Raw genomic sequence first — 56,758 nt, forward strand, 5'->3', positions numbered from 1 at the left:
TGCAGCACGAAGTCGATGTCGACCTCGTCCACGCCCTGAGGCGTGCGGCGCTGCTCGCGCACGGTGTAGGAGCGCATCGCCGGACGCTCCTCCTCCGGCATCCCGCGCCAGGCGCCGAACCAGGTGTCCTCGTCCGTGGACGGGAGCTCGGTGTGCTCCTGGTGGGGCTGCGGGAGGAAGAGCGAGAGGCTCTGGTCGTAACCGCCGGAGCGGAAGTCCGCGAGGCCGGCGCCGCCGAACGTGACGCGCAGGAAGGAATGGCCGAGGCGCCGGGTGCGCAGTACTTCCATGGTGAAGAAGCGGAAGTGGGCGACGGCGGCCGGGGCCGGTGCGGTGACGGTCATGCGGAGGGTCCCCCCTGGGATGCGGTGCGTGCGACGGACCGTGCGGCCGTGCCCGGCGGGTGGTCGGGGCCGGGCGCGGCCGCGGGATCAGCCGAGCTTCTTGGCCTTCTCGATGGAGACGGCGAGGTCCTCGACGAGCTTGGCGGCCTTGTCGTAGGAGTAGATCGGCTCGGTGACGCGCGGGATGACCTGACCGGCCTTGACGGCGGGCAGCTCGTTCCAGGTCGGCTTGGCCTTGAGGGCGTCGGGCTGGAGGGTCGCGCTGCGGTTGTCGAGCATGATCACGTCGGCCTTGTACTTGCCGGCGTTCTCCCAGCTGAGGCTCTCGAAGAAGCCGCCCTCGTCGAGCTTCTCGGGGGTGACGAACTCGACGCCCAGCTCCTGGAAGAACTTCAGGTCGGCCGAGGTCTTCGCGGTGGAGACGTAGAACATCTGGTCCGCGCCGGAGCCGACGAGCACCTTGACGCCGGGGTTGGCCTTGGTGGCCGCGCGCAGCTTGGCGGAGGCCGCCTCGAAGCGGGCCTTGGCGTCGACGACGTTCTTGGCGTTCATGTCGGCGCCCAGGGACTTCGCCAGCTCGGCCATCCGCTCCAGCGGCTTGGTCAGGCTGACGTCGCCGCCCACGGCGACGGCGGCGGCCGGGGCCAGCTTCAGGATCTTGTCCTTGGAGGCCTCCGGGACGTACCAGTACGTGCCGTCCCAGGTGTTGGTGAGCAGGAGGTCGGGCTGGAGGGCCGCGTACTTCTCCACGTTGAACTGGTCGTAGACGTTGCCGAGGACCTCGACCTTGGAGACGTCCATCGAACCGGCCTGCACGTCGGGCTTCCCGTCCGGCAGGGTCGTCGGGCCGAACACGCCCTTGACCGGGATGCCGTAGTCGTACAGCGCGGCGGCCGTACCGGTGAAGGCGACGATGTTCTTCGGCTTGGCCTTGAGGGCGACCGTCTTGCCGAGGTCGTCCTTGAAGGTCCAAGCGCCCTGGCTGGCACCCGCCTTGTCCGCGTCGCCCTTCTCCGTCGTGGCGTCCGATCCGCCGCACGCGGTGAGCGTGGCGACGAGACCGAGGGCGCCACCCGCGGCGATCAGGCCGCGACGGGTGAGGAGGGAGGATCGGGACTTGGGCATGTGGGTGTCCGCTTTCGTGCGTTGAGTGGCCACTTTTGGCTGTTCGGAACGAAGGTTAGCCTAACCTCACGGACTATTGGTAAGGGGGACCTAAGTTCCTTGTCGGAACGTGATCCGGCGCCCGCCGCGGGTGCGACGGGCGCCGGATCACGCCGATGTGCGGGACGTCCGGGGCAGCCGGGACGTCCGGGACGGCCAGGTCAGCCGGAGAAGCCCAGCTCGCGCGCGATGAGCATGCGCTGGACCTCGCTCGTGCCCTCGCCGATCTCCAGGATCTTGGAGTCGCGCCACATCCGGGCGACGGGGTACTCGTTCATGAACCCGTACCCGCCGTGGATCTGGGTGGCCTCGCGGGCGTTGTCGACGGCGACCGTCGAGGAGTACAGCTTCGCGAGCGCCGCCTCCTTCTTGAACGGCTCCCCGTGCACCAGCCGGGACGCCGCGTCCCGCCAGCCGAGCCGCGCCATGTGGGCGCGCATCTCCATGTCCGCCAGCTTGAACTGGATGGCCTGGTTGTCGCCGATCGGGCGACCGAAGGCGCGGCGCTCCTTGGCGTACTTCACCGACTCGTCCACGCAGCCCTGGGCCAGGCCCGTGGCGAGGGCGGAGATGGCGATCCGGCCCTCGTCCAGGATCCGCAGGAACTGCGCGTAGCCGCGGCCCTCCGCGCCGACCAGGTTCGCCAGCGGCACCCGGACGTCGGCGAAGGACAGCTCGCGGGTGTCGGAGGAGTTCCAGCCGACCTTGGAGTACGGGGCGGCGACCGTGAAGCCGGGGGTTCCCGACGGCACGATGATCGAGGAGATCTCGGGGCGGCCGTCGGCCTTGCGGCCGGTGACCGCGGTGACCGTCACCAGGCCGGTGATGTCGGTGCCGGAGTTTGTGATGAAGCACTTCGACCCGTTGATCACCCACTCGTCGCCGTCGCGGACGGCCGTGGTGCGGGTGCCGCCCGCGTCCGAACCGCCGTCCGGCTCGGTCAGGCCGAAGGCGCCGAGGATCTCGCCGGAGCACATCCGCGGCAGCCACTCCCGCTTCTGCTCCTCGGTGCCGAACAGGTGGATCGGCATGGCGCCCAGCGAGACGCCCGCCTCCAGGGTGATGGCGACGGAGGAGTCGACGCGGGCCAGCTCCTCCAGGGCGATGCCGAGGGCGAGGTAGTCGCCGCCCATGCCGCCGTACTCCTCCGGGAAGGGCAGGCCGAACAGGCCCATCCGGCCCATCTCGCGGACGATCTCGTACGGGAACTCGTGGCGCTCGTAGAGGTCGCCGATCTTCGGGGCGACCACGTCGTGCGCGAACGCCTCGACGGTGCGGCGGAGTTCCTCGTGCTCGGGGGTGAGCCGGTGGTCGAGGGCCATGGTTCTACTGCTCCTTGTGGGAGAGGGCTTTGACGGTGCGGGAGGGGCTGGGCCGGCCCAGCCGTTCGGCCATCCACACGCTCGTGGCGGTGAGGGCGGCCAGGTCGACCCCGGTGTCGATGCCGAGGCCGTCGAGCATCCACACGAGGTCCTCGGTGGCGAGGTTCCCGGTGGCGCTCTTCGCGTACGGGCACCCGCCGAGGCCGCCCGCGGAGGCGTCGACGGTGGTGACGCCGTGCTGGAGGGCCGCGAGGGTGTTGGAGAGGGCCTGTCCGTAGGTGTCGTGGAAGTGGACCCCGATCCGGTCGGTGCCCACCCCCGCCTCGTTCAGCGCGGACAGCAGGGCCTGGACGTGGCCGGGGGTCGCGACGCCGATGGTGTCGCCGAGGCTCAGCTCGTCGCAGCCGAGGTCGAGCAGGGCCTTGGCCACCCGGACGACCTGGTGGACCGGGACCGGCCCCTCCCACGGGTCGCCGAAGCACATCGAGAGGTAGCCGCGCACGTGCGCCCGGCCCGCCTTGGCGCGGGCGACGACCGGCTCGAACATCGCGAGGGACTCGGCGACGCTCCGGTTGAGGTTGCGGGCGGCGAAGGTCTCGGTCGCCGAGCCGAAGACGGCGATCCGGGTCGCGCCGAGGGCGAGGGCCCGGTCCAGTCCGCGCTCGTTGGGCACGAGCACCGGCAGGGCGGCGGGGACGTCGGACAGCAGCGGGAACAGGGTCTCCGCGTCGGCGAGCTGGGGCACCCACTTGGGGTGGACGAAGCTGGTCGCCTCGATGGTGGTGAGGCCCGCCGCGGCGAGGCGGTGGATGAACTCCGCCTTCACCTCGGTGGGGACGGAGGCCTTCTCGTTCTGCAGGCCGTCACGGGCGCCGACCTCGTGGATGCGGACCCGGGCCGGCAGGTCGGGGGCGGGGAAGGCCATCGGGAGCCCGTTCACTCGCCCTCCTCCTGCGCGACGGGGGTGACCACGGCCAGGACCTGGTCCATGGCGACGGTGGTGCCGGGGGTGACGTCGAGTTCGGTGACGGTGCCGGCGTGGGGCGCGGAGATGACGTGCTCCATCTTCATCGCCTCGACGACCAAGAGGCTCTGGCCCGCCTCCACCTCGTCCCCGACGGCCACCTTCACGACGGTGACGGTGCCGGGCATGGGGGCGGCGAGGGTGTCGGCCCCGGAGCGGCCGCGGCCGGTGAGGGAGGCGGTGACCGGGTCGTGGGTCTGGACGTGCCAGGTGTCGGCGTCGCGGCCGAGCCAGGTCCCCTCCGGGGAGGGGGCGTGGGTGAAGCGGTGCGTGATGCCGTCGAGTTCGACGGTGACGGTGTCGTGGGTGCGGGTGACGATCCGGCCCGCGGCCGGTGTGCCGGGGCTCCGCCCCGGACCCCGCGCCTCAATCGCCGGCGGGGCTGGATCGGCCCCGGTGACGAGGAGTTCCGTGCCGCTGGCGGAGGGGCGGGTGCGGACCTCGACGGGGTCCGCACCCGGGAGGCGGAAGTGGTGGACGGTCCAGGCGGGGGTGCCGCCCAGGCGCCAGCCGTTGGGGACGCCGAAGGGATCGACCCACGCATCCAGCCCGTCCCGGGGGCCCCTCCCAGCGGTAGCTGGGGGAGTTTGAGGAGCGGGGTCCGGGGCGGAGCCCCGAGCCAACAGCGCGGCCGCGGCGTACACCTCGGCCGGCACCCCCTCCGGGAGGAGCTTGGCGAGATCGCGCTCGACCAACCCGGTGTCCAGGTCGCCGCTCACCACGTCCGGGTGCGCCAGCAGCCTGCGCAGGAACCCGGTGTTGGTCTGGACGCCCAGGATCACGGTGTCCGCCAGCGCCCCCCGCAGCACGCGCAGCGCGGCGGCCCGGTCGGGCCCGTAGGCGATGACCTTCGACAGCATCGGGTCGTAGGTGCTGCCGACCGGCACCCCCGCGGTCAGCCCGGAGTCGGTGCGCACGGCGCCGCCGTTCGGCTCCGACAGGGCGAGCACGGTCCCGCCCGAGGGCAGGAACCCGCGCGCCGGGTCCTCGGCGCAGACGCGGGCCTCGATGGCGTGCCCGGTGAGGGTGACGTCGTCCTGGGCGAAGTCCAGGGCCTCGCCGGCGGCGACCCGCAGCTGCCACTCCACCAGGTCCAGGCCCGTCACCAGCTCGGTGACCGGGTGCTCGACCTGGAGGCGGGTGTTCATCTCCATGAAGTAGTAGGAGGAGGGGTCCCCGCCCGGCACGATGAACTCCACGGTGCCCGCGCCGACGTACCCGCAGGAGCGGGCCGCCGAGGTGGCGGCCGCGCCCATCGCCTCGCGCAGCTCGGGGGTCAGCAGGACGCTGGGGGCCTCCTCGATGACCTTCTGGTGGCGGCGCTGGAGGGAGCACTCGCGCTCGCCGAGGTGGACGACGTTCCCGTGGGCGTCCGCCAGGACCTGGATCTCGATGTGCCGCGGCCGGTCGACCCAGCGCTCCACGAGCAGGGTGTCGTCGCCGAAGGAGGACCGCGCCTCGCGCCGGGCGGCCGCGATCTCCTCGCCCAGCAGGGCCTCGTCGCGCACCAGCCGCATGCCCTTGCCGCCGCCGCCCGCCGAGGGCTTGAGCAGGACCGGCATGCCGATCTCGCGGGACGCCGCGATCAGTTCGGCGTCGCTGAGCCCGCTGCCGGAGGAGCCCGGGACCACCGGGACGCCCGCGGCCCGTACGGTCTCCTTCGCGCGGATCTTGTCGCCCATCAGGGCGATGGCGGCGGCGGGCGGGCCGATGAAGGCGAGGCCGGCCTCGGCGCAGGCCGCGGCGAAGGCGGCGTTCTCGGCGAGGAAGCCGTAGCCGGGGTGGACGGCCTCGGCCCCGGTGCGGCGGGCGGCGTCGAGCAGCCGCTCCACCGACAGGTAGCTCTCGGCAGCGGCGGCCGGGCCGATGCGGACGGCCGTGTCGGCCTCCCGGACGTGGCGCGCGTCGGCGTCCGCGTCGCTGAAGACGGCGACCGAGCGCACGCCCAGCTGGCGGAGCGTACGGATGACCCGGACCGCGATCTCGCCCCGGTTGGCCACCAGAACAGTGCTGAACATCGAAGGGTTCCTCACGTCACACATCACATCCGGAAGATGCCGAAAGCCGAGTCGGCGAGGGGCGCGTTGGCGCAGGCGGTCAGGGCGAGCCCCAGCACCTGGCGGGTCTCCACCGGGTCGATGACCCCGTCGTCCCACAGCCGGGCGGTGGCGTAGTAGGCGCTGCCCTGCTCCTCGTACTGCGCGCGGATCGGGGCCTTGAAGGCGTCCTCGTCCTCGCCGGACCACTCCTGGCCCGCGCCCTCGATCTGGTCGCGCTTGACCGTGGCCAGCACCGAGGCGGCCTGCTCGCCGCCCATGACCGAGATCTTGGCGTTGGGCCACATCCACAGGAAGCGGGGGCTGTAGGCCCGGCCGCACATCGAGTAGTTGCCCGCGCCGTACGAGCCGCCGACGACCACGGTCAGTTTGGGGACCCGGGTGCAGGCCACCGCGGTGACCATCTTCGCGCCGTGCTTGGCGATGCCGCCGGCCTCGTAGTCCCGGCCGACCATGAAGCCCGAGATGTTCTGGAGGAAGAGCAGCGGGATGCCGCGCTGGTCGCACAGCTCGATGAAGTGGGCGCCCTTCTGGGCGGACTCGGAGAACAGGATGCCGTTGTTGGCGACGATCCCGACCGGGTGCCCGTGGATCCGGGCGAAGCCGGTGACCAGGGTCTGCCCGAACTCGGCCTTGAACTCCTGGAAGCGGGAGCCGTCGACGATCCGCGCGATGATCTCGCGGGCGTCGTACGGCGTACGGGAGTCCACCGGCACCGCGCCGTAGAGGCCGTACGGGTCCACCTTCGGCTCCTCGGGAGCCTCCAGCGACCACGGCGCCGCGGTCCGCTCCGGGAGGGTGGCCACGATGTTGCGCACGATCCGCAGCGCGTGCGCGTCGTCCTCGGCCAGGTGGTCGGTGACCCCGGAGGTCCGCGAGTGCACCTCGCCGCCGCCCAGCTCCTCGGCGGTGACCACCTCGCCGGTGGCCGCCTTCACCAGCGGCGGCCCGCCGAGGAAGATGGTGCCCTGGCCGCGCACGATGACGGCCTCGTCGCTCATCGCCGGTACGTAGGCCCCGCCCGCCGTGCAGGAACCGAGGACGGCGGCGATCTGCGGGATGCCCGCGCCCGACATGCGGGCCTGGTTGTAGAAGATCCGGCCGAAGTGCTCGCGGTCGGGGAAGACCTCGTCCTGCATGGGCAGGAAGGCGCCGCCGGAGTCGACCAGGTAGAGGCAGGGCAGCCGGTTCTCCAGCGCGACCTCCTGGGCGCGCAGGTGCTTCTTGACCGTCATCGGGTAGTACGTGCCGCCCTTGACGGTGGCGTCGTTCGCCACGATCACGCACTCGCGGCCGCTGACCCGACCGATGCCCGCGATCACGCCGGCGGCGGGGGCGGCGCCCCCGTACATGTCCTCGGCGGCCAGCGGGGCCAGCTCCAGGAACGGCGAACCGGGGTCCAGGAGGGCGTCCACCCGCTCGCGCGGGAGGAGCTTGCCGCGCGCGGTGTGGCGGGCGCGGGCCTTCTCGCCGCCGCCGAGCCGGGCGGCGTCGAGCCGGGCCCGCAACCCCTCGGTCAGCTCGCGGTGGGCGGCCTCGTTGGTCCGCCAGGCCTCCGACGCCGGATCGGCGGCGGTCGTCAGCACTGGTGCCTGCTGCATCGCTCGAGCTCCCTTGCTCGGTTAATGAGCGTTAACGCCTTACGCGCCATAGGTTAACGACCGCTAACGGCCCTGTCTAGAATGGATTCCCATGAGCACCAGAGCGGCCGCCCCCACCCGTCGCGAGCAGATCCTCAACGAGGCCGCTCGTCTCTTCGCCGAGCGTGGGTTCCACGGGGTCGGCGTGGACGAGATAGGGGCCGCGGTGGGCATCAGCGGCCCCGGCCTGTACCGACATTTCGCGGGCAAGGAGGCGATGCTCGCCGAGCTGCTCGTCGGGATCAGCGAGCGGCTGCTGACCGGCGGCCGCCACCGGGTGGCGGAGGCGACGGGGGACCCCGCGTCCGTGCTGGCCTCGCTGATCGACGGGCACATCGACTTCGCCCTCGACGACCGCGCGCTGATCACCGTCCACGACCGCGAGCTCGACCGGCTGCGGGACACCGACCGCAAGCTCGTGCGCCAGCTCCAGCGGCAGTACGTCGAGCTGTGGGTGGAGGTCGTGCGCGAGCTGCACCCCCAGGTGCCGCAGGCGGAGGTGCGGATCTGCGTCCACGCCGTCTTCGGCCTGCTGAACTCGACCCCGCACCTGGGGCAGCTGGGCCGCGAGGCCACCGAGTCGCTGCTGCGGCGGGTGGCGCACGGGGCGTTCGGGGCGCTGTCGGGATGAGCGCCTGGGCCGCGCTGCTGCGCTGGACCGGACGGAACGGACGCGTCCGGGCGCCCGGCGGCAGAATGGGGCCCATGCCGATAGAGACGCCCGTACCCAGCCGCGCCGAGCTCATCGATCACCTGGTCCGTACCCGGATCGCCGGGCAGGTCGCCACTCCGCGCGAGAACAACCTCTCCCACTACCGCAAGCTCGCCAACGGCGACCGCCACTACTGGCTGGGCCTGGAGCTGGGCGACCGCTGGACGGACGAGCAGGACGTCCTCGCGGTGATGGCCGAGCGCTGCGGGGTCGTCGACGACCCGGCGCAGCTGCACGGCCAGGACACCATCGACCCCGAGCTGACCCTCGACGCGCTCGACCGGATGGCGGCGCGGCTGCGCAAGGCCGCCCTGGACCAGCAGCGGGTGCTGTTCGCGACCGGGCACCCGGGCGGGCTGCTCGACGTGCACCGCGCCACGGCGGCGGCCCTGCGGGCGGCCGGCTGCGAGATCGTGGTGATCCCGGCCGGGCTGACGGCCGACGAGGGCTCGGTGTGGCAGTTCGCCGACGTGGCCGTACTGGAGCGGGGGGCCACCCTGTGGCACACCCACTCCCCGAACCCGATGGCCGCGATCCTGGACGCCCTGGCGGCCGAGGGGCGGCCGCAGCCCGACCTGGTCGTCGCGGACCACGGCTGGGCCGGCTGCGCCGCCCAGCGCGGCCTGGACGCGGTGGGCTACGCCGACTGCAACGACCCGGCGCTCTTCCTCGGCGAGGCCGAGGGCACCCTCCAGGTCGCGGTCCCCCTGGACGACCACGTCCGCGACCCCCGCCACTACGACCCCCTGGTGGCGTACCTGCTGGACGCGGCGGGTCTCGCCGGCTGACGCGGGTCAGGGGCCGGGCCGGTCCGCCTCGGGGCCGGGGTCGGAGGTCGGGTCCGGCCCCGGGCGGCGCGGGGTGGGGTCCAGGTAGACGCGGCGGATCGCCGGGTAGCGCTCGCGCAGTTGGGCTTCGGCTTCTTCGCAGGCGCGCTCGACCTGCCAGGCGGCCGCCAGGTCGTGGAAGTCGATCTTCGCGGCGATCAGGACCTCGTCCGGGCCCTGCACCAGCGTGGTCAGTTCCAGCACCGCCTCGATGTGCGGCACGGACAGCAGTTCCTCGCGGACCCCGGCCCGCATCTGCGGCGGCAGCGGGCGGCCGATCAGGTACTGCGCGTTCGAGCGGCCCAGCTCCCACGCCACCGCCACCAGCAGCAGCCCGATCAGCAGCGAGGCGATCCCGTCGTACGCCCCGGAGCCGGTCAGCTGCGCGCCCAGCAGCCCGCCCGCGGCCAGGGCCAGGCCGATCAGGGCGGCCACGTTCTCCAGCAGGACCGCCTTCACCGCCGTGTCCGGGGTGTGTTTCACGTACAGGCCCAGGGGGGCCCGCATCCGGGCCGCCTCGCCCTTGACCTGGCGCCAGGCGACCAGCAGCGAGTAGCCCTCCAGGACGAAGGCCACGGCGAGGATGATGTACGAGAGGGTCGGGTTGCCCGGGTCCTCGCCGTGCACCAGGGTGTGGATCCCGTCGTACACGGCGAAGACCGCGCCGCCGACGAAGGTGGCGATCGAGGCCAGCAGCGCCCAGATGTAGCGCTCCGGCCCGTAGCCCAGCGGATGCGCCTCGTCCGCCGGCTTCGCGCTGCGCTTGAGGGAGGCCAGGAGCAGTACCTCGGTCACGGTGTCGGCCACCGAGTGGGCCGCCTCGGACAGCATCGCGCTGGATCCGCTGACGATTCCGCCGACGGCCTTGGCCGCCGCGATCCCGAGGTTGGTGACCACCGCGACGAGGACCGTACCGACGCTCTCGTCGCCGCTGGCGGCGTCGTTCGGGCTGCTGGACATGAGGCGACGGTACGTCCGCCGCCCCGGCTACGCGCGCGGGACGCGCACCACGCCCTCCTGGATGACGGTGACGGCGAGGCGCCCGTCCCGGGTCCAGATCCTGGCCTGTCCCAGGCCCCGCCCGGCGGCGGCCGAGGGGGACTCCTGGTCGTACAGCAGCCACTCGTCCGCGCGGAACGGCCGGTGGAACCACATCGCGTGGTCCAGCGAGGCGCCCACGACGTCGCCGACCGCCCAGCCGCCGCGCCCGTGCGCGAGCAGGACGGAATCGAGCAGGGTCATGTCCGAGACGTAGGTGGCCAGGCAGGTGTGGAGGAGGGGGTCGTCGCTCTCCAGCTTGCCCGCGGTGCGGAACCAGACCTGCGTGCGCGGCTCGACCGGCTCGCCGACGCTGCCCCACGGCGGGGTCGTCGCGTACCGCAGGTCCACCGCGGCCCGCGCGTCGATCAGCCGCTCGACCGTGCCCGGGTCGCGGAAGACGTCCCGGTAGCGGGGCAGGGCCTCGGCGGCCGTCTCCAAGGTCTCCGGATCGGGCGCGTCCGGCATCGCGGCCTGGTGGTCCAGGCCCTCCTCGGGCGTCTGGAAGGACGCCGAGAGGTGGAAGATCGGCTGTCCGTGCTGGACGGCGACGACGCGGCGCGTGGTGAAGGAGCGCCCGTCGCGGATCCGGTCGACGGAGTAGACGATCGGCGCGCCCGGGTCACCGGCGCGCAGGAAGTACGAGTGCAGCGAGTGCGCGGTGCGGTCCTCGGGCACGGTGCGGCCGGCCGCGACCAGCGCCTGGGCCGCGACCTGACCGCCGAAGACGCGCGGTACCAGCGCCGAACGGCTGGTACCGCGGAAGATGTTCTCCTCGATCTGCTCCAGGTCGAGCAGGTCGAGGAGCGTCGTCAGTGCCTCGTTCATGGGGGAAGGGTAGATCCCTTACAGACCCATGGACTTGGCGATGATGGACTTCATGACCTCGCTGGTGCCGCCGTAGATGCGGTTCACGCGGTTGTCGGCGTACAGGCGGGCGATCGGGTACTCGTTCATGTAGCCGTAGCCGCCGTGCAGCTGGAGGCACTTGTCGATGACGCGGTGCGCGACCTCGGTGCAGAAGAGCTTCGCGGACGCGGCCTCGGCGGCGGTCAGCTCACCGGCGTCCAGGGCTTCCAGCGCGCGGTCGGAGACGGCCTCGGCGGCGTCCACCTCGGCCTGGCAGGAGGCCAGTTCGAACTTGGTGTTCTGGAAGTGGGCGACCGGCTTGCCGAAGACGGTGCGGTCCGTGACGTACTGCTGCGCGAACCGGACGGCGGCCTTGGCCTGGGCGTACGCGCCGAAGGCGATGCCCCAGCGCTCGGAGGGCAGGTTGGCGCCGAGGTAGTAGAAGCCCTTGTTCTCCTCGCCCATCAGGTCCTCGACCGGCACCTTCACGTCGACGAACGCCAGCTCGGCGGTGTCGGAGGTGCGCAGGCCCAGCTTGTCGAGCTTGCGGCCGATGGAGTAGCCCTCGGACTTGGTGTCGACGGCGAAGAGGGAGATGCCGAAGCGGCGGTCGTCCTCGCGCGGGGAGGAGGTGCGGGCGCAGACGATCACGCGGTCGGCGTGGACGCCACCGGTGATGAAGGTCTTGGAGCCGTTGAGGACGTAGTGCGTGCCGTCCTCGGAGAGCTTGGCGGTGGTCTTCATGCCCGCGACGTCGGAACCGGTGCCCGGCTCGGTCATCGCGAGGGCCCACATCTCCTCGCCGGAGACGAACTTCGGCAGGTAGCGCTTCTTCTGCTCGTCGGTGCCGAGCATCTTGATGTAGGGGAGCGCGAGCAGCACGTGCACGCCGGAGCCGCCGAAGTTCACGCCCGCGCGGGAGGTCTCCTCGTAGAGGACCGCCTCGAACTTGTGCGTGTCCAGGCCGGCGCCGCCGAACTCCTCGGGCACGTTGATGCCGAAGACGCCCAGCTCGCCGAGCTTGTAGTAGAAGTCGCGCGGCGCCTGGCCCGCCTGGAACCACTCGTCGTAGACCGGAACGACCTCGGCCTCGATGAAGGCGCGGATGGTCTCGCGGAACGCCTCGTGGTCCTCGTTGAAAACGGTACGGCGCACGGCCGACCCTCCTTATTGCGGCTAAACCGCCGCCGCTCTCGCGGAGGTGGTTTCGCGCCGTAGTGGTTGCTCAATCGATGGCTGAGCTCTAAGCGCTTGCTCAGATAAGTTACTGGTGGGTTGTGCTCCGTGTCCAGAGTGAGGCTGCGCACGCCGTTCGTGCCGACATGCTCTAGAAGCCGTTGCAGACGGCCGAGGCGAAGGGGCCCATCGCGCTCGCCGTGATCGGCGGGTCGTCGTCGACCGTGACCGAGCAGGTGGCGGCGCCGCCCTGGGAGCCCAGCGTGACGACGAGCGAGCCGCCCTTGGCGAAGCCCTTCGTGGTGAGCACCTTGGTCCACGGCAGGTTCTGGCCGCCCACCTGGCTGGTGGAGGCGCTGCCGTCGTGCCAGGTCGAATAGGTGATGGTCACGTCCGTGGCCTTGCCGGTCGCCGCGTAGGTGACCCGGGCGGGCCGACCGGCCTCCTTCTGCACCTCGCCGACGAAGACGGCGAAGAGGGCCGCGCAGCCGCCGAGCAACAGCAGGAGGAGGCCGAGCAGCACCCACGGCCAGCGGCGACGCCGGCGCGGCGCGGGCGGGGGCGGGGGTTGCGGGTACGGGTACCCGCGGAGCGGCTCGCTCCGGGGGGCGTCCCGGGGGCCCCATCCCCGCGGATCGGGTTCTGGTGAACTGTTCGATCGGCTCATGTCACCAGCGTCGCCCCGGTCGGCTCACTCCTCCACCCCGGCGTGCCGCAGCGCGAACCACAGCTCCATCCGGGTGTCCGGATCGTCCAGGTCGAGCGCCAACAGGGTCGCGCACCGGGCGATGCGCTGGCGGACGGTGTTGCGGTGCACGCCCAGAGCCGCCGCGCTGCGGTCCCAGCTGCCGTGGTGGGCCAGCCAGGCGCGCAGGGTCCGCGCGTGCGCCGGGTTCAGCGGGGCGAGCAGTGCCTCGGCGTGCGCGCGGGCCTCCGCCGGGTCGAGCAGGGCCGCGATGCCGCCCGGGGCGTGCCGGGCCAGCGGGACGCGGGCCGCCTCGGCGCGCTCCAGGGCCCGCCGCGCCTGGGCTCCGGCGGTCCGCAGCCCCGCGGGCCCGGCGGGCGCCGCCACCCCGAGCCGCCAGCCGGGCTGCGGGGCCGGGTCCCGGTCGGTGAGCAGGCGCATGCCGTCCTCGCCCGGGTCCAGCAGTACGGTGCCCAGCGCGGCCGCCAGGGCCCGCGGATCGCCGGCGCCGCGCGCGTGGACGGCGTACCAGGGCCCGGCCCCCAGCGCCCCGTCCGGATCCCCGTCGAGCAGCAGCCGGGTCAGGGCGGCCGTCTCCGGGCCGGGCGGGCGGTGCGCGGTCAGCAGCGTCAGCAGCACGGCGGCCACCGAGGCGATGGTGTGGTCCCCGGGGGCCCGGCCGGGCGCGGCCAGCGCCAGCACGGGCAGGGGCGCGGCCCCGGGCGCCGCCCCCGGGCGCCCCAGGGCGTGCACCGAGAGGTGCAGCCCCTCGTGGGTGTCGGTCGCGGTCGCGGCGGCGGGACCGCCGGCCCCGGGGCCGTTCCCCGCGACGCGGGCGGCCAGCGCGGTCAGGGCCGCGAGCACCCCCGCGGGTGCGGGGCGGCCCGCCGCCTCCCGGACCCCGTCCGCGCTCACCAGTACGGCGTGTCCGTCCAGGACGCCGGCCAGCCGGGACAGTACGGCCGGTACCGGATCGGGCCGGGCCGCGGCGGCGGCCAGCGCCTGCTGGGCCTCGGTGATCCGGCTCAGCTCGCGGGTACGGGCCCGCGCCATCAGCCGCCACACGGCGCGGGCGACCGCCGTGAACGGCGTCCCGGCGGGCACCTCCAGCAGCGGCAGCCCGTGCCGGTCGCAGGCCGCCACCAGCTCCGGGGGCACGGTCGCGTGCACCGGGGTCACGCCGAAGCCGAGGGCCGCCGTGCCGGCGCGGGCGAGCCGGGCGACGTACGCGTCGGGGTCCTCCAGCGCGGCGCCCGCGGTGAGCAGCAGCTCGCCGCCCAGCAGGTACGGCGAGGGGTCGGCCATCTCGGAGGCGTGCACCCCGTGCACCTCGGCCCCGGCGGGTCCGGCGAGGTGGCGCAGCCCCAGCTCCCGCTCCGGCAGCAGCGCGCCGAGCGGGACCGGCGGAGTGGGCGGGGCTTCCATGGATACTCCGTACACATCGGGGATGCTCGATGGATGGAACGTACACTCCGCGTGCCCGGGGTGTCCGTTTACGCTCGAAGCACCGCACTCGCAGGACCTCCAGGAAGGGCACCCCCCATGAGCACGCAGCCGCGCGGCCCCGTCGACTCCTCCCGCATCCCGCGCTACGCGGGCCCCGCGACCTTCGCCCGACTGCCCCGCCTGGACGAGGTCGGCGGCAAGGCGGACGTCGCCGTGGTCGGCGTGCCCTTCGACTCCGGCGTCTCCTACCGCCCCGGCGCCCGCTTCGGCGGCAACGCCATCCGCGAGGCCTCGCGCCTGCTGCGCCCGTACAACCCGGCGCAGGACGCCTCCCCCTTCGCCCTCGCGCAGGTCGCCGACGCCGGTGACATCGCGGCGAACCCCTTCAACATCAACGAGGCCGTCGACACGATCGAGGCCGCGGCCGACGAGCTGATCGGCAACGGCTCCCGCCTGATGACCCTCGGCGGCGACCACACCATCGCGCTGCCGCTGCTGCGCTCGGTGGCCAAGAAGCACGGCCCGGTGGCGCTGCTGCACTTCGACGCGCACCTGGACACCTGGGACACGTACTTCGGCGCCGAGTACACGCACGGCACGCCCTTCCGCCGGGCCGTCGAGGAGGGCATCCTCGACACCGAGGCGCTCTCGCACGTCGGCACCCGCGGCCCGCTCTACGGCAAGCAGGACCTGGACGACGACGCCAAGATGGGCTTCGGCATCGTCACCTCGGCCGACGTCTACCGCCGCGGCGCCGACGAGGTCGCCGACCAGCTGCGCCAGCGCATCGGCGACCGCCCGCTGTACATCTCGATCGACATCGACGTGCTGGACCCGGCCCACGCGCCCGGCACCGGCACCCCCGAGGCGGGCGGCATGACCTCCCGCGAGCTGCTGGAGATCATCCGCGGCCTGTCGTCCTGCAACCTGGTTTCCGCCGACGTGGTCGAGGTCGCCCCGGCGTACGATCACGCGGAGATCACCTCGGTCGCGGCCTCGCACACCGCGTACGAGCTGACCACGATCATGAGCCGTCAAATCGCTGCGGGCACGCAGCGCCATTGAGCACAGCGCGCAGGCGAAGGGCAAGTAAGAACCGTGACGCACGACCACGACCTGGTACTCCGCCCCACCGAAGCCCAGAAGGCGGCCGCACTCGCGCCGCCGCCGGGCCGGACCGGCGGGGACCTGGTCGTGGAGACGCTGCGCTCGCTCGGCGCGACCACCGTCTTCGGCCTGCCGGGGCAGCACGCGCTCGGCACCTTCGACGCGCTGGGCCGCTCCGACCTGCGGCTGATCGGCCTGCGGGTGGAGAACAACGCGGCCTTCGCGGCCGACGCGTACGGCCGTCTCACGGGCGAGGCGGTCCCGCTGCTGCTGTCCACCGGACCGGGCGCGCTGACGGCCCTGCCCGCCCTGGCGGAGGCGGCCGCCGCCTCCGCCCCGGTCGTGGCCATCGCCTCCCAGGTGCCGAGCGCGGGCCTGGGCGGCGGGCGGCGCGGTCACCTGCACGAGCTGCGGGACCAGGCGGCGTCCTTCCGGGACGTGGTCAAGTCGGTGCACGAGGCCCGCACCCCGTCCCAGATCCCCTCCGTGATCGCCGCGGCCTGGGAGTCGGCGCTGACCGCTCCGCACGGCCCGGTCTGGGTGGAGATCCCCGAGGACGTGCTGCGTGCCGAAACCATCGTTCCGCAGGTCACGGGCGTGGACGCGACCCCGCACGACCTCGCCCCGCGCCCGGAGCTGACCGCGCTGGCCGCGCACTGGCTGGAGCGCGCCGAACGGCCGGTGATCATCGCGGGCGGCGGAGTGGTCCGCTCGGACGCCGCGAAGAAGCTGCGGGAGCTGGCCGAGCGGCTGAACGCGCCGGTCGTCACCACCTTCGGCGGCAAGGGCGCCTTCCCCTGGACCCACCCGCTCTCCCTCCAGTCCTGGCTGGAGGACCGCCACATGACCGACTTCCTGGAGGACGCCGACGTCCTGCTGGTCGTCGGCTCGGGCCTCGGGGAACTCTCCTCGAACTACCACACGTTCTTCCCGGAGGGCCGGGTCGTCCAGATCGACGCGGACCTCGGCAAGCTGGAGTCCAACCACGCCGGACTCGGCATCCACGCGGACGCGCGGCTCGCGCTCCAGGCGCTGCTGGAGACGGTGTCCGAGCGCCCGGATCCGGGCGCGCCGGAGCGGGTGCGCGCGGTCCTCGCCGCGGTGGCCGAGCGCCTGTCCACGCAGGACGTGGCCCTGGAGCAGTCCCTGCTGGCCTCGATCAGGGCCGCCCTCCCGGCGCGCTCGCCGTCCTTCTGGGACATGACGATCCTGGCCTACTGGGCCTGGTCCGCCTTCGACCCGAAGCACCCCAACACGATGCACTCGGCCCAGGGCGCGGGCGGCCTCGGCTACGCCTTCCCGGCGGCCCTGGGGGCCTGCGCGGCCGAGCCGGGCACCCCGGTCCTGGCGGTCTCGGGCGACGGCGGCGCGATGTACTCCCTGGCGGAGCTGGCCACGGCCCGCCAGTACGACCTGGACGTGACCTGGCTGATCGTCGACGACGGCGGCTACGGCATCCTGCGCGAGTACATGAGCCAGTCCTTCGACGGCCGCACCACGGGTACGGAGCTGACCCGCCCCGACTTCGTCGCCCTGGCGGAGTCCTTCGGCGTCCCGGCGGCGACGACCACCCCGGACTCCCTGCGCGCGGACCTCGCGAAGTCCCTGTCCACCCCGGGCCCCTCGGTCCTGGTCCTCCCGGCCACCTTGAAGATGTTCGCCCCGACGCACGTCTGATCGGCGCGGCACGTCCGGGTGGAGCTCAGGCCGCTTCGTGGCCGTGGGCAGTGAAGACCACGCGGGAGGTCTCACCGGCCAGCCGGAGGTTCAGCTCTGAGTCCATGGCCCGGGCGAGGCGCGCCAGCAGCGGCACCGTCGGCACGGTCCCGCCCAGCTCCAGTTTGGAGATCTGCGGCTGGGTCATGGCCGCCCGCCGGGCCAGCTCGGTCTGGGAGATGCCCAGCTCGGTCCGCCGGTCGTGGACGGCCTGGCCGAGTTCGAACGCCAGCCGGATCTCCTCCCGGCGCCTGGTGATTTCCGGGCTCTCCGAGAAACCTTCGGCGATCTCTTTGTCCCGGGTGAGCTTCCAGCGTGCGTGGCTGACCATTACGACACTCCGCCCTTCGAGTCACGGATGTAGACATCGGTTGCAGGCCCGTGTTCGGCCTTGCAGTGTTGCTTAGCGAGTTTGGCTCGGGCCACTTCGCGATCCTCGCGCTGCCTCGTCTTGCGGAAGACCGTCAGCAACACGATCCGCCGGTCGGGGGCGAGCCAGTACGAGATGCGTACCGAGCTCCGATCGCGACCGAGGTCGAACCGGAGTTCGCGCAGCCCGTCGCCGAGATGGCGCGAGTACGGCTCGCTGAGCGTGGTCGGGTTGTCCAACAGGAGCCCGACCACGTGCTCCGCGACCAGGTAGTCCGTGTCCGAAAGGTTCATCAGTCAGAGCCGGACCTCCGGCTCGATCTCGATGTCGAATGGCTCGTCCATATAGCGGAACGTATAGGCAGCTCAGTATATGGCCGTCGGGAACGGGCTGGTAGTCCCCCGAAAGGGTGTCCGGCGGTCGCGATGCTGACGACATGCCTGTTCGATTGTTGCGGCGGGATGAAATCCGCCGGTCGCAGCGTTGGGGCTTCCGGCAGGACAGGCAGGACGGACGGGGAGGCACCACGTGGCGGCGGCGGAGAAACAGGGCCAGGGCTGGGGCAAGCGGCTGACCGGCTACACCTGGCGCTACAAGGCCAACGTGCTGCTGGCGCTCGGGTCCTCGCTCGGCGGCATGGCCGTCATGGCGCTGGTCCCGCTGGTCACCAAGGTGATCATCGACGACGTCATCGGGGACAAGAGCAAGCCCATGGCCCCCTGGGCCGGGATGCTCATAGGCGCGGCCCTGATCGTCTACGTGATGACCTACATCCGCAGGTACTACGGCGGGCGGCTCGCCCTCGACGTGCAGCACGACCTGCGCACCGACATGTTCGCCACCATCGGCCGCCTCGACGGACGCCGCCAGGACGAGCTGTCCACCGGCCAGGTCGTCGGCCGCGCCACCAGCGACCTCCAGCTCATCCAGGGCCTGCTGTTCATGCTCCCCATGACCATCGGGAACTTCCTGCTCTTCGCGATATCCCTCGCGATCATGCTCTGGCTGTCCCCGCTGCTCACCCTGGTCGCCGTGCTCATGGCCCCGGCCCTGTGGTTCATAGCCAAGCGCAGCCGCAAGAAGCTCTTCCCCGCCACCTGGTACGCCCAGGGCCAGGCCGCCGCCGTCGCCACCGTCGTGGACGGCGCCGTGACCGGCGTACGCGTCGTGAAGGGCTTCGGCCAGGAGGAGCAGGAGACCGGCAAGCTCCGCGAGGCCGGCCGGCGGCTGTTCGCCGGACGGATGCGCAGCATCCGGTTGAACTCGCGCTACACCCCCGCCCTCCAGGCGGTACCCGCCCTCGGGCAGGTCGCGATCCTGGCGCTGGGCGGCTGGATGGCCACCAAGGGCGAGGTCACCCTCGGAACCTTCGTCGCCTTCTCCACCTACCTCGCCCAGCTCGTCGGACCGGTCCGGATGCTCGCCATGGTGCTGACCGTGGGCCAGCAGGCCCGCGCGGGCGTCGAGCGGGTGCTGGAACTCATCGACACCGAGCCCGTCATCCGGGACGGCGCCCACGCGCTGCCCGCCGACGCACCCGCGACCGTCGAGTTCGACGCCGTCGGCTTCGGCTACGACCCCGAGCGGCCCGTCCTCGACGGCTTCTCCCTCACCATCGAGGCCGGGGAGACCGTCGCCGTCGTCGGCGCCTCCGGCAGCGGCAAGTCCACCGTCTCGCTGCTCCTGCCCCGCTTCTACGACGCCGACCGCGGCGCCGTCCGCGTCGGCGGCCACGACGTGCGCGAGCTGACCTTCGACTCGCTGCGCGCCGCCATCGGAATGGTGCCGGAGGACTCGTTCCTCTTCTCCGACACCATCCGCTCCAACATCGCCTACGGGCACCCCGGCGCCACCGACGAGCAGGTCGAGGCCGCCGCCCGCGCCGCCCAGGCCGAGGGGTTCATCGCGGAGCTCCCGGCCGGCTACGACACCAAGGTCGGCGAGCAGGGCCTGACCCTCTCCGGCGGCCAGCGCCAGCGCATCGCGCTCGCCCGCGCCATCCTCACCGACCCCCGGCTGCTGCTCCTCGACGACGCCACCTCGGCGGTCGACGCCCGCGTCGAGCACGAGATCCACGAGGCGCTGCGCTCCGTCATGGCGGGCCGCACCACCCTGCTGATCGCCCACCGCCGCTCCACCCTCGCGCTGGCCGACCGGATCGCCGTGCTCGACCGGGGCCGGCTCTCCGACGTCGGCACCCACGAGGAGCTGGAGCGCCGCTCCGCGCTCTACCGGCGGCTGCTCACCGACCCCGATGAGCTCGGCGCCGGTTCGCCGCGCACGCCCGAGCCGGGTGTCGGCGCCCTCGCCGGCCTCGAACGGGAGCTGGAGCGCGATCTCGAACGCGACCTGGAACTCGAAGCGGAGATCGACTCCGAGCAGGTCGGCGCCAAGCGCCGGGTCGCCGACGGGGTCACCCCCGAGCTGTGGCGCCGCCAGGAAGCGGCGGACGCGACCACGGCCCCCGCCGCCGGTAGTGGCGCGCCCGGAGCCGGCCACTCCATGGCCGGAGCCGTCGCGGGAATGCCCGCCACCCCCGAACTCCTCGCGCAGGTGGCCGCCCTGCCGCCCGCCGACGACACCCCCGACGTGGACGAGGCGCGGGCCGCGGCCGCGGAGGAGAGCTACGGCCTGCGCCACCTGCTGCGCGGCTTCTGGGCCGTGCTCGCCGTCAGCCTCGGCCTGGTCGCCCTCGACGCGGGCGCCGGTCTGCTGCTGCCGATCCTGATCCGGCACGGCATCGACCAGGGCGTCGAGCGGCTCGCGCTCGGCGCCGTATGGGTGGCCGCGGGCCTGGCCCTGGCCGTGGTCCTCGTCCAGTGGGCCGCGCAGTTCGCCGAGACCCGGATGACCGGACGGACCGGCGAGCGCGTCCTGTACGCCCTGCGCGTCAAGATCTTCGCCCAGCTCCAGCGGCTCGGCCTCGACTACTACGAGCGCGAGCTGACCGGCAAGATCATGACCCGGATGACCACGGACGTGGACGCCCTCTCCAGCTTCCTGCAGACCGGTCTGGTCACCGCGGTCGTCTCCGTCTTCACCTTCTTCGGCATCCTCGTCGCGCTGCTCGTCCTCGACGTCGAGCTGGCCCTCATCGTCTTCGCCACGCTGCCCCTGCTGGTGATCGCCACGGTGGTCTTCCGCCGCAAGTCGGTGGCGGCGTACGAGCTCGCCCGCGACCGGGTCGGCCTGGTCAACGCCGACCTCCAGGAGTCGGTGTCGGGGCTGCGGATCGTCCAGGCCTTCCGCCGCGAGGGCATCGGCGCGGAGCGCTTCGCCGAGCGCAGCCACTCCTACCGCGAGGCCCGGGTCCGCGGCCAGTGGCTGATATCGGTCTACTTCCCCTTCGTTCAGCTGCTGTCCTCGGTCGCCGCGGCGGCCGTGCTCATCGTCGGCGCGGGCCGGGTCGAGGCGGGCACGCTGACCACGGGCGCGCTGGTCGCGTACCTGCTCTACATCGACCTGTTCTTCGCGCCCGTCCAGCAGCTCTCCCAGGTCTTCGACGGCTACCAGCAGGCCACCGTCTCGCTCGGCCGGATCCAGGGGCTGCTGCGCGAGCCGACCACCACCCCGCTGCCCGCCGAGCCGCGCGAGGTGCCCGCCCTGCGCGGCGAGATCGCCTTCGAGGACGTCCGGTTCCAGTACGGGACCGCCGAGGAGCGCGGTGCCAAGGGCGACGCGCTGGGCGGCATCAGCCTGCGGATACCCGCGGGGCAGACCGTCGCGTTCGTCGGCGAGACCGGAGCGGGCAAGTCCACCCTGGTCAAGCTGGTCGCCCGGTTCTACGACCCCACCTCCGGCCGGGTCACCGCCGACGGCCAGGACCTGCGCGACCTCGACCTGACGGCGTACCGCCACCGCCTCGGCGTGGTCCCCCAGGAGTCCTACCTCTTCCCGGGGACCGTGCGCGACGCCATCGCCTACGGGCGGCCCGGCGCGAGCGACGCCGAGGTGGAGGGCGCCGCCCGCGCGGTCGGGGCGCACGACATGATCGCGACGCTGGACGGCGGCTACCTGCACGCCGTCGCCGAGCGCGGCCGCAACCTCTCCGCGGGCCAGCGCCAGCTGATCGCCCTGGCCCGCGCGGAGCTCGTCGACCCGGACGTCCTGCTCCTCGACGAGGCCACCGCGGCCCTCGACCTGGCCACCGAAGGTCTGGTCAACCAGGCCACCGATCGCCTCGCGGGCAAGCGCACCACGCTGGTGGTGGCCCACCGGCTGACCACCGCCGCGCGCGCCGACCGGGTCGTGGTGATGGACCACGGCCGGGTCGTCGAGGACGGCACCCACGCCGAACTCCTGGCCCGCGGCGGCCGCTACGCCCGCCTGTGGCGGACCTTCGTCGGCGAGGACGAGCGCGCCGCGGCCTGACCCCGCGGCAGCGCGCCGCCCCGCCCCCCGCGCACCGGACCCCTCGGACGTGGTTGCCGCCTGCAACCTTCCGGGGGGTCCGTGCGTCGTACGGAGGCGTACGTCGTACGTACGACCGACGGGGGTAAGCGTGTTCGGGTTGAGGGGTGGGGCGGGCCGGGGGGTCAGGGCCGCGGGGGTGTTCTCGGCGGGGCTGCTCCTCGCGTCCGGCGTGCTGTTGGCGGCGCCGCCGGCGCAGGCGGCGACCGGTGGCTGTCCGGGCCAGCTGGCCCGGACCGTGGACTTCGCCGGGGGCGAGGTCCGCGTGTACAAGACCCATGCCCAGGTGTGCGCGGTGACCGTGCCCGCGCGCCCGGGGGTGCGGACGTGGATGTCGGTGAGCGTGCAGCCGCGCGGCGGGGTGCCGGTCCGCGACGAGGGTCGTTTCACCCGGTTCGCCGGGCCCGTCACCGTGCCCGCCGTGAGCCGCTGCGTGTATGTAAAGGGGCAGGTGGGGTCGGAAGCGGTCGGCTCCGGCTGGATCCTGTGCTGAGAGGGAGGCCCAACGCCCCCTGTTCGAGCGTGCGTTGATCCCGCTAGGTTCACCGGTACCGCAGTGAACTCAAGGGGAGGGTGAGAATGCACAAGGCGCTCAGATGGCTGTTGTCGTTCGTGGTGCTGATCGGCACCATGGGCGCGGCGGGCGTGACGGCACAAGCGGCCACCGCCGCCGGGCCGACCGCCGCCACGGACATCAAGGACCGGATCCTCGCGATTCCGGGGATGACCCTCATCGAGGAAAAGCCGTACACCGGATACCGGTTCTTCGTATTGAACTACGAGCAGCCCGTCGATCACCGGCAGCCGTGGAAGGGCACCTTCAAGCAGCGGTTGACCCTGCTGCACAAGGACACGTCCCGCCCCACGGTCTTCTTCACCTCCGGGTACAACGTCAACACCAGTCCGCGCCGCAGCGAGCCGACGACCATCGTCGACGGCAACCAGGTGTCGCTGGAGTACCGCTTCTTCACCCCGTCCCGCCCCGACCCGGCCAACTGGTCGAACCTGGACATCTGGCAGGCGGCCAGTGACCAGCACCGCATCTTCACCGCCCTCAAGAAGATCTACACCAAGAACTGGCTGGCCACGGGCGGCAGCAAGGGCGGCATGACGGCGACGTACTACGAGCGCTTCTACTCCCACGACATGGACGGGGTCGTCGCCTACGTAGCCCCCAACGACGTCGTCAACAAGGAGGACTCGGCCTACGACCGGTTCTTCACCAAGGTCGGCACCAAGGAGTGCCGCGACAAGCTGAACGCGGTGCAGCGCGAGGCGCTGGTGCGCCGCGTGCCGCTGGAGGCCAAGTACGCGGCCGCCGCCGTCGAGAACGGCTGGACCTTCACCACCGTCGGCAACATCGACAAGGCCTACGAGGCCGTCGTGCTCGACTACACCTGGGCCTTCTGGCAGTACAGCCTGCTGGCCGACTGCGCGGGCATCCCGACCGCCGCGACCGCCACCGACCAGCAGATCTGGGACACGGTGGACGCGATCTCCGGCTTCTCCGCCTACGCGGACCAGGGCCTGGAGACGTACACCCCGTACTACTACCAGGCGGGCACCCAGCTCGGTTCGCCCGACATCAAGCAGCCGCACCTGGCCGGTCTGAGCCGCTACGGCTACCAGCCCCCGCGCAACTTCGTGCCCCGCGACATCCCCATGACCTTCCAGCCCGGCGTCATGGCCGACGTGGACAACTGGGTGCGCAACAACGCCCAGCAGATGCTGTTCGTGTACGGGCAGAACGACCCGTGGGGCGCCGAGCCCTTCCGCCTCGGATACGGGGTCCGCGACAGCTACGTGATGATCGCCCCCGGGGCCAACCACGGAGCCAACGTGGCCAAGCTCCAGGAGGGCGAGAGCAAGCTCGCCACCGCGAAGATCCTGCAGTGGGCCGGGGTCGCCCCCGCCGCCGTGCAGGCCGACCCGAACAAGGCGGCCCCGCTCGCCCGGGCCGACGCCCAGCTCGACAAGCGCGACCTGGAGCGCGAGCCGCAGCTGCGGCCGTGACCCGGTGAGCCGGCGTTCGCTCCGGTGACCCCTCCGCCCCCGCGGGCCCGTCGGCCCGCGGGGGCGGACGCGTTCAGTACGTCAGCCCGTGCCCCAGCGGCCAGCGCCCCGGCACCGGCACCGGGAGCCGGCCCGTGGGCCGGTGCGCGCCCGCGACCACCCGCGCGGCGGCCCGCAGTTCCCCCTCGCCCCAGGAGTACGTCGCCAGCGCGGCGGCGACCGGCGGCAGCCGGGCCGGGTCGTACGGATTGCGCAGCGCCACCGTCACCACCCGGGCGCCGGCCGCCACCAGGTCCCGCACCAGGGCGTAGGGGGCGCTCGCGGCGCCCTCCGGGACGTTGGAGGTGCACACCAGCACCACGTCGTGGTCCGGCGCGGCGGCCACCGCCCGCTCGGGCGCCGTCGCGGTCGTCGTGAAGCCGAGCGCTCCCAGCTCGCGCGCGAGGACGGTCGTCGGCTGGCCGCCGGTGCCGGTGGGCGACGCCGGATCGGCGCCGGTGACCAGCAGCTTCGGGTAGCGCACCGGATCCAGCGGCAGCAGCCCCTGGGTGTTGGCCAGCAGGGTGGTCGTGGCGGCCGCGATCCGGTCGGCCTCGGCGAGGTGCTCCGGGACGCCCACCGTCGTCGCGAGCTCCGCCGGGTCCACGAAAGGATGCGCCAACAGCCCCCGGCGTTCCTTGAGCCGCAGGATCCGCAGGACCGATTCCTCGATCCGGGCCTCGGTCAGCTCGCCCGAGCGGACCGCGGCCAGCACGCTGCGGTGGGCGAGTCCCACGTCCGGCGGGTCGAGCAGCTGGTCGCAGCCCGCCAGCAGGGCCAGCACCGGCACCCGGTCGTCCCCGTACTTCTGTCGGACCCCGGCCATCCGCAGCGAATCGGTGACCACCACCCCCGTGAAGCCGAGGCGTTCGCGCAGGATGCCCGTGACGATCGGGTGCGAGAGGGTCGCCGGGTCCCCGGCGGGATCGAGCGCGGCGAAGACGATGTGCGCGGTCATCACCGCGTCCACGCCCGCCCCGACGGCCGCCCGGAACGGCGGCTCGTCCAGCTCCTCCCACTCGGCGCGGGTGTGCCGCATCACCGGCAGCCCGACGTGGCTGTCGGTGTCGGTGTCCCCGTGCCCGGGGAAGTGCTTGACGGTGGCGGCCACCCCGGCGCCCTGGTAGCCGCCCACCTGGGCCGCGACCAGCGCCGCGACCGCCAGCGGAGCCGAGCCGAAGGACCGTACGCCGATCACCGGATTGGCCGGGTTCACATTCACGTCGGCGACCGGGGCGTAGTCCTGGCGGACGCCCATCGCGGCCAGTTCGGTCCCCGCGATCCGCGCGGCCCGCCGGGCGGCGTCGGCCGCGGCCGCGGCGCCCGCGCCGGTGGCCGCGCCCAGGGCCATCGCCCCCGGCAGTTGGGTCGCGGGCCGCCCGATCCGGTTGACGGCCCCGTGCTCCTGGTCGGTGGAGAGCAGCAGCGGGACGCCGTCCCCGTCGGCGCCGGCGGCGCGCTGGAGCTCGTTCGACAGCTCGGCGACCTGGCGCGGGGAGCGGATGTTGTGCGCCCAGCCGAAGTAGATGATCCCGCCCAGGTGGTAACGGGCGATCAGCTCGGCCGCGGTGCGCACCCCCAGCTCGGCCTCGGAGGTGTCCGCGTCGGCCGGATCGGGCGCGGTCGCGGAATGCCCGTAGATCCGGCTGACGAGGAGCTGCCCGACCTTCTCCTCCAGGGTCATGGCAGCCAGCAGGCGCGCCGCCGAATCCCCGGGCGCGGGCGCGGGCCCGCGGCCCCGCGGGGCGCCCTGCGCCCGGCGGGGGAGCGCGGCGGCGGCTCCCGTGACGGCTACGGCGGCCACGGCGGCGGCGGACAACAGGGAGCGGCGGGACGCGTGGTTCGGCACCCGGGCACGCTAACGCCGCGCGCCCCCGCGGCGGCTAAGGACACTCGCCGGGTCCCCCGGACGTGGTGGCCCAGTGTTCCTGGAGGGTGCGGACGGCCTCCGTGATGGCCGGCCGCCGCGCGGCCCCGGCCCGCCACAGGGCGTGCACCCTGCGCACGGGCGTCGGGCGCAGCGGGACGGCCACGGCGCCCGGCGGCAGCGGGCCGGTGCCCAGGCGCGGCACCACCGCGACGCCCAGGCCCGCCGCGACCAGGGCGACCAGGGTGTGGTTCTCCTCGGCGACGTGCACGACGTGCGGCTCGGCGCCGACCGCGCGCAGGGTGCGCACCAGCCAGTCGTGGCAGACCCGGCCGGGCGGCTGGCAGATCCAGCGCTCCCCGCCGAGGTCCGCGCGCCGCACGACGGACCGGGCGGTGAAGGGGTGGCCCGCGGGCACCAGCAGGTCGCAGAGGTCGTCGCCGATCACCGCCTGCTCGACCCCCTCGGGCACCGGCAGCGGCGCGATGTCCCAGTCGTGGGCCACCGCCAGGTCGGTGACGCCCCGGGTCACCAGGTCCACCGAGAGGTGCGGGTCGACCTCGGTCAACCGGACCTCCAGGGCCGGGTGCCGGTCGGCGAGTTCGGCCAGCACCCCGGGCAGCAGTCCGCGCGCGGCGGAGGCGAAGGCGGCCACCCGCAGCAGCCCGCTGGGCTGCCCCCGCCGCTCCTCCAGGGTGGTCTCGGCCCGCTCCACGATCCCCAGCAACTCCTGGGCGGTGGAGGCCAGGTGGCGGGCCTCCTCGGTGAGCGCGACACCGCGGCCGCGGCGCTCCAGGAGCGTGGTGCGGGTCTCCCGTTCCAGCTTGGCGATCTGCTGGGAGACGGCGGAGGGGGTGTAGCCGAGGGCGGCCGCCGCGCCCGCGACGGAACCGTGGACGGAGACGGCGTGCAGGGCGCGGAGCCGGGACAGGTCGAGCATGCTCGAATCGTAAGCGCTGCTTCATCCAACGGGGAAGAGATCATCGCTGGTGCTACATGGTTCCAGCGCCGATGCTCTTCTCATGCGTCCCGTACACACCGCCCTGGCCGTCCTCGTGGCCGCCGTCTGGGGCTTCAACTTCGTCGTCATCGAGATCGGGCTCGACCACTTCCCGCCGCTGCTGCTGTCCGCCCTGCGCTTCCTCGTCGCGGCCGTGCCCGCGGTGTTCTTCGTGGGGCGCCCCAAGGTCGCCTGGAAGTGGGTCCTGGGGGTCGGGGTGGCCCTGGGCATCGCGAAGTTCGGGCTCCTCTTCACCGGCATGGCCGCCGGGATGCCGGCCGGGCTGTCCTCGCTGGTGCTCCAGGTGCAGGCCGTCTTCACCGCCGTCCTCGCCGCCGTCGTGCTGCGCGAGCGGCCCGGGCGGGTCCGGCTGGCCGGAATGGGCGTCGCGCTCGCGGGCATCGCCGTCGCGGCCGTGGACCGCGGGACCTCGGCGCCCGTCACCGCCTTCCTGCTGGTGGTCGCGGCCGCCGCGTGCTGGGGGGTGTCCAACGTGCTGACCCGCAGGGCCGCCCCGCCCGACGCGCTGAACTTCATGGTGTGGGTGTGCGCGGTGCCGGTGCTGCCCCTGTTCGGCCTCTCGCTGCTGGTGGAGGGGCCCGAGCGGGACCTCGCCGCGCTGCGCGCCCTGGACTGGTCCGGGGCGGCCGTCATCGGCTACGTCGCCTGGGTGTCCACCGTCTTCGGCTTCGGGGCCTGGGGCTACCTGTTGCGCCGCTACCCGGCCTCGTCGGTGGCGCCGTTCTCGCTGCTGGTGCCGGTCTTCGGGATGTCCTCGGCGGCGCTGGTGCTGGGCGAGGCGATCTCGCCCCTGCGCTGGCTGGCCGCGGCGCTGCTGGTCGGCGGGGTCGCGGCCACCTCGCTGGCCCCGGCGCGGGGCGCCCGTACGGGTGGCCGTACGGTCCGCGGCGCCCCCGCACCGCTCAGTGCGGCGGGTCCTCCTGGAGCGGCAGTCGCCAGTCCTGTCCGGTCAGGGTGACGCCGTACGAACGGTGCTCGCGCTCGGCGACCAGGGTGAAACCGGCGCTCTGGTAGAGGGAACGGGCCCCGGTCAGGACGTCGTTGGTCCACAGCACCAGCTCGCGGTAGCCGACCGAGCGGGCGAAGGCGATCACCGTGTCCACCAGCAGCGCGCCGGTCCCGCGGCCGCGGCCCGCCGGGTCCACCAGGAGCAGGCGCAGCCGGGCGGTGCCGGGGGCCGGATCGCGCACGCACATGACCGAGCCCACCGGGCGACCGTCCGACTCGGCGATCCAGACGCGTTCGAGGTAGGGGTCGTGGTCCTGGGCGAAGTCCGCGACGATCCGCGCGACCAGCCCCTCGAACTCGCTGTTCCAGCCGTACTCGGCGGCGTAGAGGGCGCCGTGGCGCTGCACGATCCAGCCCAGGTCGCCGGGTTCCGGAGGGCGGAGTACTACCTGTGTGCCGGACGTGTCCATGGCGTCCGAGGATACGGCGCGGCGCGGAGCCGGGGAACGGGGGTTTCCGGCTCCGCGCCGCACCCGTACGTCCCGGATGCGCCGTACGGGTGAGGCTGCGGGGCCGCGGTGAGGGGGAGTTACTTCTTGCCGCCGCCGAGGATCTGGCCGAGCAGGTCACCGAGGCCGCCGCCCGGGGCCGCGCCCGGTGCCGCGCCCGGGGCCGGGGCGCCCGAGGCCTGGGGGGAGCCCGCGCCCGCGCCCTTGCCCGCCGCGCGCTTGGCGAAGACGGCCAGCAGCACGGGGATCAGCAGCTCGATCACCCGGGCGACGGTGGGGGCGGGGATGCCGGTCTTCTTGGAGACGGCCGCGGCGACGGGCTTGCTCACCTTGGCCAGCACACCGGCCATCATGCCGCCGCTCAGCAGGCCGCCGCCCAGGGTGGCCACGCCCTGGAGCGGGGGCTCGGTCACCTCGGCGAAGGCCTGGCGGACCTCGTGGCCGTCGTCGTCGTCCGTGTCGGCCTTCTGCTGGAGGTCACCGGTCATCGCGCCGACGGTGGTGGCGATCGTGTCGCGCGCGCCCGTGGCGTCGGTGCCGAGCAGACCCGCGATCTCGGTCAGCTTGTCGTCGCCCAGCTCGTTGATCACGTCGTCCTGGAAGGAAGGTTCGCTCATGACTGAAACGCTACGTCTGTCGTGTTTTGCCGGCACCTCGGGTAACAGAACGATAAAGCCTCGCATCTCTGTGCAACCGTCCAGCCGGGTCGAGGGTCGTATGGTGCGTCGGAACTTCCGGGAGGGGATCTGGGGGGATCGGGAAGTCCGACGAGGGAGGGGTAACCGTGAGGGGGTCCGGCCGCGAGGCCGGACCCCCTTTCGTTTTCTCCACAGGCCCCGACGGGCTGTCGGCGCCGGACGCTAGCGTTGCGCCATGGGGACGGACAGTGCGGTGAACACGGCGGTGCTCGAAGGGGTCCTGGAGCGCATCACCTACGCCAACGAGGAGAGCGGCTACACGGTCGCCCGCGTCGACACCGGGCGCGGCGGCGGCGACCTCCTCACGGTGGTCGGCGCGCTGCTCGGCGCGCAGCCCGGCGAATCGCTGCGCATGGAGGGCCGTTGGGGCTCGCACCCGCAGTACGGCAAGCAGTTCACGGTCGACAACTACTCCACGGTGCTCCCCGCCACCATCCAGGGCATCCGCCGCTACCTCGGCTCCGGCCTGATCAAGGGCATCGGACCGAAGATCGCCGACCGGATCGTCGAGCACTTCGGCGTCGACACCCTGGACGTGATCGAGGACGAGCCGAAGCGGTTGGTCGAGGTGCCCGGGCTCGGGCCCAAGCGGACGAAGATGATCGGCGCCGCCTGGGAGGAACAGAAGGCCATCAAGGAGGTCATGGTCTTCCTCCAAGGGGTCGGGGTCTCCACCTCCATCGCGGTGCGCATCTACAAGAAGTACGCCGACGCCTCCATCTCGGTGGTGCGCAACCAGCCCTACCGGCTCGCCGCCGACGTCTGGGGCATCGGCTTCCTCACCGCCGACAAGATCGCCCAGTCCGTGGGCATCCCGCACGACAGCCCCGAGCGGGTCAAGGCCGGACTCCAGTACGCCCTCTCCCAATCCACCGACCAGGGCCACTGCTTCCTGCCCGAGGAGCGGCTGATCGCCGACGGGGTCAAGCTCCTCCAGGTGGACACGGGCCTGGTCATCGAGTGCCTGGCCGAACTGGCCGCGGATCCCGAGGGCGTGGTGCGCGAGAAGGTGCCCGATCCGCAGGGCGGCCCGCCGCTCACCGCGGTCTACCTGGTCCCCTTCCACCGCGCCGAACTCTCCCTCGTCGGGCAGCTGCGGCGGCTGCTGCACACCGAGGAGGACCGGATGCCGGGCTTCGGCGACGTCGACTGGGAGAAGGCGCTGGGCTGGCTGGCCGGGAGGACCGGGGCCACCCTCGCGCCCGAGCAGCGGGACGCGGTCAAGCTCGCCCTGACCCGCCGCGTCGCGGTGCTCACCGGCGGGCCGGGCTGCGGCAAGTCCTTCACCGTCCGCTCGATCGTGGAGCTGGCCCGGGCCAAGAAGGCCAAGGTGGTGCTCGCCGCGCCCACCGGGCGGGCCGCCAAACGGCTGGCGGAGCTGACCGGCGCCGAGGCCTCCACGGTGCACCGGCTGCTGGAGCTGAAACCGGGCGGGGACGCGGCGTACGACCGGGACCGGCCGCTGGACGCGGACCTGGTGGTGGTCGACGAGGCCTCGATGCTCGACCTGCTGCTCGCCAACAAGCTCGTCAAGGCGGTGGCGCCCGGCGCCCACCTGCTGCTGGTGGGGGACGTGGACCAGCTGCCGTCGGTGGGCGCGGGCGAGGTGCTGCGGGACCTGTTGGCCGAGGGCGGACCGGTGCCCGCCGTCCGACTGACCCGGATCTTCCGGCAGGCCCAGCAGTCGGGCGTGGTCACCAACGCGCACCGCATCAACACCGGGCTCCCGCCCCTCACCGACGGGCTGCCGGACTTCTTCCTCTTCGCCGAGGAGGACACCGAGGCAGCCGGGGTGCTCGCCGTGGACGTGGCGGCCCGTCGCATTCCGGCCAGATTCGGCCTCGATCCGCGCCGCGACATCCAGGTCCTCGCGCCCATGCACCGGGGCCCGGCCGGAGCGGGGAACCTCAACGGGCTGCTCCAGCAGGCGATCACCCCGGCCCGGCCGGACCTGCCCGAAAAGCGCTTCGGCGGCCGGGTCTTCCGGGTGGGCGACAAGGTGACCCAGATCCGGAACAACTACGAGAAGGGGGCCAACGGCGTCTTCAACGGCACCGTGGGCGTGGTCACCGCGCTGGACCTGGACGAACAGCGCCTGACCGTGCGGACGGAGGAGGACGAGGAGATCGGCTACGAGTTCTCCGAGCTGGACGAGCTGGCCCACGCCTACGCCGTCACCATCCACCGTTCCCAGGGGAGTGAATATCCCGCGGTCGTGATCCCGGTCACCACCGGGGCTTGGATGATGCTCCAGCGCAACCTCCTCTACACGGCGGTGACCAGGGCGAAGAAACTGGTCGTGCTGGTCGGGTCCCGCAAGGCCCTCGGCCAGGCGGTGCGTACGGTTTCCGCAGGCAGGAGGTTCACGGCTGTCGCGCCCCGGCTTTCCGGACAGATACCGGTGGGAAACATCACCTAGATGATCGATCATTTGGGGTATCCCCGCCGGTTCGGAGGGGGCAGGATGAGCAGCTTGAAGGCACTCAGTGCCGTCAAAAACACCAAACCCCGACCCCGAGTGCACTCACCTGTGCCAAATGGGGGAAGGTAGAGGCAGTCAGGGCACCTCGAAGAAGAGGCACTACGTCGGTGAGGGATGACGTGAGCGACAACTCTGTAGTACTGCGGTACGCGGACGGTGAATACACCTACCCGGTGGTCGAAAGCACCGTAGGCGACCAGGGCTTCGACATCTCGAAGCTCCGATCCCAGACCGGGCTGGTCACCCTGGACAGTGGCTACGGGAACACCGCCGCCTATAAGTCCGCCATTACCTACCTCGACGGCGAACAGGGCATCCTGCGCTACCGCGGATACCCGATCGAGCAGCTGGCCGAGCGCTCGACCTTCATCGAGGTCGCGTACCTGCTGATCAACGGTGAGCTGCCGACCGTCGACGAGCTCGCGTCGTTCCGCAACGAGATCACCCAGCACACGCTGCTGCACGAGGACGTGAAGCGCTTCTACGACGGCTTCCCCCGTGACGCGCACCCGATGGCGATGCTGTCCTCCGTGGTCAGCGCGCTGTCGACGTTCTACCAGGACAGCCACAACCCGTTCGACGAGAAGCAGCGCCACCTCTCGACGATCCGGCTGCTCGCCAAGCTTCCGACGATCGCGGCCTACGCGTACAAGAAGTCGGTCGGCCACCCGGTCGTCTACCCGCGCAACGACCTCGGCTACGTCGAGAACTTCCTGCGCATGACGTTCTCCGTGCCGGCCCAGGAGTACGACCTGGACCCGGTCGTGGTCTCGGCGCTGGACAAGCTGCTCATCCTGCACGCGGACCACGAGCAGAACTGCTCGACCTCCACCGTGCGTCTGGTCGGCTCCTCGCAGGCGAACATGTTCGCCTCGATCTCCGCCGGCATCAGCGCCCTGTGGGGCCCGCTGCACGGTGGCGCCAACCAGTCCGTCCTCGAGATGCTCGAAGGCATCAAGAACGACGGCGGCGACGTCGACGCCTTCATCCGCAAGGTGAAGAACAAGGAAGACGGCGTCCGCCTCATGGGCTTCGGACACCGCGTCTACAAGAGCTTCGACCCCCGGGCGAAGATCATCAAGGCTGCGGCCCACGACGTCCTCTCGGCGCTCGGCAAGAGCGACGAGCTGCTGGACATCGCGCTGAAGCTGGAAGAGCACGCGCTGGCCGACGAGTACTTCGTCTCGCGCAACCTCTACCCGAACGTGGACTTCTACACCGGTCTGATCTACCGGGCCATGGGCTTCCCGACCGAGATGTTCACCGTGCTCTTCGCACTCGGCCGCCTTCCCGGCTGGATCGCCCAGTGGCACGAGATGATCAAGGAGCCCGGCTCCCGCATCGGCCGTCCGCGCCAGATCTACACCGGCGAGGTCCTGCGCGACTTCGTCCCGGTCGAGGCCCGCTGAATCCCCGGCCGTCGAACACCTGGCCGTCGATCACCCCACCGGTGATCGCCGTGCCGCCGCCCCGGGAGTGCGAGCCGCCCTCCCGGTGACGTGAGCGCAACGAAAAGCGCCCCGCCGTCGATCCCCCCACGGGTCGACGGTCGGGGCGCTTTCCTTTTCCCCGGTGCGGATTCCCCCCACGGGACCCGGACCAGGGCGTTGATGAGGAGCGCGCGCGGCGCTCCGGCGGGGGAGTCTGCCGGGACCCGTTCGGATCGGGAAGCCCTTTGGCGTGCTCCCCGCGGGTACGTGTCCCGGCCGGCGGGTGCCTGCGGACGTCCCCCAAGACCTCCGTGAACGTCCCCCAAGACGTTCTTGGCACCGCCCCATTAGACCCGCGCCACCACCTGATGGTTACGTTCCAATCACTGTGATCTGCGTCTCCCGTGAAGGAAGTGTGTGTGAGGTGGGGAGGGGGTTCTCTAACGGAAGGAGCGCAACCGGAGGCTGTTGCTCACCACGAAGACCGAGGAGAACGCCATCGCGGCCCCCGCGATCATCGGGTTGAGCAGCCCGGCCGCGGCGAGCGGCAGCGCCGCCACGTTGTAGCCGAAGGCCCAGAAGAGGTTGCCCTTGATGGTGGCCAGGGTGCGCCGGGAGAGCCGGATCGCGTCCGCCGCGACCCGCAAGTCCCCCCGGACGAGCGTCAGATCGCCGGCCTCGATGGCCGCGTCCGTACCCGTTCCCATGGCCAGTCCCAGGTCCGCCTGGGCCAGCGCCGCCGCGTCGTTGACCCCGTCGCCGACCATGGCGACCGTACGGCCCTCGGCCTGCAGGCGGCGTACGACGTCCACCTTGTCCTGCGGCAACACCTCGGCGATCACCTCGTCGATGCCCACCGCCCGGGCCACGGTCTCGGCCACCGCGCGGTTGTCGCCCGTCAGCAGCACCGGGGTCAACCCCAGTGCCCGCAGCCGGGCCACCGCCTCGGCGCTGGTCTCCTTGACCGCGTCGGCGACCGTCAGCACCCCGCGCGCCGCCCCGTCCCAGGCCACCAACACCGCCGTGCTGCCCGCTGCTTCGGCGTCCGCCTTGGCCCGCGCGAGTTCCTCGGGAAGGGCGATCGACCAGTCGGCCAGCAGTTGTTCGCGGCCCACCAGGACGGCGTGGCCGTCCACCAGGCCCTGGACGCCGAGACCGGCGAGGGCGCGGAAGTCCTCCGGCACCGGCAGCGAGCCCGCGCGCTCGGCGGCGCCGGCGGCGACGGCCCGGGCGATCGGGTGCTCGGAGGCGTGCTCCAGCGAGCCCGCCAGGCGCAGGAGTTCGGTGGCGTCGGTGCCCTCGGCGGGGTGCACTCCGTCCAGGGTCATCCGGCCGGTGGTGACCGTACCGGTCTTGTCCAGGACGACGGTGTCCACGCGACGGGTGGACTCCAGCACCTCGGGACCCTTGATCAGAATGCCGAGCTGCGCGCCGCGGCCGGTGCCGACCAACAGGGCGGTCGGGGTGGCGAGTCCCAGGGCGCAGGGGCAGGCGATGATCAGTACGGCCACGGCGGCGGCGAAGGCGGCGGTCGGGTCGTCGGTGATCAGGAGCCAGGTCACCCAGGTGCCGAGCGCGAGCACCAGCACGACGGGCACGAAGACGGCGGCGATCCGGTCGGCCAGCCGCTGGACCTGCGCCTTCCCGTTCTGCGCCTGTTCGACCAGCTTGGCCATGCGGGCGAGTTGGGTGTCGGCGCCGACCCGGGTGGCCTCGATGACCAGGCGCCCCGAGGTGTTGACGGTGGCGCCGGTGACGGAGTCGGCGACGGTGACCTCGACCGGCACGGACTCGCCGGTCAGCATCGAGGCGTCCACGGCGGAGCTGCCCTCGACGACCGTGCCGTCGGTGGCGATCTTCTCGCCGGGGCGCACGACGAAGCGGTCGCCGACGGCCAACGCGCCCACCGGGACGCGGACCTCGGCGCCGCCGCGCAGCACCGCGACGTCCTTGGCGCCCAGGTGCAGCAGCGCCTTCAGGGCGGCTCCCGCCTTCCGCTTGGAGCGCGCCTCCAGATAGCGGCCGAGCAGGATGAAGGCGACGACGCCGGCCGCGACTTCGAGGTAGATGGCCGAGGCGCCGTCGGTGCGCGAGACCGTGAAGTCGAAGCCGTGCCGCATGCCGGGCATGCCCGCGTGACCGAAGAACAGGGCCCACAGCGACCAGGCGAAGGCGGCCGAGGTGCCGACCGAGACCAGCGTGTCCATGGTGGCGGCGCCGTGCTTGGCGTTGGTCCAGGCGGCCCGGTGGAAGGGCAGTGCGCCCCAGACGACGACGGGCGCGGCGAGGGTGAGCGAGAGCCACTGCCAGTTGTCGAACTGGAGGGCCGGGACCATCGCCAGCAGCACGACGGGGAGGGCGAGGACGGCGGAGACCAGCAGGCGCTGGCGCAGCGCGGCGAGCTCCGGGTCGGCCGCCGCCGCGTCGCCCGCGGAGCCGGCTCCGGCTTCCGCATCGGCTTCCGCATCGGCCTCCGGTTCGGGGGCCGGCGGCGGGGGCTGCTCGGCGGTGTAACCGGTCTTGACGACGGTGGCGATCAGGTCGGCCACCTGGACCTCGGGCGGGTAGGAGACCCGGGCCTTCTCGGTCGCGTAGTTCACCGTCGCGCTGACGCCGTCCATCCGGTTCAGCTTCTTCTCGATGCGGGCCGCGCAGGAGGCGCAGGTCATCCCGCCGATCGTCAGCTCGACCTCGGTCACTATCGGTCCGTCGTGCACTGTGCTGGTCATTCCGGCTCCAGGGGGAGGGCCGGGTGCGTACGGAACCAGTATGAGCTGGACGGTACGGCCCGGCGGGGTGCTGCGGAGGAGGAGGGGGTCGGCGGGCCCGGGCCCGCCGACCCCGGGGGATCAGGCCTGGCCCGCGTACACGTATCCGGCCTCGTCGACCGCGGCGCGCACGTCGTCCTCGCCGAGCGGGCCGGCCGAGACCACGGTGACCTCGCCGGCCGCGGCGACGGCCTTGACCGAGCTGACGCCGGGCAGGGCGCTCAGTTCGGCGGTCACGGCGCCTTCGCAGTGCCCGCAGGTCATGCCGGTCACCCGGTAGACGGTGGTGGTCTGGGTGTCCGTCTCGGCGCTCATGTCGTTCTCCTCTTCGGGGGCGTGTCCGGTCGCCGGCGGGCGGTGGATCCCTCCACCCTCCTGCCGATGACTCCAGACTATACCCCTAGGGGGTATCGAAGCGAGCGTCGACGCCCGCGATCACCGGTGGACACGACGCGTTCACCGTATGTAAATGGCAGGTATGTCCGCTTCGGGAAGTCTCACGCTGATCCTGATCATGTCGATCGCGGTGGTGGCCCCCCTGCTCGCGTACGGCGTGTCCCGGTGGGTGTCGGTGCCCCTGGTGATCTTCGAGATCCTGCTCGGCGTGCTGGTGGGGCCCGACGTGCTGGGATGGGCGGAGCCGGGCCCGGTGATCGACGTGCTCGGGCAGCTCGGCCTGGCGATGCTGATGTTCCTCGCGGGGTACGAGATCCAGTTCGACCGGATCGGCGGCGCCACCCTCAGACGCTCCGGCGGGGCCTGGTTGATCGCCCTGGCCCTGGGGCTGACGGCGGGCACCCTGCTCGCGCACGGCGGCGGTTTCGACAAGGGCGTCTACGTCGGCACCGCGCTGACCAGCACCGCCCTCGGCACGGTGCTGCCGGTGCTGCGCGACGCGGGCGACCTGCGGGGCCGGTTCGGCTCCGTGGTGATGGCCATGGGGGCGATCGGCGAGTTCGGGCCGGTCATCGCCATGGCCCTGCTGCTCAGCGGGCGGGCGCCGGGGCGCTCCGCGGCCCTGCTGGTGGCCTTCGGGGTGCTCACGGCCGCCGCCGTGTTCTGGGCGCTGCGGCCGAAGGCGACCTGGCTCTCCCGGGTCATCGCCAAGACGCTGGACAGCAGCGCGCAGTTCGCGGTGCGCCTGGTGATGCTGCTGTTGGTGGCGATGCTGGGGCTGGCGCAGGCGCTGGGCCTGGACGTGCTGCTCGGGGCGTTCGCCGCCGGCCTGATCACCCGGCTGGTCCTGCAGGGGGCCGCGCCCGAGAGCAGCGGCCTGGTGCTCTCCAAGGTGGAGGCGATGGGCTTCGGCTTCCTGGTGCCGCTGTTCTTCGTGCTCACCGGGGTCCAGTTCGACCTGAAGGCCCTGCTCGGAGGTGGGCGGGTGCTGCTCCTGCTGCCCGTGTTCCTGCTGTTGTTCCTGGTGGTGCGCGGGCTGCCGATCTGGTGGCTGGCGCCGCGCGACCTCGGGCGGCGGGACCGGGCGGCGCTGGTGCTGCTCGGGTCGACGGCGCTGCCGCTGGTGGTCGCGATCACCACGCTCGGGGTGCAGGACGGCATGGTGGAGCCGGGCGAGGCGGCGGCGCTGGTGGGGGCCGGGATGGTCTCCGTGCTGGTCTTCCCGCTGCTGGCGCTGCGGCTGCGGTCGGGTGGGGGCGCGGGGGCGGGAGCGCGCGCGGCCGGTCGGGAGGGGCGGGCGCGGGTCAGCGAGGGGGAGTCGTGGTGACCATCGGCTCCAGGTAGCGCAGCAGTACGCTCTTCAGCTCGGCCACGTAGGCCTCGCGCTCGGCGCCCTCGGTGGCCAGCACCAGGTCGAGGGCCGACTTGAAGATGCCCAGCACCATGTTGGAGACGTGGGTGAGCTGGTCGGGGGTGAACTCCGGGGCGAAGCTGCTCAGCACGCCCTCGACCCGGGCCAGCAGGCCGGTGTGCAGCTCCTCGTGCTCCTGGGTCATGCCGGGGACCCCCGAGCCGTGCATGAGGGCCCAGAAGGCCGGGTTCTCGCAGTTGAAGGCGATGACCGGGTCCAGGACCGCGTCGAGCAGCTCGGGCAGCGGCTTGACCAGGTTCTCGGGCAGGAAGGCCTGGCCGTGCATGTCGTGGGCGCGCTTGAGGAGCTCGCCGCCCAGCTCGACGGCGATGGCCTCCTTGTTCGGGAAGAACTGGTAGAGCGTGCCGGGGGAGACCCCGGCCTCGCGCGCGATGGCGTTGGTGCTCGCCGCGGCGTAGCCGGTGCGGCAGAACACCCCCGCGGCGGCGGCCAGGAGCTGCGCGATCCGGCGCTCGCCGCGGGCCTGGCGGCGGCGCGGGGCGGGCTCGGCGGCGGGGTCGGCGGCGAGCGCGGGCGATGCCTTGCGCGCGGCCTTCGCGGTCTTGGCGGCGGTCCTGGTGGCGGTCTTGGCAGTGCTCGTGCTCGTGGCCTTGGCCCTGGTCGTGGCCGCGGCCAGGGCCTTCGGTGCGGCGCCTCCGGGCGCGGATGTTTCCGGCATGTCGGGCACTTCGCTCCCGTTCCTTCCCGAGGGTGATTGACAAACACGAGCTGTCGCTCGCATTCTGTGGGAACGCGAGCGACTGCTCGTGTTTGCCAGTCTAGCTTCTGGCAATCACGGTGAAGGGGACACCGAGACATGTCCGAAGTCAAGAAACCATCAGTTCGAGGGCAGCGGACGGGGGTCGGGACCGGGGCGGATGGCGCCCCTGGACCGAAGCTCGGGGGCTGGACGCGGTTCGTCACCGCGCGGCCGAGGCTCTCGCTCCTGGTCGCCCTCGTCCTGACGGCCCTGGCCGTGCTCGCGGGCAGCGGGGTCGCCGACCGGATGGGCAGCGGAGGCTGGCAGGACCCGGACGCCCGGTCCACCTACGCCACCAAGGCGCTGGAGCGCGAGTTCCCCGCCTCGCAGCCCAATCTGCTGCTGCTCGTGGACGCCGGAGCGGCCGGGGTGGACGATCCGGCCGTCGCCGCCGAGGCGGCCCGGCTGACCGAGCGGCTCGCCGCGGAGCAGGGGATAGCCGGGGTCGGCTCGTACTGGCAGAGCCATCTGCCCGCGCTGCGCTCCGAGGACGGGCACCAGGCCCTGATCGCCGCCCGCGTGGAGGGGGACGAGAAGACCACGGCCGAGGTGCTCGACCGGATCGCCCCGGGACTGCGCGGGGCGCACGGACCGGTCCAGGTCTCCCTCGGCGGGCCCGTGGCCGTGCAGCGCGAGATCACCAGCACCATCCAGGAGGACCTGCTCCGGGCCGAGCTGATCGCCCTGCCCCTCACCCTGATCCTGCTGGTCCTGGTCTTCGGCAGCGCGGTGGCCGCCGTCCTGCCGCTCGGCATCGGCATCGTCGCGATCCTCGGGACCAACGCGGTCCTGCGCGGGCTCACCGAGATCACCGACGTCTCCGTCTTCGCCCAGAACCTCACCACGGCCCTGGGGCTCGGACTCGCCATCGACTACGCCCTGTTCATCGTCCGGCGCTTCCGCGAGGAACTCGCGGCCGGTCGGGAGCCGAAGGAGGCGGTGGGGGTCACCCTGCGCACCGCGGGGCGGACGGTGCTGTTCTCGGCGCTGACGGTCGCGGTGTCGCTCTCGGCGATGATGTTCTTCCCGATGTACTTCCTGCGCTCCTTCGCCTACGCCGGGGTCGCGGTGGTGCTGCTCGCGGCGGCCGCCGCGCTGATCCTGCTGCCCGCGGCGCTCGTGCTGCTGGGCGAGCGGGTCAACTCCCTGGACCTGCGGGCGCTGTGGCGGCGCGGGCGCCGGACGCCGGCCGCGGAGGGCCGGGGCTGGGCGCGCGGAGCCGCGTTGGTGATGCGGCGGGCGCCGGTCTTCGCGGTGGTCACCACCGCCGGGCTGCTGCTGCTCGGCCTCCCCTTCCTCGGGGTGAAGTTCGGCACCGTGGACGACCGGCAGCTGCCGGCCACCGCCGCTTCGCACGTGGTCCAGCAGAAGATCCGGGACGACTTCCCGGGCGGTCCCGCGGCGCAGCTCGTCGTGTTCGCCGAGGGTCCGGCCGACGCCTCCGCGTACGGCGCCTACCGGAGCCGGTTGAGCGCGCTGCCCGGCGTGGTCCGGGTCGACGGGCCGGTGGGCTCGGGACCCGGTGGGAGCGCCGGGCGGTACGCCTACTTCTCGGTGGTCGGCGAGGGCGAGGCGGTGGGGCAGCAGGCCCAGGACCTGGTCGGTGAGGTCCGCGCGGTGGACGCGGGCTTCAAGACCTCCGTCACCGGGCAGGCGGCCGTCCTGGTCGACGCGCAGGACGCGATAGGCAAGCAACTGCCGTGGGCGCTCGCCCTGGTCGTCCTGGCCACGCTGTTGCTCGTCTTCCTGCTCACCGGGAGCCTGCTGATACCGCTCCAGGCGGTGCTGCTCAACGCGCTCAGCCTGACCGCGATGTTCGGTGCGGTGGTGTGGGTCTTCCAGGACGGCAACCTCTCGGGGCTGCTCTCCTTCACCTCCACCGGGGACATCGAGACCACCCTGCCGGTGCTGATGTTCTCGATCGCCTTCGGGCTCTCCATGGATTACGGGGTGTTCCTCATATCCCGGATCAAGGAGGAGTACGACCGCACCGGGGACCACGAGGGCGCGGTGCGGACCGGACTGGCCCGCACGGGCGGGTTGATCACCGCGGCTGCCGTGATCCTGGCGGTGGTGATGGTGGCCATCGGCACCTCGCGGGTGACCAACACCAAGATGCTGGGGCTCGGGATCGCGCTGGCCGTGCTGATGGACGCGATGGTGGTGCGCAGCCTGCTGGTCCCGGCGGTGATGAAGCTGACCGGACGGGCCACGTGGTGGGCCCCGGGACCGCTGCGCAGGCTGCACGACCGGTTCGGGCTGAGCGAGGGCGGGGACCCGAGCACGGAGCGGGAGGGCCCGCGGGAGCCGGAGGCCGAGCCCGTCGATCGGGTGCCTGTCGGGACGTAGGGTCCGGGCCGGGGTGGGGGCACCCCGGCCCGGGGGCGGGGGATCAGTCTTCGCGGCGGCCCCGGTTGCCGGGGCGTCGGGCGACCCAGGCGCGGATCGTGTCGGCGTACCAGAAGGGCTTGCCGACCTCGACGTGGTCGGGTGGGGGGAGCAGCCCGTGCTTGCGATAGGAGCGCACGGTGTCCGGCTGGACCTGGATGTGCGCGGCGATCTCCTTGTACGACCACAGCTTCCGGTCGGTCATCTGGGGCACCTCCTTGTCCACACCGCGGGGGCGGCCGGGAGGCCGTCGGGGGAGCCTGAGTGTGGACACTGACGATCACTCAAGGTTGTGCCCGGAGAACGACGCTCAGTGAGCCCAGGGGAGGGGCTGTCGTACGCCTGTGACGGAAGACCCGCGTAATGCGGACATGTGTGACGGGACCACGACCCCTGTGACAGAAGCGGCACAGGGGTCGGATGGGGCAAACGGGTTACGCACCCCGGCGGCGGCCCCCGGTGGAGGGGCGGGCGCTACGGGTACAGGGGTGACCGTTACCGGTACACGGGTGACCGTTACCGGTACAGGGGCGGGCGTTCCACCAGATCGACCACCGTCCGCGTCCCCGTCCGGGAGGCGGTGAGGCCCGCCTCCGAGACCGCCGCCGCCGCGTAGCCGTCCCAGGTGCCGGGCCCCTCGACCCGGCCCGCCGCGGCCGCGGCCACCCACCGGCGCAGCTGGCGGTCGTAGGCATCGGCGAAGCGCACGGTGAAGTCCTGGGCGATCTCGCCGCCCCAGCGCCCCCCGGCCTGCACCACCATCGCCTGGCCGTCACCGATCCGGGCGCTCCCCGCCTCGCCCACCGCTTCGCACTGCACCTGGTAGCCGAACCCGCAGTTGACGAAGATCTCCACGTCCACGATCGCGCCGCCCGAGGTCTCCAGCAGCACCAGGCGGGGATCGCGCAGGCCCTCGGGGGCCGCGCCCGACGGCGCCGGGGACAGCACGGTGACCGCGGTGATCTCCTGCCCCAGCAGCCAGCGGGCCGCGTCCACCTCGTGCACCACCGAGTCGGTGATCAGCATGTCGCTGGTGAAGAAGGACGGCGAGGAGGCGTTGCGGTGGCGGCAGTGCAGGAACAGCGGCCGTCCGATGCCCCCGGCGTCCAGCAGCTCCTTGAGGCGCTCGTACTCGGCGTCGTAGCGGCGCATGAAACCGACCTGCACGCGCCGGCGCCCCAGCCGTTGCTCGGCCTCCATGATGCGCAGCGCGCCCGCCGGGTCCGGGGTCAGCGGCTTCTCGCACAGGACCGGCAGGCCCAGCGCCAGGGCCTGGAGGACGGACTCCTCGTGGGCGGGCCCGGGCGAGGCGATCAGCACCGCGTCCACCCCGGGCGCGGCTATGGCGGCCGCCGGGTCGGTGTGGGCGCTCGCGCCCTCCAGCGCGGCCGCGACCTCCTTGACCCGGTCGCCGTCGGGGTCGGCCACGGCCACCACCCGCGCCCCGCCCACGGTCCGCCCGATCCGGCGGACGTGGTCGCTGCCCATCTTCCCGGTGCCGATGACGGCGATGCCGAGCGTGCTCATGCGCTACCTCTTCCAGGGTCCAGCGGGATCCGGGTCGGGATCGAGATCGGGGTCGGGGGTCGTGGCGTGCGGTGTGGCGGGTGGTCAACGGGCGGTCAACGGGCGCCGCAGGAGCGCAGGAAGGCGCGGGTGCGCCGGGCGATCGGCAACGGCCGATCCGGCGGGCACGGATACATGTCCTGCTCGACGATGGCGAAGAGGTCCACGCCGAGCCGCTGGGCCGCCGCCAGTACGGGCTCCAGCGCGGGCACCCCGGCCGGCGGCTCGCACATCACCCCGCGGGCCACGGCCGGACCGAAGGGCAGCTGCTCCGCGACGACTTCGGCGAGGATCCGGGGATCCACCTGCTTGAGGTGGAGGTAGCCGATGCGCTCCCCGAAGGTCTCGATCAGCTCGACGCTGTCGCCGCCGCAGTAGGCGTAGTGCCCGGTGTCCAGGCACAGCGAGACCGCTTCCGGATCGGTCGCGTCCAGGAACCGGGCCACGTTCTCCGGGGTGTCGATGTGGGTGTCGGCGTGCGGGTGGACCACGATCCGCAGCCCGTACCGCTCGCGCACCTCACGGCCCAGCCGTTCGGTCTGGCCGGCCAGTTCGCGCCATTGCGGCGCGGTCAGGTTCCGGTCCTCCAGGACCGCCCCCGTCTTGTCGTCCCGCCAGAAGGAGGGGATGACCACCAGGTGCTCCGCGCCCATCGCCTGGGTCAGGGCGGCGATCCGCGACACGTGCTCCCAGGTCTGCTCCCAGACGGCGGGCCCGTGATGGAGTCCGGTGAAGACCGTGCCGGCCGAGACCTTGAGCCCGCGCCTGCCGGTCTCCTCGGCGAGCCGCGCGGGATCGGTGGGCAGGTAGCCGTAGGGGCCCAACTCGATCCACTCGTAGCCGGAGTCCGCGACCTCGTCGAGGAAGCGTGACCAGCCGGTCTGCCGGGGATCCTCGGGGAACCACACACCCCAGGAGTCCGGAGCCGAACCGATGCGGATACGGGTCAACGCGGGTGGGGATGACGTCATGACGACACCTTAGGGTGCGACGCTCAAGGGGACGGGCAAGTGTGCCCGGTAGAGGACGCGAGACGCGAGGACAACGGGGTGGACGGGCCCGGTTGCAGAGCCCGGCCGGAGCGCCGGACGAGGAGCAGGGAGGACCGCGGGTGACCACCGCCCCCGACGACCAGCGCGAGCAGCGCGAGCTGAGAGACCCGGACGACCGACAGGATCCGTTCGACGTGATCACGATGGGGCGGATCGGGGTGGACCTCTACCCCCTGAGGACCGGCGTGCGGCTGGCCGAGGCCGATACCTTCGGCAAGTTCCTCGGTGGCTCGCCGACCAACGTCGCGGTCGCCGCCGCCCGGCTCGGGCGGCGCACCGCCGTGATCACCCGGACCGGGGCCGACCCCTTCGGCGACTACCTGCGCGAGGAACTGCGCGGATTCGGCGTGGACGACCGCTGGGTCACCGAGGTCGCCGCCTACCCGACCCCCGTGACCTTCTGCGAGATCTTCCCGCCCGACCACTTCCCCCTCTACTTCTACCGCCAGCCCAAGGCGCCCGACCTGGAGATCCACCCGGGCGAGCTCGACCTCGAAGCGGTGCGCGCCGCGCGGGTGTTCTGGATGACCGGCACCGGCCTGAGTGCCGAGCCCAGCCGGACCGCGACCCTGGCCGCGCTGGAGGCCCGGGCCAAGTCCGGGACCACCGTCTTCGACCTCGACTGGCGGCCGATGCTGTGGTCCTCCGAGCCGCGGCCCTGGTACGAGCGGGCGCTGGCCGCTGCCACGGTGGCCGTCGGGAACACCGAGGAGTGCGCGATCGCCACCGGTGAGAGCGAGCCGTGGGCGGCGGCCCGGGCGCTGCTGGCCGCCGGGGTCGAGCTGGCGGTGGTCAAGCGGGGCCCGGAGGGGGTCCTGGCCGTCCACCGCGACGGCCGCGCGGTGCAGGCTCCGCCGGTGAAGGTGGAGGTGGTCAACGGCCTCGGCGCCGGGGACGCGTTCGGCGGCGCGTTGTGCCACGGGCTGCTCGGCGGCTGGGAGCTGGAGCGGGTGGTCCGCTTCGCGAACGCGGCGGGAGCCATCGTGGCGTCCCGGCTGGCGTGCTCCACGGCGATGCCGGTGGTCGACGAGGTCGAGGAGGTGCTCGCGTCGTGGCGGTGACGGGGACGTGGGGGATGGCGCACACGCAGCTGCGCGTACTGGACCTCCGACCGGGGGAGACGTACCCGCTGGACTGCGGCGACCACGAGTGGATCGTCCTGCCGCTGGCGGGAGCGTGCGCGGTCCGCAGTCACGGCGCGGGCGAGCGTGCGGTGCGGGTCTTCGAACTGCGGGGACGGACCGACGTGTTCGCGGGGGTGAGCGACTTCGTCTACCTGCCGCGTGACGGGCGCGCCGAGGTCCGTTCGGTCGGCGGGGGGCGGTTCGCGCTCGCCGGGGCCCGTGCCACGCGGAGGCTGACCGCGCGTCACGGACCGGCCGAGGGGGTGCCCGTAGAGCTGCGCGGTGCGGGCAACTGTTCACGGCAGGTCAACAACTTCGCCGCCGCGGACGTCTTCGCCTGCGACCGGCTGATCGCCGTCGAGGTGCTCACCCCCGGCGGGAACTGGTCCTCGTACCCGCCGCACAAGCACGACGAGCACCACCCCGGCGCCGAGTCGGAGCTGGAGGAGATCTACTACTACGAGATCGCCCCGCACGACGGCACCCCGGGCCTCGGCTACCAGCGTGTCAGCCCCTCCCCGGCCGGGAAGACCGACATCCTCACCGAGGTGAGGACCGGTGACGCCGTGCTGATCCCCGACGGCTGGCACGGGCCGTCCATCGCCGCGCCCGGGCACGACATGTACTACCTGAACGTGATGGCGGGCCCGGGGGAGACCCGGGAATGGCTCATCCGGGACCACCCCGACCACGGGTGGATCCGGGACACCTGGCCCGACCAGGCGGTCGACCCCCGACTCCCCTTCCCGACCACCACCACCGCCACCGCCACCGCCACCGCCACACCCGCACACGCACCGGCACCGGCACCCGCAGCCACCGCCGACCGAACGGAGGACGCCCGGTGAGCGATACCCGTCACCTCACCGTCGCGCAGGCCCTCGTGGCCTTCCTCGCCCGCCAGTTCACCGAGCGCGACGGCCGCCGCGCCCGCCTGATCTCCGCGACCTGGGGGATCTTCGGGCACGGCAACGTCGCCGGGATCGGACAGGCGCTGCTGGAGAGCGGGCCGGAGGCGATGCCCTTCCTCCAGGGCCGCAACGAGCAGGCGATGGTGCACGCCGCCGTCGGCTACGCCCGGCGCAGCGGCCGGCTCTCCGCGCACGCCGTCACCACCTCCATCGGCCCCGGCGCGACCAACCTCGTCACCGGAGCCGCCCTCGCCACGATCAACCGGATCCCGGTGCTCCTGCTCCCCGGGGACGCCTTCGCCACCCGGCCCGCCGATCCGGTGCTCCAACAGCTCGAAGTGCCCTGGGCCGGGGACGTGTCCGTCAACGACGCCCTGCGGCCCGTCTCGCGGTACTTCGACCGGATCACCCGGCCCGAGGCGCTGGTCCCGGCCGCGCTCCAGGCGATGCGCGTGCTCACGGACCCCGTCGCGACCGGCGCCGTCACCCTCGCGCTGCCGCAGGACGTCCAGGCGCAGGCGTGGGACTGGCCCGAGGAGTTCTTCGCCGAGCGCGTGTGGTCCGTACGCCGCCCACGGCCCGACCGCGCCGAGCTGGCGCGGGCCGCCGAGGCGGTACGGGCCGCCGCGCGCCCCCTGCTCATCGCGGGTGGCGGCATCCGCCACAGCGGGGCCGAAGCCGCCCTCGCGGCCTTCGCGGAAGCCACCGGCATCCCGGTCGCGGCCACCCAGGCGGGCAAGGGCGCCCTGCCCCACGGCCATCCCGCCGAGGTCGGCGGGGTCGGCCACACCGGCACCGACACCGCCGCCGAGCTGGCCCGGGAGGCCGATCTGGTCATCGCGGCCGGCACCCGGCTCACCGACTTCACCACCGCCTCCGCGACCCTCTTCCAGCATCCCGACGTCCGCTTCGTCGGGCTCAACCTCGACCCGTACGACGCCCACAAGCTCGCCGCCCACCCCCTGGTCGGCGACGCCCGCGAGAGCCTGGACGAGCTGCGCGGGGCACTGGCGGGCCACCGGGTCGCGCCGGAGTACGCCGCGCACTACACCCGCGCGAAGGAGCGCTGGGAGGCGCGCGTGGACCGCGCGTACGCCACCCCGGACGAGAGCGCCGTGCCGACCCAGGCGCAGGTGCTCGGCGTCCTCGACTCCCTGGTCACCGCCGACGACGTGATCGTGAACGCGGCCGGATCCCTCCCCGGTGACCTGCACAAGCTGTGGCGGGCCCGCTCGCCGCACCAGTACCACGTGGAGTACGGGTACTCCTGCATGGGCTACGAGATCCCGGCGGCGCTCGGGGTCGCCCTCGCCGCGCCCGGGGACCGGGTCTGGGCCCTGGTCGGCGACGGGACGTACCTGATGAACCCGACCGAGATCGTCACGGCCGTGCAGGAGCGCGTCCCGCTGCGCCTGGTCATCCTCGACAACCACGGCTACGCCTCCATCGGCGGTCTCTCGGGGGCCGTCGGCGGCGAGGGGTTCGGGACCGCCTACCGCTTCCGGGAGCCCGACGGTTCGTACGGCGGCGCGCCGCTCCCGCTGGACCTCGCGGCCAACGCGGCCTCCCTCGGGATGGCCGTCTTCCGCGCCCGCACCGTCGGTGACCTGCGGGAAGCCCTGACCGCGGCCCGCGCCGCGGACCGTCCCACATGTGTCTACGTGGAGACCCGAACGCCCGACACTGTGTCGGGCCCACCCCCTGCGGCGGCGTGGTGGGATGTTCCTGTGGCCGAGACCGCGACCCGTGCGTCGGCGGCCGGAGCCCGTGAAGAGTACGACCGGCAAGCCGCGCAGCGACGTCGCCATCTGTGAAGGAGCAAGGCATGAAGACCGTCAACCACTGGATCGGTGGCCAGACCGTCGAGGGCGCGTCGGGCAACTACGGCCCGGTCACCGACCCGGCCACCGGCGAGGTCACCACCCAGGTCGCGCTCGCCTCGGCCGAAGAGGTCGACGCGGCGGTACGGGTCGCCAAGGAGGCGTTCCTCTCCTGGGGCCAGTCCTCGCTGGCCGCCCGCACCAAGGTGCTGTTCGCCTACCGCGCGCTCCTCGACGCCAACCGCGACGCGATCGCCGAGCTGATCGTCGCCGAGCACGGCAAGGTGCACTCGGACGCGCTGGGCGAGGTCGCCCGCGGCCTGGAGATCGTCGAGCTGGCCTGCGGCATCACCACCCAGCTCAAGGGCGAGCTGTCCACCTCCGTCTCCAACCGGGTGGACGTCTCCTCGATCCGCCAGCCGATCGGCGTCGTCGCGGGCATCACCCCCTTCAACTTCCCGGCGATGGTGCCGATGTGGATGTTCCCGCTGGCCGTGGCCTGCGGAAACGCCTTCATCCTCAAGCCGAGCGAGAAGGACCCCTCGGCCGCCGTCAAGCTGGCCGAGCTGGCCACCGAGGCGGGTCTGCCGGCGGGCGTGCTGAACGTGGTCCACGGTGACAAGGTCGCCGTCGACGCGCTCCTCGCGCACCCCGACATCGCCGCCGTCTCCTTCGTCGGCTCCACGCCGATCGCCCGCCACATCCACACCACCGCCTCCGCCAACGGCAAGCGCGTGCAGGCCCTGGGCGGCGCCAAGAACCACATGCTCGTCCTCCCGGACGCCGACCTCGACGCGGCCGCCGACGCGGCGGTATCGGCGGCGTACGGCTCGGCCGGCGAGCGCTGCATGGCGATCTCCGCGGTCGTCGCGGTCGGCGCGATCGCCGACGAGCTGGTCGAGAAGATCCGCGAGCGCGCCGAGAAGATCAAGATCGGCCCCGGCAACGACCCCACCTCCGAGATGGGCCCGCTGATCACCGCGGCCCACCGCGACAAGGTCGCCTCCTACGTCACCGGCGCGGCCGCCCAGGGCGCGGACGTCGTCCTCGACGGCACCGGCTACACGGTCGAGGGCAACGAGAACGGCCACTGGATCGGCCTCTCGCTCCTCGACCACGTCTCCACCGACTCCGACGCCTACCGCGACGAGATCTTCGGCCCGGTCCTGTGCGTCCTGCGCACCGAGACCTACGAGGAGGGCCTCGCCCTCATCAACGCCTCGCCGTTCGGCAACGGCACCGCGATCTTCACCCGCGACGGCGGCGCCGCCCGCCGCTTCCAGCTGGAGGTCCAGGCGGGCATGGTCGGCGTGAACGTGCCGATCCCGGTCCCGGTCGGCTACCACTCCTTCGGTGGCTGGAAGGACTCGCTCTTCGGCGACCACCACATCTACGGCAACGACGGCATCCACTTCTACACCCGCGGCAAGGTCGTCACCACCCGCTGGCCCGACCCCTCCGAGGCCCCCTCCGGCGTCGACCTCGGCTTCCCGACGTCTCGATAATGCCTGACGCCTGACCCTCACCCCAAGCACAGGAGCCCTCGGCCACCCTCACCGGCCGGGGGTTTCTGCTGTTCCCGCCCCCTTGACCTGCCCGACCCCCGAGAGTGAGCTTGTGCAACCAGGCGCAACGCGCTCGACAGGGAGGGACACCATGGCCTTACGGTTCGTTGGTAAAGATCCAGAGTCTGGCGATCACGGATGCCCGGCCGTGTGGGTGGACGACGACCGCCGCATCCTCGTACAGGGGGCGCGGGCGGACACGGACACGCTCAGCCAGACCTCGGCTGACTCGCCCCAGGCTGACAACGAAGCCTTGATCATCCTTGAGCCCAGGATGATCCCGCTCCTCAAGGAGGCCATCCGTGTCGCAGAGTCTGACTGACTTCGCCGACCTCATTCGGTCGGTGCAGGTGTCAGCCGTGCATCTTGAGATGCGCGACACGTACGGCGTCGAGAACGAGATCAACGGGTTCGCAGCATGGAAGCAAGGCCACCGACTCAACCCGGACGACCGTGCTTCGTGGTGGCGCCCATGGCTCGACCTCGTGCAAGAGGTCACCGCCAAGGGTGTGGTCATTCGTAGGGCCCGTGTGGTCTCGGAGCCTGTCAGTGACTACATCGCATTCGAGCACTCCGGCACCTTCACCAACGTGGCCGCCGGTGAGCAGATCCGATGGTTGCCCCGCCGTCAGGCATCCGATCTTGCGTTGCCCGGCAATGACTGTTGGATCTTCGATGGCAAGCTCGTGCAGTTCAACATCTTCGACGGCGTCGGCACGTGGGTCCATACCGACCAGACCGACGACCCCGCCGTCGTTGAGCACTGCGTGACGGCGTTCGAAGCCGTGTGGGACCGCGCTGTCCCGCACGGGAAGTACACCGTCTGATCTCTGGCCGGTCAGTTCATGCCTTCCTCCCCGCTCTCCACAGCCCAAGCAGCACGGGCCGCCGTGGCCACCCGCCTGCAAGGACTCATGAAGGACGCTGGGCTCTCAGGGCATGACCTGGCCGTCCGGTGCGGCTGGCACAGAGCCAAGTCGTCCCGCATCGCCCGTGGCATCTCCTGGCCGTCCGATGCCGACATCCGGGCATGGTGTGCAGCCTGCGGGGCCGCAGACCAGGCAGCCGACATAATCGCCGCGTCCCGCAACGCCGAGTCGATGTACGTCGAGTGGAAGCAGATTCACCGCGACGGCATGCGCCGGGTGCACGAGCAGACCACCCCGCTCTACCAGCGGACCCGCTCATTTCGCGTCTACGCCTCGAACCTCGTACCGGGCATGCTCCAGACCGCCGGGTACACGACAGGGCTCCTCAAGGCCATCACGACCTTCCAGGGCACCCCCGACGACGTGGCCGACGCGGTAGCGGCTCGCCAACGCAGGTCACGGGTGCTGCGCGAGGGTGACCACCGGTTCGCCCTGCTCCTCGAAGAGACGGTTCTCTACTACCGCGTCAGCGACGACGAAGCCATGAGAGAGCAGCTCGAAGCGCTGCTAGGCGTGATGAGCCGGCCGAACGTGTCGCTCGGGATCATCCCCGCACGCGCCCGCCGGACCGTGTGGCCCTTGGAGGCGTTCTACGCCTTCGACGACCAGCAGGTAGCCGTAGAGACTCTCACCGCAGAGATCAACCTGACCACCCCCGGGGAGATCGGAACGTACCTCCGCGCCTTCGCAGACCTGTCCAGGATCGCCGTGCGCGGCACGTCGGCCCGCGACCTAATCGCCAAGGCCATCAACGCACTTGAGTGAAACCGTGCAACAGCTTGCAACAACGTGGAGACTCGCCCGCCCCCCTCTCTAGCTTCGTGAGTACACCGAGCTGCGCGGAGGCTGCGACATGGCAAGGGCAAGGGCACCGAAGAAGACCCCGGCTTACGACACGGGCGAGTGGGAGTACCTGACCTACGCCCCGACGGGGGAAAGGTGCTCTGCCTGTAGTCACAGGTTGGGGTCGATGGAGCCTGTCCGCCGCCGCTCCGTCGACAGGGTTTCCGGGCCGCCCGCCACCGTCTACCGGCACGCCGACGACTGCCCGGCCGGGGCCGTGGCGGCGTGAGACGCCTCCCGGAGTACATGACCCCGGAGGAGCGGCGCGAGCGCGCCTGGCGGTCCTACCGCGCCCGGAACCGAGAGGAGGTGAAGCCGATGACCGACCCCGGAGACAAGGAGAAGTTCCCGCCCCCACCTGCCGCGTGACCCCTACAACCCCTTAGGAGGTACGCATGACGACCATGCTGGAATCCCCCGTCGCCTTACGGCACGGGCGGGACCTGGTCAGTCCCGAGCTGTTCGAGAAGGTCTCTCAGTTCTGCGCCGAGGAGTACGGACACGAGCTGTCCACCGCGCGCAGGATCGTGGACCAGGCCCTTGCCTTCCTCAAGGTCATGGGCGACACCCGCGCATTCGACATGACCCCGTCGGACGCCGTTGACCCCGGCTGGCACTCGTTCGTTCTCCACACGCAGGCATACGCCGCCTGGTGTGACGAACAGTTCGGGTTCTTCCTGGGGCACGAGCCCAAGGCCACTGTCCGCACGCGCCCGCTGATCGGCTCCGTGGTGGACCGCGTCAGGGCTGCCGGGTTCCACGTCGATGACCGGCTGTGGGGCTCCGCGAAGGAGTGCAACCCCCCTGCCTGCTGCGGCGACGGCGACGGCTGCTAGCCGCAAGCTCCCCCGCAGGACTGCGGCACTGAACCACCCGTGAACGGAACGGTCCGGGCGTGGCTAAGGCGCCCGGACCGTCACAGAGCCAAGGGTTCCATCAATGAGCAGCAATGACGAGGGCCTCTCCGGAACCGGCAGGGTCACCGTGTTCGCCATGTTCGGCGTGGTCTTCGGGTACACCACCCATCACCTTGACGAGCGGCATATCGGAGAGGTGGCCGTCGTCGGCCCCCTGACTCCCGGGGTGGAGTGGCCACGGTTGTGGCAGATGGCGCGCACCTGCGGAAAACCGACTGCCAAGGATGCCGAGCTAGCCCAATGGGTTCTGACGCAAGCAACCCGCTCGTTCGTCTGCGGTAGCGACCGCATCGCCCAGTTCAACCGGCAGGGCTGGAAGCTTGAGCCCGGCGGCAAGCGGGTCACCTTTGAGGCGACCTACGCCCACCGCGATCACCTCTGGACCGGCAACATGACCGTGGACGGCCTCACCCCGGACCAGGTAGCCGAGCAGCCCACCATCTACACCGCCTAGCTGCAATGAGTTGAGGCTCTGACGGCCTCAAACCTCCAGGTCACCGATCCGCCGGCATCAGTCAACTGGACAAAGAAAAAGGCCCCGACCTCCCCTTAGGGTGGTACTCAAAGCGCTCCGGGATGCTTTTGCTCACGCTTCCTCGCTCTGGCAGCCTTCCGTTTCCCCGCCGCTGCCTCCTGGCCGGTCTTCTGGGCATGGTGCCAGCGGCACAGAACGTGACCGTTCGCCGCGATGCTCCGGCCACCCTGGGACAAGGGTCTGATGTGGTCCACCGCATCGCCTGCCGCATAGCAGGGCAGGCCAGTGTCATACCGGACGTGCTGACAGAGTCCGTGGTCCCGTGTCCAGACGGCCCGGCGGACATGCTCCGGCCAGTCGCCCGGACGAGCACCGGAACGGTTTCCCCAACGGTGACCGCTTGCGGTGCCGGAGTTGTGGCTACTCATCCGGCACCCCCAAGGCACAGCTAGTGCAGCGCAGCTTGGGGCGCTGCCAGCGAGCGTTTCCGTGCTTGGCACTGTGGCACCACTCGAAGCCCCCAGACGGCGCGAACGTCACCTCTCGCTCCCGCTGTCTGCGCCGGTGGCCAAGCAACTCGTCCGACCTCTTCGGAACCGGTCCTCTACGACCCATAAGGCCGCTCCTTTCTGTGTGGTCTGAGTCACGAACTATCGAGAACCCGTACAGGGGGACCACCGGGGCTCATGTTGGAAACCCGGGCTCGATGCCGCCTGCTATCACGTCCCGGTCAGGATTCAAATCGATCATGGGGACACCCCCCACCCCTATCGCGACCCTTTGCGCGAAGCTTTAGCCGAATGTCAAATGTTTAAGCTGCTTTTTCTGCTTTGGTTTCTCACACTCTTTAAGCGAAAGCTTTTCGTTTGATTGAGCGTTTGTGTGCGCTTATGCATTCACTGCGTGCACGTGTAGTGCAGTGTGTATAGGGGCCTGTGCGTGAGGCCCTTATGCGAGGGCCCCAATGCATGGGCTGTGCTTAAGGTAGCCAGTGGCTTAGCGCTTATGTCTAAGCGAGTGATTACTCAAGTGCATGTGTTTGTGTGTGTGCACCCCTTGCGGGGGGTGCCTATGGGGCACCTAGCGGGAGGGGTTAGGAAAGCCCTGTGAGGGGTTTCCTGTGCGGGGTCGGTATCTACAGTGCGCCTGGATGCGGTCGGGCCTTAATAGCCCGTACAGCTCATCGGCCCATACTCCGAAGCACCCCTACCGCGTCAAAACCCTTGCGGGTGGGTGTGGGATCGAGTCCACCGGTACCAATTAGGGGCTCGAAGCGTGCGCGGATACTAGCCATTCGCTGAGCATCGGCTTCAAGAGCCTCTGGGGTATCACCCTCGATCAGATCGGCAATGTCTTTGCCGTACCGGTCTGCCAGTTTCATACGGGCAAGCTCGACGCGGAGTGAAGCATTGTCTGCTTCAAGGCTACCGACAGACGCCTCGGGGGTATCGTCTACAGGTGCAGATTCTTCTACCGCAGGAATGGGGTCAGTGTTACTAACGTCATCGTCTCCAGTCTCCCCGGTAAGCAAATCCTTCGGGGTAGGGATGCTGTCTCCCATAACTCTCCTCCTTGGTACTAGCGCAAGCCGAAGGGGCCACCCCCTCACGGGTGGCCCCAGGTTATTAGGCTTACTTGAGCTTGAAAGCGATCATTCGCTCGGCATCGAGTACGGACGATCCACAAAGACTATCCACGGTCGAAATCTCAGCCTTAGTGTTGGGGTCGTACGAGTGCGTGATTCGCAGGCCGTAGCGGTCACCGGGGTGGACGCTCGCATACGAGCGTGTACCCATCGACGGCTCCGGGACGCGGACGGCGAGAGCCATGGCGTCACGGTGATAAGCAACCATGCCGTTAATGTGCGGAGAAACCACAACATCAAAGCCGAAGAGGTTGCCAAGTATCGCGTTACGCAACCCCTCGGAGTCACCGGCTTCATTCACCTTCTGAAGATGCGGAGTGTCCAGAAGGAGGCGCTGCACGTCCGGGCCAACGGCCACGAAGCGGAAGCGCGGGTTAATCTCTCGGCGAGTGAACTCGGACGCGGCCCACGTGAGGGCCTTGACGACATGGCCGGCCTTGCCCGGCTCCGCAGCCGGGTCAATAACCTGGTTAGCCGCGTCAGTCTTAACGGCGTCGGTTGCCTTGTTCATGAGAGTGGCAAGGTTCTTTTCCGTATACCGGGCTACAGCCTCAGTCTGCGGAAGCAGAACCTGCTTAGCGAACGACGTCACGTCGAGAGTGGCCTCACGGGTGGTTAGCTTGGTTGCATCGGTCGGCTCATCCGAAAGCTTGACCTGAACGGCACCCTCGTTAACATCCACGAATTCGGTAGTGCCGTTGAAGTTCTTAGCGGTGCGACGCTTAGGAATGCGGACGCGGACAGAGTCGCCCTTGCCGCCCGTGAACCCCTTCTCCGCGTCTCGGTGAACGGTCTCACCGAGAACGCTCTGATGGAAGAGAAGCTCGATAGCGGAAGCTACGATCTGATCGGTTTCGAATGCGTTAGCCATATGATGACTCCTTGATTGAGCCCTAGGTGGACATAAGAAAGGGAGCCCTTAGAGGCTCCCTAGTTGTCAACGACCCTGTTGTCTAAGGGTCGCTAAGTCTTTAGTGGGTGCGCTTCCCTTCAAGGATGCGCTTGACCATTGCAGTGATTAGCGGTTCCTCGGCGCGGCTACGGTTAAGGCGGGCAAAGGTGTCCCGGAATGCCCTGCCGAGCTGCTCGTCTGAGATGAGCGCGATATCGACAGACGTGAGCCGCACACGTCGAGTGGAACATGTGCCCTGATACTTGGCGGCACGGTCCTTAATGGTGATCTCAAACATAGGCAGTCTCCTTAAGGGTGGTCTTTGCGACAGGTTCGGCACGGCCGGTAGGTCAGGGCATTAACCATCCGGCGACCGCATCCGCCGGAACAGTAGACGTACGTCTGAAACCCGGAATCGCTGTACGCCGATATTTTGACCGTTCCGGGCGGGGTGAGTCTCCAGACACCTGAACTGCTCAGGCGGTCACTCACGGGCTCCACAGCCCCCTTGACGGGGGCCTCCAGAGCGTTCCACCCGTTAGCGGCGGCCGGGTAAGGGAAGCTGTCTACCGTGGCAGCGCACAAACGACACGGTGGGTTGATTCGAGAGAATCCGAGCTGATGGCCGTAAGCGGCTTGTCCAGCACATCCCTGGCAGATGCCGGCCCGCACATACAGGGCCTTAGCCTGTTCCCACCGGCGAGCCTGCCGCAGGCTCTCGGGGGCTTCCATAGGGATAGCCATCACTTACGCTCCTTAGTCTTGATGTACTTTTCGATCCGACGGAGCCTAAGCAGCGCCTCACGCTCTTTAGGCGACAGCTCCCAAAGAGGAGTCTTCAGGTCCATCTAGATCGGCCCCCTATCGGCGAGAGCATCAATATCGGATTCGACGACAGACAACGGAACGTTAAGCGTCCCGGCAACCTCTTCAAGTGGTAGCCCTTGCTCGATAGTCAGGGCGCGGACGGAGGCACGGCGGGACTCAGGCTCTGGGGCAACCTCATGCCGTCCTCGCGTCGGGGCCTCAGTCGTAAGCACGTGGTCGCGACCTTCGAAAAGGTCGCGGGGGTGAAGGGCGTAATGCTCGGCAAGCGCCATCAGGTGCTTAGCCGTCGGCTCGGACTTCCCGCGCTCCCATTCCGAGTAGCGGCCCTGAGAAACGTTCAGCGCCGTGGCTAGCTGAGCCTGTGTGCACTGACGGCGGGTTTGGCGAAGATGCTTGAGGTACGCGTGATCAAAGGTCAGCACAACACAGCCTCCTGTATCCGTGATCGGTTAATTATGGGCAAATGAAGATGCCCCCGGCGTCTCACGACGAGCGGGGGCTGTCATCCTCAATACGCACCGGCAAGCACCCTGAGGAAAGGTCTTCTACGCGAGGGCTACCCACCCGCACCGGTAGTCGGGAACAACGACGTGATGGTCGGCCCGGACGTTCTCGCTCCGGAAACCTTGACTCATTGCCTAGGTCTCAGAAGAGGCCATGTGCAACCCCTCCCACGCGCTTTTCTCGCGCGTTGCAGTAACCGAGCGATGAGCGAGGTTACGTCCGTGAGTGCAGCCCTTTGAGGGGCTGCTTAACCCTGGTTAGTAGTAGAGCCCCTTAGGGGGCTCTTTAACCGGTTGGGTTGTTCGGTCGGTCAGTCGGTCGCTTCGCTCCCTCCTTCCCTCCCTCACTAGGTACATAGATGGGGGATTTCTGTTTCACCCACGTGAGCCGCTGTGATGGTGGCCACAAGCGTGGCTGCCAGACGGATCGCTGCGGGTACGACGAAGGCCCCTCCGGAGAGGGGCCTTCGACCACTACGGCTCGTCAGTTACTGGCGGGGGCGCGCTGCTCCTGCGCCCACCTCAATGCGTTCTCCCGGAACCCCGGCGGGAACACGGTCACGATGACCGGCGAGCCAGGGGCGGGCATGTCGTCCGTCTGCCGGATCACCATGGACCGCATGCCGATCGACCTCAGCCAGTGGCCCCGATCGGCATACTCCAGCGTGGCCCAGAACTCGCGAATCGTCATGCCTGACGGCTCCTCGCGGACCTCTGCCTTGCGGGACGGCATGGCCTCCAGAGCGGCCTTGCGGTCCTCCAGGCGCCCCATCATCCGCCGGTACCGCTCCGCCCCGTCAGGACCCTTGTAGAGCCCGTGCTCGTACCGGTCGTCCTCAAGATCGCGGATCGACTCGATGACCTCGGCCAGCTCGGCCGCATGATCTTCCCCGGGGATGACGACCCGATGGGTGTGAGGGAGGTCCCCGACCACGTCCATGAACGTGGCCTCGAACCCTGACTCGATCTCGTCTGCCCGGAAGTTCTTCCCGTCCAGGCAGTCTAGGTAGGTCTTGCACCTGTAGTAGCGGGTGGTCTTCTCGCGCTTCGTCGACGCCTGCCCGTAGATCG

49 protein-coding genes and 1 pseudogene (2 of these 50 running past the window's edge) are annotated in these 56,758 nt (G+C 71.3%); 22 read left to right on the plus strand and 28 right to left on the minus strand.

All coding sequences use genetic code 11. The annotated features are described in order from the left end of the window. The 6 genes from ACIQWR_RS05230 to ACIQWR_RS05255 form a co-directional block, all read right to left on the minus strand. A protein-coding gene (locus tag ACIQWR_RS05230) for a siderophore-interacting protein (RefSeq protein WP_404005240.1) crosses the window boundary here: on the minus strand, positions 1-344 show its 5' portion. Its footprint begins 556 nt before the window's first position; 344 of the gene's 900 nt are visible here — the first part of the coding sequence; its start codon is at positions 342-344; its stop codon lies off the left edge, out of view. Between the two features lie 87 nt (positions 345-431). After that, positions 432-1,469 (minus strand): ABC transporter substrate-binding protein, encoded by a 1,038-nt coding sequence (locus ACIQWR_RS05235; protein WP_404005241.1) that lies wholly within the window; start codon positions 1,467-1,469, stop codon positions 432-434. 200 nt (positions 1,470-1,669) lie between these two features. Further along, a complete protein-coding gene (locus ACIQWR_RS05240) occupies positions 1,670-2,830 on the minus strand; it encodes an acyl-CoA dehydrogenase family protein (RefSeq protein ID WP_404005243.1) in 1,161 nt (386 codons plus the stop codon). 4 nt (positions 2,831-2,834) lie between these two features. Next, a complete protein-coding gene (locus ACIQWR_RS05245; protein WP_404005764.1) occupies positions 2,835-3,755 on the minus strand; it encodes a hydroxymethylglutaryl-CoA lyase in 921 nt (306 codons plus the stop codon). Positions 3,756-3,766: 11 nt separating this feature from the next. Continuing rightward, positions 3,767-5,872, minus strand: a complete 2,106-nt coding sequence (locus ACIQWR_RS05250) for a biotin carboxylase N-terminal domain-containing protein (RefSeq protein ID WP_404005245.1) — start codon at positions 5,870-5,872, stop codon at positions 3,767-3,769. A 23-nt stretch (positions 5,873-5,895) separates the two neighbouring features. Next, complete coding sequence (locus tag ACIQWR_RS05255; protein ID WP_404005246.1) at positions 5,896-7,512, minus strand: carboxyl transferase domain-containing protein; 1,617 nt, start codon at positions 7,510-7,512, stop codon at positions 5,896-5,898. Between the two features lie 91 nt (positions 7,513-7,603). On the opposite strand from ACIQWR_RS05255, the gene ACIQWR_RS05260 reads away from it, so the two are divergent. Then, entirely contained in the window at positions 7,604-8,182 is a 579-nt protein-coding gene (locus ACIQWR_RS05260; RefSeq protein ID WP_404005248.1) for a TetR/AcrR family transcriptional regulator, read from the plus strand. A 65-nt stretch (positions 8,183-8,247) separates the two neighbouring features. Further along, on the plus strand, positions 8,248-9,051 hold the full coding sequence (locus ACIQWR_RS05265) for a phosphatase (protein WP_404005765.1): 804 nt from the start codon (positions 8,248-8,250) through the stop codon (positions 9,049-9,051). A gap of 6 nt (positions 9,052-9,057) precedes the next feature. Here the strand turns inward: ACIQWR_RS05265 and ACIQWR_RS05270 are convergent, their stop codons facing one another. The 5 genes from ACIQWR_RS05270 to ACIQWR_RS05290 form a co-directional block, all read right to left on the minus strand. After that, positions 9,058-10,050, minus strand: coding sequence for a cation diffusion facilitator family transporter (locus ACIQWR_RS05270; protein WP_404005250.1), 993 nt, complete (start codon positions 10,048-10,050; stop codon positions 9,058-9,060). Between the two features lie 27 nt (positions 10,051-10,077). Continuing rightward, the gene (gene tesB, locus ACIQWR_RS05275) at positions 10,078-10,956 is read right to left on the minus strand and encodes an acyl-CoA thioesterase II (RefSeq protein ID WP_399266967.1); all 879 of its coding nucleotides are present in this window, start codon (positions 10,954-10,956) and stop codon (positions 10,078-10,080) included. An 18-nt stretch (positions 10,957-10,974) separates the two neighbouring features. Next, a complete protein-coding gene (locus tag ACIQWR_RS05280; RefSeq protein WP_399266966.1) occupies positions 10,975-12,132 on the minus strand; it encodes an acyl-CoA dehydrogenase family protein in 1,158 nt (385 codons plus the stop codon). A 172-nt stretch (positions 12,133-12,304) separates the two neighbouring features. Further along, entirely contained in the window at positions 12,305-12,676 is a 372-nt protein-coding gene (locus ACIQWR_RS05285) for an MmpS family transport accessory protein (protein ID WP_404005253.1), read from the minus strand. Positions 12,677-12,844: 168 nt separating this feature from the next. Continuing rightward, positions 12,845-14,263: a PucR family transcriptional regulator ligand-binding domain-containing protein gene (locus ACIQWR_RS05290; RefSeq protein ID WP_404005254.1), complete on the minus strand. Its 1,419-nt coding sequence runs from the start codon at positions 14,261-14,263 to the stop codon at positions 12,845-12,847. Positions 14,264-14,380: 117 nt separating this feature from the next. Here ACIQWR_RS05290 and speB point away from each other — a divergent pair, with 117 nt between their 5' ends. Both speB and ACIQWR_RS05300 read left to right on the plus strand, forming a co-directional pair. After that, the gene (gene speB, locus ACIQWR_RS05295; protein ID WP_404005255.1) at positions 14,381-15,349 is read left to right on the plus strand and encodes an agmatinase; all 969 of its coding nucleotides are present in this window, start codon (positions 14,381-14,383) and stop codon (positions 15,347-15,349) included. Between the two features lie 33 nt (positions 15,350-15,382). After that, positions 15,383-17,068, plus strand: a complete 1,686-nt coding sequence (locus ACIQWR_RS05300; RefSeq protein ID WP_404005256.1) for a thiamine pyrophosphate-binding protein — start codon at positions 15,383-15,385, stop codon at positions 17,066-17,068. Positions 17,069-17,093: 25 nt separating this feature from the next. Here ACIQWR_RS05300 and ACIQWR_RS05305 read toward each other — a convergent pair whose 3' ends face one another. Together ACIQWR_RS05305 and ACIQWR_RS05310 are read right to left on the minus strand one after the other, a co-directional pair. Continuing rightward, entirely contained in the window at positions 17,094-17,438 is a 345-nt protein-coding gene (locus tag ACIQWR_RS05305; protein WP_404005258.1) for a helix-turn-helix domain-containing protein, read from the minus strand. Next, positions 17,438-17,770 carry a type II toxin-antitoxin system RelE/ParE family toxin gene (locus tag ACIQWR_RS05310; protein ID WP_404005259.1) on the minus strand — a complete coding sequence of 111 codons (333 nt, stop codon included), beginning with the start codon at positions 17,768-17,770 and terminating at the stop codon, positions 17,438-17,440. Before ACIQWR_RS05310 ends, ACIQWR_RS05305 begins: the two co-directional genes overlap by 1 nt. Positions 17,771-18,005: 235 nt before the next feature. On the opposite strand from ACIQWR_RS05310, the gene ACIQWR_RS05315 reads away from it, so the two are divergent. The 3 genes from ACIQWR_RS05315 to ACIQWR_RS05325 all read left to right on the plus strand — a co-directional run bounded on the left by ACIQWR_RS05315 (position 18,006) and on the right by ACIQWR_RS05325 (position 23,900). Then, complete coding sequence (locus ACIQWR_RS05315; protein ID WP_404005261.1) at positions 18,006-21,848, plus strand: ABC transporter ATP-binding protein; 3,843 nt, start codon at positions 18,006-18,008, stop codon at positions 21,846-21,848. Between the two features lie 130 nt (positions 21,849-21,978). Then, positions 21,979-22,380 carry a hypothetical protein gene (locus ACIQWR_RS05320; RefSeq protein WP_404005262.1) on the plus strand — a complete coding sequence of 134 codons (402 nt, stop codon included), beginning with the start codon at positions 21,979-21,981 and terminating at the stop codon, positions 22,378-22,380. Positions 22,381-22,466: 86 nt separating this feature from the next. Beyond that, complete coding sequence (locus ACIQWR_RS05325) at positions 22,467-23,900, plus strand: aminopeptidase (RefSeq protein ID WP_399266957.1); 1,434 nt, start codon at positions 22,467-22,469, stop codon at positions 23,898-23,900. 73 nt (positions 23,901-23,973) lie between these two features. On the opposite strand, the gene ACIQWR_RS05330 is transcribed toward ACIQWR_RS05325, so the two are convergent. After that, positions 23,974-25,788 (minus strand): glycoside hydrolase family 3 protein, encoded by a 1,815-nt coding sequence (locus ACIQWR_RS05330; protein ID WP_404005264.1) that lies wholly within the window; start codon positions 25,786-25,788, stop codon positions 23,974-23,976. A gap of 34 nt (positions 25,789-25,822) precedes the next feature. Continuing rightward, the gene (locus tag ACIQWR_RS05335) at positions 25,823-26,746 is read right to left on the minus strand and encodes a LysR family transcriptional regulator (protein WP_404005266.1); all 924 of its coding nucleotides are present in this window, start codon (positions 26,744-26,746) and stop codon (positions 25,823-25,825) included. A gap of 82 nt (positions 26,747-26,828) precedes the next feature. Between ACIQWR_RS05335 and ACIQWR_RS05340 the strand changes: the two genes are divergently transcribed. Then, a complete protein-coding gene (locus tag ACIQWR_RS05340) occupies positions 26,829-27,785 on the plus strand; it encodes an EamA family transporter (protein ID WP_404005267.1) in 957 nt (318 codons plus the stop codon). Here the strand turns inward: ACIQWR_RS05340 and ACIQWR_RS05345 are convergent. Beyond that, a pseudogene (locus ACIQWR_RS05345) lies at positions 27,730-28,224 on the minus strand (GNAT family N-acetyltransferase); the annotation flags it as partial. The gene ACIQWR_RS05340 and the pseudogene ACIQWR_RS05345 sit on opposite strands and share 56 nt — an antisense overlap. 140 nt (positions 28,225-28,364) lie before the next feature. After that, positions 28,365-28,901, minus strand: a complete 537-nt coding sequence (locus ACIQWR_RS05350; RefSeq protein ID WP_404005268.1) for a DUF937 domain-containing protein — start codon at positions 28,899-28,901, stop codon at positions 28,365-28,367. A gap of 256 nt (positions 28,902-29,157) precedes the next feature. On the opposite strand from ACIQWR_RS05350, the gene ACIQWR_RS05355 reads away from it, so the two are divergent. Further along, positions 29,158-31,401: an ATP-dependent RecD-like DNA helicase gene (locus ACIQWR_RS05355; RefSeq protein ID WP_404005269.1), complete on the plus strand. Its 2,244-nt coding sequence runs from the start codon at positions 29,158-29,160 to the stop codon at positions 31,399-31,401. A gap of 182 nt (positions 31,402-31,583) precedes the next feature. Then, positions 31,584-32,873: a citrate synthase gene (locus tag ACIQWR_RS05360; RefSeq protein WP_399266950.1), complete on the plus strand. Its 1,290-nt coding sequence runs from the start codon at positions 31,584-31,586 to the stop codon at positions 32,871-32,873. A gap of 461 nt (positions 32,874-33,334) precedes the next feature. Here the strand turns inward: ACIQWR_RS05360 and ACIQWR_RS05365 are convergent, their stop codons facing one another. Next, positions 33,335-35,623 carry a heavy metal translocating P-type ATPase gene (locus ACIQWR_RS05365; RefSeq protein WP_404005271.1) on the minus strand — a complete coding sequence of 763 codons (2,289 nt, stop codon included), beginning with the start codon at positions 35,621-35,623 and terminating at the stop codon, positions 33,335-33,337. 120 nt (positions 35,624-35,743) lie between these two features. Beyond that, positions 35,744-35,977: a heavy-metal-associated domain-containing protein gene (locus ACIQWR_RS05370; protein ID WP_404005272.1), complete on the minus strand. Its 234-nt coding sequence runs from the start codon at positions 35,975-35,977 to the stop codon at positions 35,744-35,746. 163 nt (positions 35,978-36,140) lie between these two features. Between ACIQWR_RS05370 and ACIQWR_RS05375 the strand changes: the two genes are divergently transcribed. Then, positions 36,141-37,385 (plus strand): cation:proton antiporter, encoded by a 1,245-nt coding sequence (locus ACIQWR_RS05375; protein ID WP_404005766.1) that lies wholly within the window; start codon positions 36,141-36,143, stop codon positions 37,383-37,385. On the opposite strand, the gene ACIQWR_RS05380 is transcribed toward ACIQWR_RS05375, so the two are convergent. Further along, positions 37,363-38,148 (minus strand): TetR/AcrR family transcriptional regulator, encoded by a 786-nt coding sequence (locus tag ACIQWR_RS05380; RefSeq protein WP_404005273.1) that lies wholly within the window; start codon positions 38,146-38,148, stop codon positions 37,363-37,365. The genes ACIQWR_RS05375 and ACIQWR_RS05380 overlap by 23 nt on opposite strands. Before the next feature lie 138 nt (positions 38,149-38,286). Between ACIQWR_RS05380 and ACIQWR_RS05385 the strand changes: the two genes are divergently transcribed. Next, positions 38,287-40,578, plus strand: a complete 2,292-nt coding sequence (locus ACIQWR_RS05385; protein ID WP_404005274.1) for an MMPL family transporter — start codon at positions 38,287-38,289, stop codon at positions 40,576-40,578. A 43-nt stretch (positions 40,579-40,621) separates the two neighbouring features. On the opposite strand, the gene ACIQWR_RS05390 is transcribed toward ACIQWR_RS05385, so the two are convergent. The 3 genes from ACIQWR_RS05390 to ACIQWR_RS05400 form a co-directional block, all read right to left on the minus strand. Further along, complete coding sequence (locus tag ACIQWR_RS05390; protein ID WP_354382447.1) at positions 40,622-40,822, minus strand: MerR family transcriptional regulator; 201 nt, start codon at positions 40,820-40,822, stop codon at positions 40,622-40,624. Between the two features lie 311 nt (positions 40,823-41,133). Next, positions 41,134-42,144, minus strand: coding sequence for a Gfo/Idh/MocA family protein (locus tag ACIQWR_RS05395; protein ID WP_404005276.1), 1,011 nt, complete (start codon positions 42,142-42,144; stop codon positions 41,134-41,136). A gap of 95 nt (positions 42,145-42,239) precedes the next feature. Beyond that, positions 42,240-43,154 carry a sugar phosphate isomerase/epimerase family protein gene (locus ACIQWR_RS05400; protein ID WP_404005277.1) on the minus strand — a complete coding sequence of 305 codons (915 nt, stop codon included), beginning with the start codon at positions 43,152-43,154 and terminating at the stop codon, positions 42,240-42,242. A gap of 224 nt (positions 43,155-43,378) precedes the next feature. Here ACIQWR_RS05400 and iolC point away from each other — a divergent pair, with 224 nt between their 5' ends. The 10 genes from iolC to ACIQWR_RS05450 all read left to right on the plus strand — a co-directional run bounded on the left by iolC (position 43,379) and on the right by ACIQWR_RS05450 (position 51,798). Next, positions 43,379-44,296 carry a 5-dehydro-2-deoxygluconokinase gene (gene iolC / locus ACIQWR_RS05405; protein WP_404005768.1) on the plus strand — a complete coding sequence of 306 codons (918 nt, stop codon included), beginning with the start codon at positions 43,379-43,381 and terminating at the stop codon, positions 44,294-44,296. Between the two features lie 14 nt (positions 44,297-44,310). Next, the gene (gene iolB, locus ACIQWR_RS05410) at positions 44,311-45,207 is read left to right on the plus strand and encodes a 5-deoxy-glucuronate isomerase (protein WP_404005278.1); all 897 of its coding nucleotides are present in this window, start codon (positions 44,311-44,313) and stop codon (positions 45,205-45,207) included. Then, the gene (gene iolD, locus ACIQWR_RS05415; protein ID WP_404005279.1) at positions 45,204-47,084 is read left to right on the plus strand and encodes a 3D-(3,5/4)-trihydroxycyclohexane-1,2-dione acylhydrolase (decyclizing); all 1,881 of its coding nucleotides are present in this window, start codon (positions 45,204-45,206) and stop codon (positions 47,082-47,084) included. The genes iolB and iolD overlap by 4 nt, the downstream gene beginning before the upstream one ends. A gap of 11 nt (positions 47,085-47,095) precedes the next feature. Beyond that, positions 47,096-48,595 carry a CoA-acylating methylmalonate-semialdehyde dehydrogenase gene (locus ACIQWR_RS05420; RefSeq protein ID WP_404005280.1) on the plus strand — a complete coding sequence of 500 codons (1,500 nt, stop codon included), beginning with the start codon at positions 47,096-47,098 and terminating at the stop codon, positions 48,593-48,595. Between the two features lie 214 nt (positions 48,596-48,809). Then, positions 48,810-48,977, plus strand: a complete 168-nt coding sequence (locus ACIQWR_RS05425; protein WP_404005282.1) for a hypothetical protein — start codon at positions 48,810-48,812, stop codon at positions 48,975-48,977. After that, on the plus strand, positions 48,958-49,482 hold the full coding sequence (locus ACIQWR_RS05430) for a DUF6879 family protein (RefSeq protein ID WP_404005283.1): 525 nt from the start codon (positions 48,958-48,960) through the stop codon (positions 49,480-49,482). Before ACIQWR_RS05425 ends, ACIQWR_RS05430 begins: the two co-directional genes overlap by 20 nt. A gap of 18 nt (positions 49,483-49,500) precedes the next feature. Beyond that, positions 49,501-50,349 (plus strand): DUF5753 domain-containing protein, encoded by an 849-nt coding sequence (locus ACIQWR_RS05435; protein ID WP_404005285.1) that lies wholly within the window; start codon positions 49,501-49,503, stop codon positions 50,347-50,349. Positions 50,350-50,652: 303 nt separating this feature from the next. Beyond that, complete coding sequence (locus ACIQWR_RS05440; protein ID WP_404005286.1) at positions 50,653-50,796, plus strand: hypothetical protein; 144 nt, start codon at positions 50,653-50,655, stop codon at positions 50,794-50,796. Positions 50,797-50,822: 26 nt separating this feature from the next. Next, positions 50,823-51,263 carry a hypothetical protein gene (locus ACIQWR_RS05445; RefSeq protein ID WP_404005288.1) on the plus strand — a complete coding sequence of 147 codons (441 nt, stop codon included), beginning with the start codon at positions 50,823-50,825 and terminating at the stop codon, positions 51,261-51,263. 103 nt (positions 51,264-51,366) lie between these two features. Then, positions 51,367-51,798 (plus strand): hypothetical protein, encoded by a 432-nt coding sequence (locus tag ACIQWR_RS05450; RefSeq protein WP_404005289.1) that lies wholly within the window; start codon positions 51,367-51,369, stop codon positions 51,796-51,798. Between the two features lie 1,201 nt (positions 51,799-52,999). Here the strand turns inward: ACIQWR_RS05450 and ACIQWR_RS05455 are convergent. The 5 genes from ACIQWR_RS05455 to ACIQWR_RS05475 all read right to left on the minus strand — a co-directional run. Next, positions 53,000-53,380: a hypothetical protein gene (locus ACIQWR_RS05455; protein ID WP_404005290.1), complete on the minus strand. Its 381-nt coding sequence runs from the start codon at positions 53,378-53,380 to the stop codon at positions 53,000-53,002. Between the two features lie 70 nt (positions 53,381-53,450). Further along, positions 53,451-54,335, minus strand: a complete 885-nt coding sequence (locus tag ACIQWR_RS05460) for a P22 phage major capsid protein family protein (RefSeq protein WP_404005292.1) — start codon at positions 54,333-54,335, stop codon at positions 53,451-53,453. A gap of 100 nt (positions 54,336-54,435) precedes the next feature. Further along, a complete protein-coding gene (locus ACIQWR_RS05465) occupies positions 54,436-54,654 on the minus strand; it encodes a hypothetical protein (RefSeq protein ID WP_404005294.1) in 219 nt (72 codons plus the stop codon). Positions 54,655-55,204: 550 nt separating this feature from the next. After that, a complete protein-coding gene (locus ACIQWR_RS05470) occupies positions 55,205-55,606 on the minus strand; it encodes a helix-turn-helix domain-containing protein (RefSeq protein ID WP_404005296.1) in 402 nt (133 codons plus the stop codon). A gap of 565 nt (positions 55,607-56,171) precedes the next feature. Beyond that, positions 56,172-56,758: the 3' end of a recombinase family protein gene (locus tag ACIQWR_RS05475; RefSeq protein ID WP_404005298.1), read on the minus strand. The gene runs 1,132 nt beyond the window's last position; only the last 587 of its 1,719 coding nucleotides appear in the window; its start codon lies beyond the right edge, outside the window — the gene reads right to left on this strand; it ends in the stop codon at positions 56,172-56,174.

Source organism: Streptomyces sp. NPDC098789 (assembly GCF_044759975.1).
Classification (GTDB): Bacteria; Actinomycetota; Actinomycetes; order Streptomycetales; family Streptomycetaceae; genus Streptomyces.

Excerpts from the sequence above, each read along its gene's own strand:
- ACIQWR_RS05240 (WP_404005243.1), bottom strand. The coding sequence starts at position 2,830 with ATGGCCCTCGACCACCGGCTCACCCCCGAGCACGAGGAACTCCGCCGC.
- ACIQWR_RS05395 (WP_404005276.1), bottom strand. The coding sequence starts at position 42,144 with ATGAGCACGCTCGGCATCGCCGTCATCGGCACCGGGAAGATGGGCAGC.
- ACIQWR_RS05465 (WP_404005294.1), bottom strand. The coding sequence starts at position 54,654 with ATGTTTGAGATCACCATTAAGGACCGTGCCGCCAAGTATCAGGGCACA.
- ACIQWR_RS05335 (WP_404005266.1), bottom strand. The coding sequence starts at position 26,746 with ATGCTCGACCTGTCCCGGCTCCGCGCCCTGCACGCCGTCTCCGTCCAC.
- ACIQWR_RS05265 (WP_404005765.1), top strand. The coding sequence starts at position 8,248 with ATGGGGCCCATGCCGATAGAGACGCCCGTACCCAGCCGCGCCGAGCTC.
- iolC (WP_404005768.1), top strand. The coding sequence starts at position 43,379 with ATGGGGCGGATCGGGGTGGACCTCTACCCCCTGAGGACCGGCGTGCGG.
- ACIQWR_RS05390 (WP_354382447.1), bottom strand. The coding sequence starts at position 40,822 with ATGACCGACCGGAAGCTGTGGTCGTACAAGGAGATCGCCGCGCACATC.
- speB (WP_404005255.1), top strand. The coding sequence starts at position 14,381 with ATGAGCACGCAGCCGCGCGGCCCCGTCGACTCCTCCCGCATCCCGCGC.
- ACIQWR_RS05420 (WP_404005280.1), top strand. The coding sequence starts at position 47,096 with ATGAAGACCGTCAACCACTGGATCGGTGGCCAGACCGTCGAGGGCGCG.
- ACIQWR_RS05385 (WP_404005274.1), top strand. The coding sequence starts at position 38,287 with ATGTCCGAAGTCAAGAAACCATCAGTTCGAGGGCAGCGGACGGGGGTC.
- ACIQWR_RS05255 (WP_404005246.1), bottom strand. The coding sequence starts at position 7,512 with ATGCAGCAGGCACCAGTGCTGACGACCGCCGCCGATCCGGCGTCGGAG.
- ACIQWR_RS05325 (WP_399266957.1), top strand. The coding sequence starts at position 22,467 with ATGCACAAGGCGCTCAGATGGCTGTTGTCGTTCGTGGTGCTGATCGGC.
- ACIQWR_RS05445 (WP_404005288.1), top strand. The coding sequence starts at position 50,823 with ATGACGACCATGCTGGAATCCCCCGTCGCCTTACGGCACGGGCGGGAC.
- ACIQWR_RS05235 (WP_404005241.1), bottom strand. The coding sequence starts at position 1,469 with ATGCCCAAGTCCCGATCCTCCCTCCTCACCCGTCGCGGCCTGATCGCC.
- ACIQWR_RS05450 (WP_404005289.1), top strand. The coding sequence starts at position 51,367 with ATGAGCAGCAATGACGAGGGCCTCTCCGGAACCGGCAGGGTCACCGTG.
- ACIQWR_RS05370 (WP_404005272.1), bottom strand. The coding sequence starts at position 35,977 with ATGAGCGCCGAGACGGACACCCAGACCACCACCGTCTACCGGGTGACC.
- ACIQWR_RS05435 (WP_404005285.1), top strand. The coding sequence starts at position 49,501 with ATGCCTTCCTCCCCGCTCTCCACAGCCCAAGCAGCACGGGCCGCCGTG.
- ACIQWR_RS05375 (WP_404005766.1), top strand. The coding sequence starts at position 36,141 with ATGTCCGCTTCGGGAAGTCTCACGCTGATCCTGATCATGTCGATCGCG.
- ACIQWR_RS05305 (WP_404005258.1), bottom strand. The coding sequence starts at position 17,438 with ATGGTCAGCCACGCACGCTGGAAGCTCACCCGGGACAAAGAGATCGCC.
- ACIQWR_RS05270 (WP_404005250.1), bottom strand. The coding sequence starts at position 10,050 with ATGTCCAGCAGCCCGAACGACGCCGCCAGCGGCGACGAGAGCGTCGGT.
- tesB (WP_399266967.1), bottom strand. The coding sequence starts at position 10,956 with ATGAACGAGGCACTGACGACGCTCCTCGACCTGCTCGACCTGGAGCAG.
- ACIQWR_RS05365 (WP_404005271.1), bottom strand. The coding sequence starts at position 35,623 with ATGACCAGCACAGTGCACGACGGACCGATAGTGACCGAGGTCGAGCTG.
- iolB (WP_404005278.1), top strand. The coding sequence starts at position 44,311 with ATGGCGCACACGCAGCTGCGCGTACTGGACCTCCGACCGGGGGAGACG.
- ACIQWR_RS05290 (WP_404005254.1), bottom strand. The coding sequence starts at position 14,263 with ATGGAAGCCCCGCCCACTCCGCCGGTCCCGCTCGGCGCGCTGCTGCCG.
- ACIQWR_RS05245 (WP_404005764.1), bottom strand. The coding sequence starts at position 3,755 with ATGGCCTTCCCCGCCCCCGACCTGCCGGCCCGGGTCCGCATCCACGAG.
- ACIQWR_RS05310 (WP_404005259.1), bottom strand. The coding sequence starts at position 17,770 with ATGAACCTTTCGGACACGGACTACCTGGTCGCGGAGCACGTGGTCGGG.
- ACIQWR_RS05355 (WP_404005269.1), top strand. The coding sequence starts at position 29,158 with ATGGGGACGGACAGTGCGGTGAACACGGCGGTGCTCGAAGGGGTCCTG.
- ACIQWR_RS05350 (WP_404005268.1), bottom strand. The coding sequence starts at position 28,901 with ATGAGCGAACCTTCCTTCCAGGACGACGTGATCAACGAGCTGGGCGAC.
- ACIQWR_RS05260 (WP_404005248.1), top strand. The coding sequence starts at position 7,604 with ATGAGCACCAGAGCGGCCGCCCCCACCCGTCGCGAGCAGATCCTCAAC.
- ACIQWR_RS05380 (WP_404005273.1), bottom strand. The coding sequence starts at position 38,148 with ATGCCGGAAACATCCGCGCCCGGAGGCGCCGCACCGAAGGCCCTGGCC.
- ACIQWR_RS05455 (WP_404005290.1), bottom strand. The coding sequence starts at position 53,380 with ATGGGAGACAGCATCCCTACCCCGAAGGATTTGCTTACCGGGGAGACT.
- ACIQWR_RS05460 (WP_404005292.1), bottom strand. The coding sequence starts at position 54,335 with ATGGCTAACGCATTCGAAACCGATCAGATCGTAGCTTCCGCTATCGAG.
- ACIQWR_RS05250 (WP_404005245.1), bottom strand. The coding sequence starts at position 5,872 with ATGTTCAGCACTGTTCTGGTGGCCAACCGGGGCGAGATCGCGGTCCGG.
- ACIQWR_RS05340 (WP_404005267.1), top strand. The coding sequence starts at position 26,829 with ATGCGTCCCGTACACACCGCCCTGGCCGTCCTCGTGGCCGCCGTCTGG.
- ACIQWR_RS05400 (WP_404005277.1), bottom strand. The coding sequence starts at position 43,154 with ATGACGTCATCCCCACCCGCGTTGACCCGTATCCGCATCGGTTCGGCT.